52 protein-coding genes (2 of these 52 running past the window's edge) are annotated in these 56,172 nt (G+C 70.5%); 20 read left to right on the top strand and 32 right to left on the bottom strand.

Annotation, left to right across the window (positions count from 1 at the left end):
• Positions 1–559 carry the 3' portion of a formamidase gene (fmdA, locus tag HQN59_RS10935; RefSeq protein ID WP_176069065.1) on the top strand. 674 nt of this gene lie to the left of the window's left edge, so 559 of the gene's 1,233 nt are visible here — the last part of the coding sequence; the start codon falls outside the window, past its left edge; it ends in the stop codon at positions 557–559.
• A 16-nt stretch (positions 560–575) separates the two neighbouring features.
• Positions 576–920 (top strand): FmdB family zinc ribbon protein, encoded by a 345-nt coding sequence (locus tag HQN59_RS10930; RefSeq protein ID WP_176069063.1) that lies wholly within the window; start codon positions 576–578, stop codon positions 918–920.
• 9 nt (positions 921–929) lie between these two features.
• On the opposite strand, the gene HQN59_RS10925 is transcribed toward HQN59_RS10930, so the two are convergent.
• Both HQN59_RS10925 and HQN59_RS10920 read right to left on the bottom strand, forming a co-directional pair.
• Complete coding sequence (locus HQN59_RS10925; protein ID WP_176069061.1) at positions 930–1,505, bottom strand: NADPH-dependent FMN reductase; 576 nt, start codon at positions 1,503–1,505, stop codon at positions 930–932.
• A gap of 78 nt (positions 1,506–1,583) precedes the next feature.
• A complete protein-coding gene (locus tag HQN59_RS10920) occupies positions 1,584–2,630 on the bottom strand; it encodes an RNA methyltransferase (protein ID WP_176069059.1) in 1,047 nt (348 codons plus the stop codon).
• 152 nt (positions 2,631–2,782) lie between these two features.
• Between HQN59_RS10920 and HQN59_RS10915 the strand changes: the two genes are divergently transcribed.
• The 4 genes from HQN59_RS10915 (at position 2,783) to HQN59_RS10900 (ending at position 7,948) form a co-directional block, all read left to right on the top strand.
• Entirely contained in the window at positions 2,783–3,823 is a 1,041-nt protein-coding gene (locus HQN59_RS10915) for an aliphatic amidase (RefSeq protein ID WP_176069057.1), read from the top strand.
• Position 3,824: 1 nt separating this feature from the next.
• A complete protein-coding gene (locus tag HQN59_RS10910; RefSeq protein ID WP_176069056.1) occupies positions 3,825–4,619 on the top strand; it encodes an AAA family ATPase in 795 nt (264 codons plus the stop codon).
• 2 nt (positions 4,620–4,621) lie between these two features.
• The gene (locus HQN59_RS10905; RefSeq protein ID WP_176069054.1) at positions 4,622–6,262 is read left to right on the top strand and encodes a nitric oxide reductase activation protein NorD; all 1,641 of its coding nucleotides are present in this window, start codon (positions 4,622–4,624) and stop codon (positions 6,260–6,262) included.
• 102 nt (positions 6,263–6,364) lie between these two features.
• Entirely contained in the window at positions 6,365–7,948 is a 1,584-nt protein-coding gene (locus HQN59_RS10900; RefSeq protein WP_176069052.1) for an MFS transporter, read from the top strand.
• Between the two features lie 95 nt (positions 7,949–8,043).
• Here HQN59_RS10900 and HQN59_RS10895 read toward each other — a convergent pair whose 3' ends face one another.
• Entirely contained in the window at positions 8,044–8,685 is a 642-nt protein-coding gene (locus HQN59_RS10895) for a 3-oxoacid CoA-transferase subunit B (RefSeq protein ID WP_176069050.1), read from the bottom strand.
• A gap of 1 nt (position 8,686) precedes the next feature.
• Positions 8,687–9,544, bottom strand: a complete 858-nt coding sequence (locus tag HQN59_RS10890; protein ID WP_176069048.1) for a CoA transferase subunit A — start codon at positions 9,542–9,544, stop codon at positions 8,687–8,689.
• 106 nt (positions 9,545–9,650) lie between these two features.
• Here HQN59_RS10890 and HQN59_RS10885 point away from each other — a divergent pair, with 106 nt between their 5' ends.
• Positions 9,651–10,061 (top strand): PaaI family thioesterase, encoded by a 411-nt coding sequence (locus HQN59_RS10885; protein WP_342451174.1) that lies wholly within the window; start codon positions 9,651–9,653, stop codon positions 10,059–10,061.
• Positions 10,062–10,081: 20 nt separating this feature from the next.
• On the opposite strand, the gene HQN59_RS10880 is transcribed toward HQN59_RS10885, so the two are convergent.
• From HQN59_RS10880 to HQN59_RS10870, 3 genes are read right to left on the bottom strand one after another with little or no spacing between them, the layout of a single operon-like run.
• Positions 10,082–10,507 carry an acyl-CoA thioesterase gene (locus HQN59_RS10880; RefSeq protein WP_176069044.1) on the bottom strand — a complete coding sequence of 142 codons (426 nt, stop codon included), beginning with the start codon at positions 10,505–10,507 and terminating at the stop codon, positions 10,082–10,084.
• Positions 10,508–10,509: 2 nt separating this feature from the next.
• Positions 10,510–11,190: a YceH family protein gene (locus HQN59_RS10875; protein ID WP_176069042.1), complete on the bottom strand. Its 681-nt coding sequence runs from the start codon at positions 11,188–11,190 to the stop codon at positions 10,510–10,512.
• Positions 11,191–11,205: 15 nt separating this feature from the next.
• The gene (locus HQN59_RS10870; protein WP_176069040.1) at positions 11,206–11,988 is read right to left on the bottom strand and encodes an SDR family oxidoreductase; all 783 of its coding nucleotides are present in this window, start codon (positions 11,986–11,988) and stop codon (positions 11,206–11,208) included.
• Between the two features lie 247 nt (positions 11,989–12,235).
• On the opposite strand from HQN59_RS10870, the gene HQN59_RS10865 reads away from it, so the two are divergent.
• Entirely contained in the window at positions 12,236–13,918 is a 1,683-nt protein-coding gene (locus HQN59_RS10865; RefSeq protein ID WP_176069038.1) for an electron transfer flavoprotein-ubiquinone oxidoreductase, read from the top strand.
• Positions 13,919–13,951: 33 nt separating this feature from the next.
• On the opposite strand, the gene mdoH is transcribed toward HQN59_RS10865, so the two are convergent.
• From mdoH to aceA, 3 genes are all read right to left on the bottom strand, one after another.
• A complete protein-coding gene (mdoH, locus tag HQN59_RS10860; RefSeq protein WP_176069036.1) occupies positions 13,952–16,306 on the bottom strand; it encodes a glucans biosynthesis glucosyltransferase MdoH in 2,355 nt (784 codons plus the stop codon).
• Complete coding sequence (locus HQN59_RS10855) at positions 16,303–17,856, bottom strand: glucan biosynthesis protein G (RefSeq protein WP_246294836.1); 1,554 nt, start codon at positions 17,854–17,856, stop codon at positions 16,303–16,305. The genes mdoH and HQN59_RS10855 overlap by 4 nt, the downstream gene beginning before the upstream one ends.
• 103 nt (positions 17,857–17,959) lie before the next feature.
• A complete protein-coding gene (aceA, locus tag HQN59_RS10850) occupies positions 17,960–19,258 on the bottom strand; it encodes an isocitrate lyase (RefSeq protein ID WP_176069034.1) in 1,299 nt (432 codons plus the stop codon).
• Between the two features lie 279 nt (positions 19,259–19,537).
• Here aceA and aptA point away from each other — a divergent pair, with 279 nt between their 5' ends.
• Positions 19,538–20,896, top strand: a complete 1,359-nt coding sequence (gene aptA, locus HQN59_RS10845) for an omega-aminotransferase AptA (RefSeq protein ID WP_176069032.1) — start codon at positions 19,538–19,540, stop codon at positions 20,894–20,896.
• An 86-nt stretch (positions 20,897–20,982) separates the two neighbouring features.
• On the opposite strand, the gene HQN59_RS10840 is transcribed toward aptA, so the two are convergent.
• Complete coding sequence (locus tag HQN59_RS10840; protein ID WP_176069030.1) at positions 20,983–21,393, bottom strand: nuclear transport factor 2 family protein; 411 nt, start codon at positions 21,391–21,393, stop codon at positions 20,983–20,985.
• A gap of 248 nt (positions 21,394–21,641) precedes the next feature.
• Between HQN59_RS10840 and HQN59_RS10835 the strand changes: the two genes are divergently transcribed.
• The 4 genes from HQN59_RS10835 to HQN59_RS10820 are packed head-to-tail and all read left to right on the top strand — an operon-like array spanning position 21,642 to position 25,534.
• Positions 21,642–22,751 (top strand): ABC transporter ATP-binding protein, encoded by a 1,110-nt coding sequence (locus HQN59_RS10835; protein WP_176069028.1) that lies wholly within the window; start codon positions 21,642–21,644, stop codon positions 22,749–22,751.
• On the top strand, positions 22,748–23,674 hold the full coding sequence (locus HQN59_RS10830) for an ABC transporter permease (RefSeq protein WP_176069026.1): 927 nt from the start codon (positions 22,748–22,750) through the stop codon (positions 23,672–23,674). The genes HQN59_RS10835 and HQN59_RS10830 overlap by 4 nt, the downstream gene beginning before the upstream one ends.
• A complete protein-coding gene (locus tag HQN59_RS10825; RefSeq protein WP_246294835.1) occupies positions 23,671–24,603 on the top strand; it encodes an ABC transporter permease in 933 nt (310 codons plus the stop codon). The genes HQN59_RS10830 and HQN59_RS10825 overlap by 4 nt, the downstream gene beginning before the upstream one ends.
• A gap of 16 nt (positions 24,604–24,619) precedes the next feature.
• Entirely contained in the window at positions 24,620–25,534 is a 915-nt protein-coding gene (locus tag HQN59_RS10820; protein ID WP_176069024.1) for a DMT family transporter, read from the top strand.
• A 10-nt stretch (positions 25,535–25,544) separates the two neighbouring features.
• Here the strand turns inward: HQN59_RS10820 and HQN59_RS10815 are convergent, their stop codons facing one another.
• From HQN59_RS10815 to rpsF, 10 genes are all read right to left on the bottom strand, one after another.
• Positions 25,545–27,170 carry a diguanylate cyclase domain-containing protein gene (locus tag HQN59_RS10815; RefSeq protein WP_176069022.1) on the bottom strand — a complete coding sequence of 542 codons (1,626 nt, stop codon included), beginning with the start codon at positions 27,168–27,170 and terminating at the stop codon, positions 25,545–25,547.
• Positions 27,167–27,598 carry a hypothetical protein gene (locus HQN59_RS10810; protein WP_176069020.1) on the bottom strand — a complete coding sequence of 144 codons (432 nt, stop codon included), beginning with the start codon at positions 27,596–27,598 and terminating at the stop codon, positions 27,167–27,169. The genes HQN59_RS10815 and HQN59_RS10810 overlap by 4 nt, the downstream gene beginning before the upstream one ends.
• Before the next feature lie 76 nt (positions 27,599–27,674).
• The gene (locus HQN59_RS10805) at positions 27,675–29,942 is read right to left on the bottom strand and encodes a hybrid sensor histidine kinase/response regulator (RefSeq protein ID WP_217704028.1); all 2,268 of its coding nucleotides are present in this window, start codon (positions 29,940–29,942) and stop codon (positions 27,675–27,677) included.
• 234 nt (positions 29,943–30,176) lie between these two features.
• Positions 30,177–31,214 carry a tRNA dihydrouridine(20/20a) synthase DusA gene (gene dusA / locus HQN59_RS10800; RefSeq protein ID WP_425342710.1) on the bottom strand — a complete coding sequence of 346 codons (1,038 nt, stop codon included), beginning with the start codon at positions 31,212–31,214 and terminating at the stop codon, positions 30,177–30,179.
• Complete coding sequence (locus tag HQN59_RS10795) at positions 31,207–32,091, bottom strand: alpha/beta fold hydrolase (protein WP_176069016.1); 885 nt, start codon at positions 32,089–32,091, stop codon at positions 31,207–31,209. Before HQN59_RS10795 ends, dusA begins: the two co-directional genes overlap by 8 nt.
• Positions 32,092–32,238: 147 nt before the next feature.
• Entirely contained in the window at positions 32,239–33,672 is a 1,434-nt protein-coding gene (gene dnaB / locus HQN59_RS10790; protein ID WP_176069014.1) for a replicative DNA helicase, read from the bottom strand.
• Positions 33,673–33,848: 176 nt separating this feature from the next.
• Positions 33,849–34,301, bottom strand: coding sequence for a 50S ribosomal protein L9 (gene rplI, locus HQN59_RS10785; RefSeq protein WP_176069012.1), 453 nt, complete (start codon positions 34,299–34,301; stop codon positions 33,849–33,851).
• A gap of 11 nt (positions 34,302–34,312) precedes the next feature.
• Positions 34,313–34,603 carry a 30S ribosomal protein S18 gene (gene rpsR, locus HQN59_RS10780; RefSeq protein ID WP_176069010.1) on the bottom strand — a complete coding sequence of 97 codons (291 nt, stop codon included), beginning with the start codon at positions 34,601–34,603 and terminating at the stop codon, positions 34,313–34,315.
• A 61-nt stretch (positions 34,604–34,664) separates the two neighbouring features.
• Positions 34,665–34,946 carry a primosomal replication protein N gene (priB, locus tag HQN59_RS10775; RefSeq protein WP_176069008.1) on the bottom strand — a complete coding sequence of 94 codons (282 nt, stop codon included), beginning with the start codon at positions 34,944–34,946 and terminating at the stop codon, positions 34,665–34,667.
• Between the two features lie 37 nt (positions 34,947–34,983).
• Complete coding sequence (gene rpsF / locus HQN59_RS10770) at positions 34,984–35,349, bottom strand: 30S ribosomal protein S6 (RefSeq protein WP_176069006.1); 366 nt, start codon at positions 35,347–35,349, stop codon at positions 34,984–34,986.
• 334 nt (positions 35,350–35,683) lie between these two features.
• Here rpsF and HQN59_RS10765 point away from each other — a divergent pair, with 334 nt between their 5' ends.
• Positions 35,684–37,144 carry a hypothetical protein gene (locus HQN59_RS10765; protein WP_176069004.1) on the top strand — a complete coding sequence of 487 codons (1,461 nt, stop codon included), beginning with the start codon at positions 35,684–35,686 and terminating at the stop codon, positions 37,142–37,144.
• Positions 37,145–37,258: 114 nt separating this feature from the next.
• Here the strand turns inward: HQN59_RS10765 and clpB are convergent, their stop codons facing one another.
• The 8 genes from clpB to HQN59_RS10725 form a co-directional block, all read right to left on the bottom strand.
• Positions 37,259–39,847 carry an ATP-dependent chaperone ClpB gene (gene clpB, locus HQN59_RS10760; RefSeq protein WP_176069003.1) on the bottom strand — a complete coding sequence of 863 codons (2,589 nt, stop codon included), beginning with the start codon at positions 39,845–39,847 and terminating at the stop codon, positions 37,259–37,261.
• 161 nt (positions 39,848–40,008) lie between these two features.
• Entirely contained in the window at positions 40,009–40,401 is a 393-nt protein-coding gene (gene crcB / locus HQN59_RS10755) for a fluoride efflux transporter CrcB (RefSeq protein WP_176069000.1), read from the bottom strand.
• Positions 40,402–40,447: 46 nt separating this feature from the next.
• Positions 40,448–40,945, bottom strand: coding sequence for a molybdenum cofactor biosynthesis protein MoaE (locus HQN59_RS10750; protein WP_176068998.1), 498 nt, complete (start codon positions 40,943–40,945; stop codon positions 40,448–40,450).
• A 1-nt stretch (position 40,946) separates the two neighbouring features.
• Positions 40,947–41,198 carry a MoaD/ThiS family protein gene (locus tag HQN59_RS10745; RefSeq protein ID WP_176068996.1) on the bottom strand — a complete coding sequence of 84 codons (252 nt, stop codon included), beginning with the start codon at positions 41,196–41,198 and terminating at the stop codon, positions 40,947–40,949.
• Positions 41,195–42,427 carry a molybdopterin molybdotransferase MoeA gene (locus HQN59_RS10740; protein WP_176068994.1) on the bottom strand — a complete coding sequence of 411 codons (1,233 nt, stop codon included), beginning with the start codon at positions 42,425–42,427 and terminating at the stop codon, positions 41,195–41,197. The genes HQN59_RS10745 and HQN59_RS10740 overlap by 4 nt, the downstream gene beginning before the upstream one ends.
• 22 nt (positions 42,428–42,449) lie before the next feature.
• On the bottom strand, positions 42,450–43,886 hold the full coding sequence (thrC, locus tag HQN59_RS10735) for a threonine synthase (RefSeq protein ID WP_176068992.1): 1,437 nt from the start codon (positions 43,884–43,886) through the stop codon (positions 42,450–42,452).
• Positions 43,883–45,226: a homoserine dehydrogenase gene (locus tag HQN59_RS10730; RefSeq protein WP_176068990.1), complete on the bottom strand. Its 1,344-nt coding sequence runs from the start codon at positions 45,224–45,226 to the stop codon at positions 43,883–43,885. The genes thrC and HQN59_RS10730 overlap by 4 nt, the downstream gene beginning before the upstream one ends.
• A 10-nt stretch (positions 45,227–45,236) precedes the next feature.
• A complete protein-coding gene (locus HQN59_RS10725) occupies positions 45,237–46,463 on the bottom strand; it encodes a pyridoxal phosphate-dependent aminotransferase (RefSeq protein ID WP_176068988.1) in 1,227 nt (408 codons plus the stop codon).
• Between the two features lie 77 nt (positions 46,464–46,540).
• On the opposite strand from HQN59_RS10725, the gene HQN59_RS10720 reads away from it, so the two are divergent.
• From HQN59_RS10720 to HQN59_RS10710, 3 genes are all read left to right on the top strand, one after another.
• A complete protein-coding gene (locus HQN59_RS10720; protein WP_176068986.1) occupies positions 46,541–46,933 on the top strand; it encodes an Mth938-like domain-containing protein in 393 nt (130 codons plus the stop codon).
• Between the two features lie 83 nt (positions 46,934–47,016).
• Positions 47,017–47,493: a peroxiredoxin gene (locus HQN59_RS10715; RefSeq protein ID WP_176068984.1), complete on the top strand. Its 477-nt coding sequence runs from the start codon at positions 47,017–47,019 to the stop codon at positions 47,491–47,493.
• Positions 47,494–47,550: 57 nt separating this feature from the next.
• Positions 47,551–49,230, top strand: coding sequence for a PhoH family protein (locus tag HQN59_RS10710; protein WP_176068982.1), 1,680 nt, complete (start codon positions 47,551–47,553; stop codon positions 49,228–49,230).
• Positions 49,231–49,403: 173 nt separating this feature from the next.
• Here the strand turns inward: HQN59_RS10710 and HQN59_RS10705 are convergent, their stop codons facing one another.
• A complete protein-coding gene (locus HQN59_RS10705) occupies positions 49,404–51,299 on the bottom strand; it encodes a propionate--CoA ligase (protein WP_176068980.1) in 1,896 nt (631 codons plus the stop codon).
• On the bottom strand, positions 51,296–52,864 hold the full coding sequence (locus HQN59_RS10700) for a 4-hydroxyphenylacetate 3-hydroxylase family protein (RefSeq protein WP_176068978.1): 1,569 nt from the start codon (positions 52,862–52,864) through the stop codon (positions 51,296–51,298). The genes HQN59_RS10705 and HQN59_RS10700 overlap by 4 nt, the downstream gene beginning before the upstream one ends.
• Before the next feature lie 84 nt (positions 52,865–52,948).
• Here HQN59_RS10700 and HQN59_RS10695 point away from each other — a divergent pair, with 84 nt between their 5' ends.
• Positions 52,949–53,488 carry an isochorismatase family protein gene (locus HQN59_RS10695; RefSeq protein ID WP_176068977.1) on the top strand — a complete coding sequence of 180 codons (540 nt, stop codon included), beginning with the start codon at positions 52,949–52,951 and terminating at the stop codon, positions 53,486–53,488.
• A 16-nt stretch (positions 53,489–53,504) separates the two neighbouring features.
• Here the strand turns inward: HQN59_RS10695 and acuI are convergent, their stop codons facing one another.
• Positions 53,505–54,500 (bottom strand): acrylyl-CoA reductase (NADPH), encoded by a 996-nt coding sequence (gene acuI / locus HQN59_RS10690; RefSeq protein WP_176068975.1) that lies wholly within the window; start codon positions 54,498–54,500, stop codon positions 53,505–53,507.
• Between the two features lie 101 nt (positions 54,501–54,601).
• On the opposite strand from acuI, the gene HQN59_RS10685 reads away from it, so the two are divergent.
• Both HQN59_RS10685 and moaA read left to right on the top strand, forming a co-directional pair.
• Complete coding sequence (locus HQN59_RS10685) at positions 54,602–55,240, top strand: C40 family peptidase (protein ID WP_246294834.1); 639 nt, start codon at positions 54,602–54,604, stop codon at positions 55,238–55,240.
• A gap of 73 nt (positions 55,241–55,313) precedes the next feature.
• A protein-coding gene (gene moaA / locus HQN59_RS10680; protein WP_176068973.1) for a GTP 3',8-cyclase MoaA crosses the window boundary here: on the top strand, positions 55,314–56,172 show its 5' portion. It continues 257 nt past the right edge of the window; only the first 859 of its 1,116 coding nucleotides appear in the window; it begins with the start codon at positions 55,314–55,316; its stop codon lies off the right edge, out of view.

Here is a 56,172-nt window from a genome sequence, read left to right as displayed (position 1 = left end):
CATCAAGGACCTGTCGCGCGGCTCCAAGATCTTCTTCCCGGTCTATGTCGACGGCGCGGGGCTCTCGGTAGGCGACCTCCACTTCAGCCAGGGCGACGGCGAGATCACCTTCTGCGGCGCGATCGAGATGGCCGGCTGGGTGCACATGAAGGTCGGGCTGATCAAGGGCGGGATGGCCAAGTACGGCATCAAGAACCCGATCTTCAAGCCGAGCCCGATCACGCCGACCTACAACGACTACCTGATCTTCGAAGGCATCTCGGTCGACGAGTCGGGCAAGCAGCACTACCTCGACGTGCACATCGCCTATCGGCAGGCCTGCCTCAACGCGATCGAGTACCTGAAGAAGTTCGGCTACTCGGGCGCGCAGGCCTATTCGATCCTCGGCACCGCGCCGGTGCAGGGCCACATCAGCGGGGTCGTCGACGTTCCGAACGCGTGCGCGACGCTGTGGCTGCCGACGCAGATCTTCGACTTCGACATCAATCCGGGCGCCAGCGGTCCGGTGAAGGCGATCGACGGCAGCGTCGACATGCCGCTGTCGCCCGACCTCGCGTGACCGCGGAGAGCCGGGAATGCCCACCTACGACTACGCATGCCCCGACTGCGGCGGCTTCGACGCGCTGCGCAGCGTCGCCGCGCGCGACCAGCCGGCGCCTTGCCCGGCGTGCGGCAACGCCGCGCCGCGCGTGCTCGCCGCCGCGCCGCGCCTGGCCTTGCTCGACGGCCCCTTGCGCAGCGCGCTCGCGGTGAACGAGCGCGCCCGGCACGAGCCGCGACGCTCGGGCGAGTCGGCGCGCTACCGCCACCCGTCGGGCTGCGGCTGCTGCTCGACCAACGCCCGGCGCGGCGCGACGGTCACCGGCGCGAGCGGCAACAAGGCGTTCCCGTCGAAGCGGCCTTGGATGATCAGCCACTAGGGCCGACGCTCAGGCGTTCGCGTCGCGCATCGCCTTCAGGCCCGCCGCCCAGCGATGCAGTTCGTCGAGCATCGCCTGGGCCGACGCGTCGATCAGCTCGTTCGAGGTGAACGTGCCCGCGGCGTCGATGCTCTTGGCGACCATCGGCACCGCGACGCCCTCGACCATCGGCATCATCTTGAGCGTCGTGACGAGCTGCTTCTCGAGCTGCACCGCGCGCATGCCCCCGGAGACGCCGCCGTAGCTGACGAACCCGCAGGCCTTGTAGTTCCACTCGTTGTAGACGTAGTTCAGCGCGTTGACGAACGAAGGCGGCGGGCCGTAGTTGTATTCCGGGGTGACGAACACGTAGGCATCGGCCGCGGCGACGCTGGCGCTCCACGCCTTCGTGTGCTCGTGCTCGTAGCGCTGCAGGCGCGGGTGCAGCGGCTCGTCGTAGACCGGCAGCGCGAAGTCGGCGACGTCGACGAGCCGCGCGTCGAAGCGGCCGTGCCGCATCGCGTAGTCGTGGAACCAGCGTGCGACGGCGGGCCCGACGCGGCCCGGCCGCGTGCTGCAGATGACGATGTGGAGGCGGAGTGACATGGTGTGAGTCGCGCCGTGGCGCAGTCGTGAGTTGAATGAAGCCGGGCAAGGCCGGCCCGTGTTCCGTCGCCGGTCGCACTACGCCGCGACACGGTTCACCGGAGCGAACGCGATCGGCACCGCACGCGCCGCGCCGGCCCGCGCGCGCAGCTGCCCGCAGCCGGCGTCCACGTCCTGGCCCGCCGACTGGCGCAATCGCGTGAGCACGCCGCGCGCCTGCAACGCGCGTGCCATCGCCACCGCGCGCTCGACCGGCGGCCGCCGGTATGGCAGGCCGTCGACGCGGTTGTACGGGATGAGGTTCATCAGCGCGTACTTGCCGGCGAGCAGGCGGGCGATGCCGTCGATCTCGGTCGCGTCGTCGTTGATGCCGTCGAGCAGCGCCCACTGGTACTGGATCGGATAGCCAGTCGCGCGCGCGTAGCGCTCGCCGATCTCGACCAGCTCGGCGGGCTCGATCGCCGGAGCGCGCGGCAGCAGACGCCTACGCAGCTCGGGCCGGGTCGAATGCAGCGAGATCGCGAGCGCCGGCTTCACGCGCCCCTGCGCCAGGCGCTCGAACACGCGCCGGTCGCCGACCGTCGAGAAGACCAGCTCCTTGTGACCGATGCCGCCGGCGGTTCCGAGCAGGTCGATCGCCTCGAGCACGTTCTCGAGGTTGTGCGCGGGCTCGCCCATGCCCATGAAGACCACCTTGCGCACCGGGCGCAGGCCGCGCGCCAGCACGACCTGCGCCACGATCTCCGCGCTGCCGAGCTGGCGCAGCAGGCCGTCGCGACCGGTCATGCAGAACACGCAGCCGACGGCGCAGCCGACCTGGCTCGACACGCACAGACCCCCGCGCGGCAGCAGCACCGCCTCGACCGACTGGCCGTCGGCCAGGCCGACCAGGAGACGTGCCGAGCCGTCGTCCGACGGGTGCGTCGAGCGCAGCCAGGCAAGGCCGGCGAGTTCGGCCTCGAGCGCCGGCAGATCGTCGCGCACGCCCCGCGGCAGGAAGTCGTCGCGACGGCGCCGCCCGCCGGCCTGCGCCCGCGCCGTGGCCCAGAAGCGCAGCACGCGCTCCTCGTGAAGGGCGAGCGCGCCGCGGGCGCGCAGGCGTTGCCGGATGTCGTGAATTCGCATGTGGGCGCCGAGTGTAGGCAGGTTGTGGCGCAGGCTGCGGAACGCGTTCGGGATCGCGTTGCGGCGGTTCCGCTCGGCGCGTACGTCAAACGACGTATGGCCGCCGCGCGCCCGCTTCGCAGAATGGGCCGACCAAAGCCAGGGGAACGCCCATGCACCACGGAGACATCTCGAGCAGCAAGGACACGGTCGGCGTCGCCGTCGTCAACTACAAGATGCCGCGCCTGCACAGCCGTGCCGAGGTGCTGGAGAACGCGCGTCAGATCGCGCGCATGGTCGAGGGCATGAAGGTCGGCCTGCCCGGCATGGACCTGGTGATCTTCCCCGAGTACAGCACGCACGGGATCATGTACGACTCGCGCGAGATGTACGACACCGCCGCGACCGTGCCGGGCGAGGAGACCGAGATCTTCGCCGCGGCCTGCCGCAAGGCGAAGGTCTGGGGCGTCTTTTCGCTGACCGGCGAGCGCCACGAAGAGCACCCGGAAAAGGCGCCGTACAACACGCTGATCCTGATGAACGATCAGGGCGAGGTGGTCCAGAAGTACCGCAAGATCATGCCGTGGGTGCCGATCGAGGGCTGGTATCCGGGCAACTGCACCTACGTCAGCGAGGGGCCCAAGGGCCTCAAGATCAGCCTGATCATCTGCGACGACGGCAACTACCCCGAGATCTGGCGCGACTGCGCGATGAAGGGCGCCGAGCTCATCATCCGCTGCCAAGGCTACATGTACCCCGCCAAGGAGCAGCAGGTCCTGATCTCGAAGGCGATGGCATTCGCGAACAACGTCTACGTCGCGGTCGCCAACGCCGCCGGCTTCGACGGCGTGTACTCGTACTTCGGCCACTCGGCGATCATCGGCTTCGACGGTCGCACGCTCGGCGAGTGCGGCGAGGAGGAGATGGGCATCCAGTACGCGGCGCTCTCCAAGAGCCTGATCCGCGACTTCCGTCGCAATGGCCAGAGCGAGAACCACCTCTTCAAGCTGCTGCACCGCGGCTACACCGGGCTCATCAACTCGCGCGAGGGCGACCGCGGCGTCGCCGCCTGCCCCTACGACTTCTACAGCGACTGGATTGCCGACCCCGACGCGATGCGGCGCAAGGTCGAGGCGATGACGCGCCAGACGGTCGGCACCGACGAGGCGCCGATCGACGGCATCCCGAACCAGAGCAGCGCGCTGCATCGCTGACGTGCATCCGCTCGACGCCTGGCGCGTCGGCGCCGAGCCGTTCTACCAGGAGGTCGGCGCCGAGGTCGCGCTGTTCGAAGCGGCCTACGCGCGTCGCCTGCCGCTGCTGCTGAAGGGCCCCACCGGCTGCGGCAAGACGCGCTTCGTCGAGTACATGGCCTGGCGGCTCGGCCGCCCGCTCGTCACCGTCGCCTGCAACGACGACCTGAGCGCCAACGACCTCGTCGGGCGCTGGCTGCTCGACGCCGACGGCACGCGCTGGCAGGACGGCCCGCTGACGCTCGCGGCGCGCTACGGCGCGATCTGCTACCTCGACGAGATCGTCGAGGCGCGCGCCGACACCGCCGTCGTGATCCACCCGCTGACCGACACGCGCCGAATGCTGCCGGTCGGCGCGCGCAACGAGATCGTGCGGGCGCACCCGGACTTCGCCCTCGCCGTCTCGTACAACCCGGGCGCCGACGCGCGCGAGATGAAGACGTCGACGCGGCAGCGCTTCTGCGCCCTCGCGTTCGACTACCCGGCACGCGAAGCCGAGGCCGCCATCGTCGCGCGCGAGTCCGGCATCGCGCCGGAGCGCGCCGCGCAGATCGTCGGGCTCGGTATCCGTACCCGGCGACTGCAGGGACAGGGGCTCGACGAGGGCGCGTCGACCCGCATGCTGGTACAGGCCGCTACGCTGGTCGCTCAGGGCGTGGCGCTGGGCGACGCCTGCCGCATGGCGCTGCTCGATCCGCTGACCGACGATCCGGCCACGCGCCAGGCGCTCGAAGGCGCGCTCGACGCCGCGCTCTGACGATGGGCGCCGGCGCGGCGGGGGAGCCGGTGCGCCTCGCGCTCGAGCGCTACCTCCCGCTGCTCTGGTCGCCGGCGCCACGCCTGCGCTTCGATGCCGCGCCGACGCCGTTCATGGTCGGCGCCACGCTGCACCTGCCGCCGGCGCCGCCCTGCGATGGCGCCCAGGCGTGGGCCTGGTATCGCGCCGCGGCCGCACACGGCGCCGCGCACCGCACGTACTCGCCCCCCCACTTCGACGCCCAAGGCTTGCGCCCGATCGCCCGAGCCGTCCTCGGCCTGCTCGAGGATGCCCGCGTGGAAGCGCTCGCCTGCCACGAGCTGCCGGGCCTGCGCGCGTTGTGGGCGCGCTGGCACGTGGCGACACCGGACGACGGCGACGGGTTCGAGACCTTGCTGCTGCGGCTCGCGCGGCGGCTGATCGGCGGGCCGCCCGACCCGCATCCCTGGGTCGAGAAGGGCCGGCGCCTGCTGTTCGGCGACGCCGGCGGGGCATCGCTGCCGGTGCTGCGCGTCGAAGACCTGCGTGCGGCAGCGACGCGGCTCGGGAACGACATCGGGCAGATGCGTCTCGGCTTCAATCCGCGGCTCTACGTGCCGGGGCCAAGCTACCGCGACGACCACCGCTGGATGTGGCCTAGCGGCGCCGATCCGGCGCCGACGGCGGTCGCTGAAGATACCGAGCCCGCCGCGACCCGCAAGCCGAGCCAGCCGGCCGGCGAGGCGACCGTGGAGGCGTCGTCAGCCGAACACCGCTACCCCGAATGGGACCGCGCGATCGGCCGGCATCGCGCCGCGTGGTGCTCGGTGCGCGAGGTCGACGCCGACCATGCTGGCTCTCCCACCGCTGACGCCGCCGCCGAGTCTGGCGAGCCCGACACGAGCGCGCTCGAGGCGGCGCTCCGACGCGCACTCCGCCACGGCTGGGCCGCTCCCGCGCGCAATCGGCAGTCGGCGGCCGACGGCGACCACCTCGACCTCGATGCGCTGATCCGGACGGCGATCGCGCGCCGCACCGGCGGCGCGCTCGACGCGCGCATCTACCGGCAGCCCCAGCGTCGGCCGCGTCACGGCAGGGCCGTGATGCTGATCGATCGATCCCGATCGAGCGCCGAGCCGTGGGCGGCGACCACCCTCACCCGGCTGGCGGCTGCGGGCACGATCGCGGCGCTCCTCGCCCGCCAGCTGCCGAGCGTCGGCATCGACTGCGCGATCGTCGGGTTCAGCTCGAACGGCCGCCACGACGTGCGCTTGCAGTTCGTGAAGGACTTCGGTGCGCCGGTCGATGCGGACGCGATCGCCGCGCTCCGCCGGCTGCGCAGCAGTGGATCGACCCGCGTGGGCGCCGTAATCCGCCACGCTGCCGCGCGCCTCGCCGGCTGCGGTGCGGCGCAGCGCGGCGACATCGTGCTCATCACCGACGGCGAGCCGCACGACATCGACGTGCACGACTCGCGCTACCTGCCCGAGGACGCCCGGCAGGCGGTCCTGCAGGCGCGCCGCCGCGGCATTCGCGTCAGCTGCCTCGTGCTCGATCGCTCGACCGCCGCGCTGGTTCGGGGCATGGTCGGCGCGCCCCGGACCGCGGTGCTGGGCGCGCTCGAGGACCTGCCCTCCGGCGTGCGCCGGCTTGCAGCCGCCTGAGGCTGCACCTGCCGGCGTTCCGCGCCTCGGCGAGCTGCCAAGAGGTTCCGGCGCGCGTGCGTCGTCGGGCGAGGCAGTGCGCTCGCCCACAATGCGCGCGACATGAACGCGCCTTCGCCGTCGACCTGGGGCACCCTGCGGCACCGCCCGTTCCTCGGCCTCTGGCTCGGCGGTGGCGTCTACTTCATCGGCAACGCGATGCAGGTGCTCGCGGCGGCCTGGATGATGATCCAGCTGACCGGCTCCGACTTCCTGGCGGCCGCCGTGCAGACCGCGGTGTTCCTGCCGATGTTCCTGCTCGCGCTGCCCGGCGGCGTGCTCGCCGACACGACCGACCGGCGCCGCCTCATGTTGGCCGCCCTGCTCACCCACGCCGCGGCCGGCGCGCTGCTCGCGACGCTGCTGTTCACCGGCTGGGCCGGGCCGGGGACGGTGATGTTCCTCATCTTCATCGGCGGCTGCTGCACCGCCCTGATGTCGCCGGCCTACAACTCGGCGGTCGCCGAGACCGTGCCGCGCGGCGAGCTGCCGGCGGCGGTGACGCTGATCGGAATCGCCTACAACGCGGCCCGCGCGGTCGGGCCGGTGCTTGCCGGGCTCGTGTTCCTGGTCGGCGGCAGCTGGAACTTCGTGTTCGCGGTCGCCGGCACCCTGCTGCTGGCCTACACCATTCGCCGCTGGCCGCCGGCGCCGCATCCGCCCTCGCGCCTGCCGGCCGAGCGCCTGTGGGGCGGCATCCTGAGCGGACTGCGCTTCGCGCGCCACTCCGCGGCGGTGCTGGCCCAGCTCGTCCGCACCGCGGCATTCGCCGCGACCGGGTCGGCGCTCTGGGCCCTGCTGCCGGTGATCGGCCAGCGCAAGCTCGGCCTCGACGCCGCCGGCGTCGGCGTGCTGATGGGCTGCCTCGGCGCGGGTGCGGTGACCGCCGGCCTCGTGCTCGGTCGCGTGCGCGCCCGCGTCGGCCTCGAGCGCCTGGTGCAGGGCGCCTGCGTCGCGTTCGCGGCCGCCACCCTGGTCGCCGCGTACGTGCCGTGGCTGGTGCCGGTGTACGCCGGCATGTTCCTCGCCGGCGCGGCGTGGATGTCGGCGATGTCGACCTTCAACACCGCCACCCAGACCAGCGCGCCGCCGTGGGTGCGCGCGCGGGCGGTCGCGCTGCACGTGCTGAGCTCGCTCGGCTCGTTCGCGATCGGCTCGGCGGTATGGGGCGCGCTCTCGGGGCTGATCGGCCTCACCGTCGCCCTGACGATCGCGGCCACGCTGATGACGCTGACGGTGCTGCTCGCGCGCCTCTACCCGCTGCGCATGGGCGAGGCACCCGACGTCACGCAGGTCGTCACGCTGTGGGACGACATCGGCATCGCCGACGAGCCCGCGCCCGAAGCCGGGCCGGTCGCGGTCGAGATCGGCTACCGCGTGCGGCCGGACGACGTCGCCGCATTCCTCGACGCCGCGACCCAGCTGCGCGGGCCGCGGCGCCGCGACGGCGCGACCTTCTGGCGCCTCTACCGCGACCTCGCCGAGCCGACCCGCTACGTCGAGCGCTTCATCGTCACGTCGTGGGCCGACTACCTGCACCAGCGCGCCCGGGCGACGCTCGCCGACCAGGAGCTCGAGGCGCTGGTGCGCTCGTATCTCGAGCCCGGGGCGACGGTGACCATGCAGCACTACCTCGCCGAGCGCTGACTCGCCGCGGCACGGCGCGGCCCTCGCGTCGGCTCGCCATGAAAACGAGCCGCTCGAAGGCGGCTCGGGTGGCCGGGCAGGCGCTCGGTCCGTGCTCAGTCGAGCAACGGCACGCCCGTCTTCTGCTGCAGCTCCTCGCGCGTCACGCCGTCGGCCACCTCGACCACCTTCAGCCCGTCGGGCGTCACGTCGAACACGCCGAGGTCGGTGATGACGCGGTTGACGACGCCGACGCCGGTGAGCGGCAGCGTGCACTCCGGGAGGATCTTGAGGTCGATGGAGCCGTCCTTCTTCTTCGCGACGTGCTCCATCAGCACCAGCACGCGCGGGACGCCGGCGACGAGGTCCATCGCGCCGCCCATGCCCTTGACCATCTTGCCGGGGATCATCCAGTTGGCGAGGTCGCCTTTCGCGCTCACCTGCATCGCGCCGAGGATCGACAGGTTGATCTTGCCGCCGCGGATCATCGCGAAGCTGTCGTGCGAGCCGAAGATCGACGATCCCGGAATCGTCGTCACGGTCTGCTTGCCGGCGTTGATGAGGTCGGCGTCCACCTCGTCCTCGGTCGGGAACGGCCCGATGCCGAGCATGCCGTTCTCGCTCTGCAGCCAGACCTCGATGTCGGGCTTGACGTGGTTGGCCACCAGCGTCGGCAGGCCGATGCCGAGGTTGACGTAGAAGCCGTCCTGCAGCTCCTCGGCGGCGCGTGCCGCCATCTGATCGTGGGTCCAGGCCATCTCAGCTCCCTGCCTTGTCGAGGTCGGCGTTGCGGGTCTCGGCGGTCGTGACCGGCGCCGGCACGCCTTCGCTGCCCGCCGCCGGCGAGGCGGTCGAGACCTCGCCGTGCGCGGCCTTCTCGATCGCGCGCTCGGCCTCCTCGGCCGCCGCCTCGACGGGGCGCTTGGCCGACACGGTGCGCTTCTCGATGCGCTTTTCGGGGTTGGGGTTCAGCACCAGCCGGTGCACGTAGATGCCCGGCAGGTGGATCGCGTCCGGATCGATGGCGCCGGTCTCGACGATCTCCTCGACCTCGACGATGGTGACCTTGCCGGCCATTGCGCACGCCGGGTTGAAGTTGCGCGCGGTGCGGCGGAACACGAGGTTGCCGGACTTGTCGGCCTTCCACGCCTTGACCAGCGCGACGTCGGGCAACAGCGCGCGCTCCATCACGTAGGTGTGGCCGTCGAAGTCGCGCGTTTCCTTGCCCTCCGCGACCAGCGTGCCGACGCCGGTGCGCGTGAAGAATGCCGGAATGCCGGCCCCCCCGGCGCGCAGCTTCTCGGCCAGCGTGCCCTGCGGCGTGAACTCGAGCTCGAGCTCGCCGGCGAGGTACTGGCGCTCGAACTCCTTGTTCTCGCCGACGTAGCTCGAGATCATCTTCCGGATCTGGCGCGTCTCGAGCAACAGGCCGAGGCCGAAGCCGTCGACGCCGGCGTTGTTCGAGATCACGGTGAGGTCCTTGACGCCCGAATCGCGCAGCGCCTCGATAAGCGCTTCGGGAATGCCGCACAGGCCGAACCCGCCGACCGCGAGCAGCTGGCCGTCGCGAACGACGCCCTCGAGCGCGGCCGCGGCGCTGGGGTATGTCTTTCTCATCGGGAAACTCCGTTCATCGCGTGCGCCACGGCGGCGCATGCAGCCCGCTACGTTACCAGCGTTGCGGCTGCCTAGAATCGCGCGTCCCTACCGCCAAGGAAGCCCCGTGTTCGACGCCGCCACGCTGCAGGCCCGCTTCGACGACGTCGCCGCCGAGTACGTGCGGCGCCTCCGGCTTCGGGTCGAGGCGGTCGAGCCGGGACGCGTCACGCTCGCCCTGCCCGTCGCGCCGGATCTGGTGCACGTCGGCGGCGTGCTCTGCGGGCAGGCGATCATGGCGGCGGCCGATACCGCGATGCTGCTGGCCCTGATGGCGCAGCTCGGCGAGTTCCGCCCGATGACGACGGTGCAGCTCAACACCAGCTTCGTGCGCCCGGTACCGAAGGACGCCGGCCACGTGACCATCGTCGGCCGTGTGCTGCGGCCCGGCCGGACGCTGAGCTACGGCGACGTCGAGTTCACGACGCCGGACGGCAAGCTGGTCGCGCACGCGACCACCACCTACGCGATGCTCTGACGCGAGCGAGCCGCGCTGCGTCACGCGGCAGCGAACAGCCGGCGCACCTGCTCCGGCAACGGCGCCGAGCGCTCCTGGCGGTAGTTGATCCAGACGATGGTCGCGCCGCCGTTGGCGTAGACCACGCCCGGCTCGTCGACGCGCTCGGCAGTGAAGTAGCTGTCAATGCTGCTGCGGCCCGGGTTTGCGATGTAGTGGCGGCAGCGCACGTCGCCCGGGTACTTGAGCTGGCGCAGGAAGTTGCAGAACGCGTTGACGATCACCGGCCCTTCGCCGTCGATGTCGGGCGCGCCCGCCAGGCCATGCAGCCACTCGATGCGGATCGACTCGAAGTAGCGGAAGTACACGGTGTTGTTGACATGGCCCATGGCATCCATGTCGCCCCAGCGGATCGGTATGACCATCTCCAACGTGAGCGTCTTCTCGTCAGGAATGTCGAAGCGCATGCTCAGTCCTTCGCGATGCCGAGCTCGGCGTAGAGGCGCTCGACCAGGCGGCGCAGCTCGGCCACCTCGCCGGCGAGCGCGCCGTTCTGCGCCTTCAGCGCGGCGAGCTCGGTGGTGGCGATGAAGTCGTCGCCTGCGCCCGAACCATTGGCACCGGTCGGCATGGCCGACGTGTCGATCGGCCCGCCGAGCAGGTGCATCCAGCGCGACTCGCGCGAGCCCGGCGCACGCGGCAGCTTGACGACCAGCGCGCCGCCCTTGTCGTCGCTGCGCGCGGCGAGCTCGTCGAGAAAGCCCTCGACCGCCGACACGTCGGCGAAGCGGTGGATGCGCTCGCTGTTCGCGCGCAGCTCCGAGGCGGTCTGCGGGCCGCGCAGCAGCAGCACCGCGAGCAACGCGACCGACTGCGACGGCAGCGCGAGCGCCCGTCCGACGTTGTGCTCGTAGCGCGTGACGCGCGAGCCGCTCGCCTCGAACACCAGGTGCAGGCTCTTGAGACCGTCGACGGCGATCTGCACCTCGCCGTCGGTCGCGTTCAGCACCGGGTCGCGCGCGGTCTTCTGGTTGCAGCCGAGGGTGAGCGCGTTGAGGGAAAGCGGATAGCTGTCCGGGACGGTGTGCGCCTTCTCGACCAGCACGCCGAGCACGCGACCTTCGAGCAGCGAAAGCGGACGCAGCGGCATCGGCGAGCCGCCTCCTCAGAGCGCGAAGCCGTCGTCGGCCTGCACCACCGCCCCGTTGATGAAGTGGCTCTCGTTCGAGCACAGCATCATCAGCACGACGTCGAGGTCCTCGGGGCGGCCGACGCGCTTTCTCGGCAGCATGTCGATCAGCTTCCTGCCCTGTTCGGTCTGCCACTGGTGGTGGTTGATCTCGGTGTCGATGTAGCCCGGGCAGATCGCGTTGACGTTGATGCCGTAGCGGCCCCACTCGAGCGCCATCGCCCGCGTCATGTGAACCACCGCGGCCTTGCTCATGCAGTAGACGCCGATCTGGCCGAACACCTTGAGACCGGCCATCGACGCGATGTTGACGATGCGGCCGCCCGTGAACGTGCCGGGCGCCGAGCCCTGGGCGCGCGCCAGCATGCGCTTGCCGACTTCCTGCGCGACGAAGAAGGCGCCGCGCGTGTTGGTGTCGAAGATGAAGTCGTAGTCGTCGGGCTCGACGTCGATCAGCTTCTGGGTGCGCGCGACGCCCGAGTTGTTGACCAGGATGTCGATGGTGCCCATCTCGGTCTCGGTGTGGGCGACGGCGGCACGGATGCTCGCCGGGTCGGTGACGTCGAGCTCGACCACGTGCGCGTCGCCGCCGTCGGCCTCGATCTCGGCGCGCAGGGTCTTCAGGCGCTCGATGCGGCGGCCGGCGATCGCGACGCCCGCGCCGGCCTTGGCGAGCGTGCGCGCGAACTGCTCGCCGAGACCGCTCGACGCACCGGTGACGAGCGCGACGCGGCCTGACAGATCGATGGTGTAGCTCATGGCGTCTCCTCGTTTGCGGCGCGGCACGATAGCACGCAGACCCTGCCGAAAACGCCCGTGCGCAGGCTCGTTCCGAGCCCCGGCGCCCGAGGGGGCCGGCTAAGAAGCGCAAAAAGCCTGCGCTTCACCCTGCCGCCGACTAACCCGCATAGCCGGAGACCGCTTCCTACGTGCCGAAGCACATAGCTCGCGATCGCCTGGTTACCCGAGGCGTAGAATCGGCCGCTTCGCACGCCCTTCCGACGCCATGAACACCGAAGAACTGCTTGCCCAGTACGGCCCCCGCGAAGCGATGGAGTACGACGTGGTGATCGTCGGCGCGGGCCCGGCCGGGCTCGCCACCGCGATCCGCCTCAAGCAGCGCGCCGCCGAGGCCGGCAGCGAGATCTCGGTGGTCGTGCTCGAGAAGGGCTCGGAGCCGGGCGCGCACATCCTCTCGGGCGCGATCATGGATCCGAAGGCACTCACCGAGCTGCTGCCCGACTGGAAGGAGAACGGCGCACCGCTCAACCAGCCGGTCACCTCCGACGACTTCCTCTTCCTCAGCGAGACCGGCGCCAAGTCGACGCCGCACGCACTGCTGCCCGACTGCTTCAAGAACGACGGCAACTACGTCATCAGCCTCGGCAACGTCGTGCGCTGGCTGGCCACGCAGGCCGAGGCGCTCGGCGTCGAGATCTTCCCGGGCTTTGCCGCCGCCGAGGTGCTGTATGCCGACGACGGCTCGGTGCGCGGCGTCGCCACCGGCAACCTCGGCATCGGCAAGGACGGCGAGCCGACCGATTCGTTCCAGCTCGGCATGGAGCTCGTCGGCAAGTACACGATCTTCGCCGAGGGCTCGCGCGGTCATCTCGGCCGCACGCTGATCGCGAAGTACAAGCTCGATGCCGGCAAGGACCCGCAGAGCTACGGCATCGGCCTCAAGGAGCTGTGGGAAGTGACGCCCGAGCAGGCGCGCCCCGGCCACGTGCTGCACACGGCGGGCTGGCCGCTCGAGTCCGACACCTACGGCGGCGCCTTCCTCTACCACCTCGACAACAACCTCGTGGAGCTCGGCTTCGTGGTCGGCCTCGACTATGCGAACCCCTGGCTCAGCCCGTTCGAGGAGTTCCAGCGCTGGAAGCTGCACCCCTCGATCCGCCAGACGCTCGAGAGTGGCAAGCGGCTCGGCTACGGCGCGCGCGCGATCACCGCGGGCGGCATCCTCAGCCTGCCGAAGACGGTGTTCCCGGGCGGCGCGTTCGTCGGCTGCGAGGCCGGCTACCTGAACGCGAGCCGCATCAAGGGCAGCCACGCTGCGATCAAGACCGGCATGCTCGCCGCCGACGCGGCGTTCGACGCCATCACCGCGGGCCATCAGCACGACGAGCTCGTGGCCTACCCGGCGGCGTTCGAGTCGAGCTGGCTCCACACCGAGCTGCAGCAGGCCAAGAACTTCAAGCAGTGGTTCAAGAAGGGCCGCAGCGTCGCGACGCTGATGACCGGCATCGAGCAGTGGCTGCTGCCGCGCCTGGGCATCAAGGTGCCGCCCTGGACGATCCACCGCAAGCAGGCCGATCACCTGTACCTGAAGCCCGCGTCGGAGTGCGCGCAGATCGTCTACCCCAAGCCCGACGGCAAGCTGACGTTCGACCGCCTCTCGAGCGTGTTCGTCAGCAACACCAACCACTCGGAAGACCAGCCGGCGCACCTGACGCTGAAGGACCCGACCGTTCCGGTGCGCATCAACCTGCCGAAGTACGCAGGGCCGGAGAGCCGCTACTGCCCGGCCGCGGTGTACGAGTTCGTCGGCGAGCCCGGTGCCGAGCGGCTGCAGATCAACGCGCAGAACTGCGTGCACTGCAAGACCTGCGACATCAAGGACCCGACGCAGAACATCGTCTGGGTCACGCCCGAAGGCGGCGGCGGGCCGAACTACAGCGGGATGTAGCGGGCTTGCCCGCGGCTGCGACGCGGGGGCAGGCTACGAGGACCGCTGAGCCAGCGCGGGAGCGCCGATCGACGCGGGTTCCGCCGCTTCGGCATCGCTCGACGCCGCGGCCGCGTCGTCCGCGGGCCTGCGCGCAGGCAGCGCCGGCGGCCCGGAACGGGGTGCGACGTCGAGCAGGCGCCGCATCGACGCCGCATCGGACAGCAGGCGCAGGCGATCGTCGTCGCCGAGCGCGTCGACGCCTTCGTGCGTGGCGCGTTCCACGCGCTCGGCCAGGGCGCGGCCCTTGAGGCCCGCCGCCGCGGGGCGGTCCGGCAACGCATCGAGCACGCGCGCCAGCACGCCGGCGTCGTGGACGGCGTCGACGAACGTCGGCTGCGGCTTCGCGTCGAGTTCCGCGTGGTAGCGCGCCGCGGCCTGCAGCACCGGCGGCGGATCGGCCTCTTCGGGCGTCAGCAGCAGGCGGTGCCGGCGCAGCCATTCGCCCGGCCGGGTGCGGCTGGTCCACACCGACACCGGGATCGCCGCAATGAGGCCGACGATCACGGGCGTGAGCCACCACTGAAAGGTGCCGCTGGTCCACACGATGGCAGCGACCCACGCTACCGCCACCAGCGCGTGCACGCCGTGGCGCCGGAACGCCTCGCCCCACCCGGTCGCGGTGGCGTTGCGCGGCGGCGACTTCCACTCGAAGCGCCAGCCGGTCAGCGTCGCCACCACGAACACGCTGTGGAAGAACATGCGCACCGGGGCCAGCAGCAGCGAGTGCAGGAATTCGAGCAGCGCGCTCAGCACGAGCCGGACGCCGCCACCGTAGCGCACCGCGCGCCCGCGCAGGATGATGAGCAGCAGCGACACCAGCTTGGGCGCGAGCAGCAGGAACGCCGTGAGGCCGAACAGCGTCAGCATCAGCTTGAGGTTCGCGGTCGGCCAGAGCGGGAACAGCTGGTATGGCTCGACGAAGTAGGTCGGCACGCGCGCGACCTCGCGCGTGAAGAGCAGCGTCGAGATCAGGAGGAACGCGAGCCAGAGCGGCGCCGACACGTACGCCAGCACGCCCGTCACGAACGTCGCGCGATGCACCGCGTGAAGGCCCGGTTCGAACGTGAGGCGCGAGTTCTGCAGGTTGCCCTGGCACCAGCGGCGGTCGCGCTGCAGCTCGGCAAGCAGGTTCGGCGGCACCTGCTCGTAGCTGCCCGCGAGGTCGTGCGCGACCCAGACGCGATAGCCGGCGCGCCGCATCAGCGCGGCCTCGACGAAGTCGTGCGAGATGATCTCGCCGCCGAGCGCGCCGCGGCCGGGCAACGGCGCGAGCGCGCAGTGCTCGACGAACGGCTTCATGCGCAGGATCGCGTTGTGGCCCCAGTAGTGCGACTCGCCGAGCTGCCAGAAGTGCATGCCGGCGGTGAACAGGGGACCGTAGACGCGCGCCGAGAACTGCTGGATGCGCGCGTGCAGCGTGGTGTGGCCCCACGGCCGCGGTGGCGTCTGGATGAGGCCGCTCGAGGGGTCGTCCTCCATCGCGTCGACCAGCGCCGTGATGCACGCGCCGCTCATCACGCTGTCGGCGTCGAGCACGATGAGGTAGCGGTACGCCCCGCCCCAGCGCCGGCAGAAGTCGGCGACGTTGCCGGCCTTGCGCTTGGTGCGGCGCGTGCGCCAGCGGTAGTGCACCTGCAGCGTCGGCACCCCGAGCGTCGCGACGTGGGCGGCGAGCGCGCTCCAGGCGGCCTGCTCGGCGACCCGCACGTCGGCTTCGTTGGTGTCGCTCAGGACGAAGAAGTCGTAGCCGTCGGTGCTGCCGGCCGCCGCCAGCGACTCGATCGTGGCCTGCAGCCCGCCGAACACCGTCGGCACGTCCTCGTTGCAGATCGGCATGACGATCGCCGTGCGCACCGGCTCGCGGTGCCCGGCCGGAGAGGTGCCCTTGCGGCGCCACGGCTGGCGGCGCAGCAGCACGCCGGCACCCATCACCGCGGTCCAGAAGCCGGCCGAGATCCACGCGAACAGGACGCCGTAGAGCACCAGCAGCGCCTTCTCGGCGCCGGTCGCCCCGCGCTCGGGCAGCACATCGAGCATGGCGTGGGTGCCGAGCGCGGCGCCGGCCAGCACCAGCAGCATGAGCAGCGCGCGGCGCCAGAGGCGTGGCGCATCGCGCGGCGCGGGTGCCGGGCCGATCGGCGGGTAGTCGTGGCGGCGCCGCCCGACCCGCGTGAGCGCCCACGGGCGCGGCGTCATCGAGCGGCGGGCGAGCGGAGGATGCGGCAGCGAACCGACGACGCCGCCGCCTCCCGTGGGCGCCGGCGTCGCGCCGTCGAACGGAGCGCCGGCGCCGGCCTCACGCGACGCGTGCGGTGCGGGGTCGGCCTCGGGTTGCGTCGTCCTCATGGACGATCGCGCTCCGGCGGCACGATGTAGCTCCAGGTCTCGCTGAGGGGCGCCTCGCCGTTCTTCAGCTGCGCGCGCATCTCGAGCGGCTTGGCGGCGTCGCGCCGGAACACGCGCACCGTCATGCGCCAGAGCCCGCTCACCGGGTTCTTGAACAGGTTCTTCTCGCGCAGCTCGCCGTTGCTGTCGACGATGACGGCCGCCTCGGGCGGCGTGTCGTTCGAGCGCAGCACGCGCAAGGGGCCGCCGTCGAAGTCGACGACGAAGTGCAGCTCGCCGGGCGCGAGCTTGAAGCCGGCATGGCCGCGCCGCGTCTGCACGACCCACGCCTTGCCGCCGGCCGGTTCGGCGGGCGAGAACCAGTGCAGGCGGTACGCGAAGTCGATCGGCTTGCCGACCGGCGGGTTCTCGGCGCCGACCCAGTAGGCGACGATGTTGTCGTTGGTCTCGTCCGGGGTCGGGATCTGCACCAGCTCGACGCGGCCCTGTCCCCACTTGCCGACCGGCTCGATCCACACGCTCGGCCGCCGCTCGTAGAGCGCCTCCGGGTCCTCGTAGTGGGTCGGCGCGCGGTCGCGCTGCAGCAGGCCGAAGCCCTGCGGGTCGCGGCTCTCGAACGACGTGACCAGGAGGCGCCGCGGGTTGACCAGCGGACGCCACAGCCACTCGCCGGGGCTGGTCTGCACCGCCAGGCCGTCGGAGTCGTGCACCTCGGGGCGGAAGTCCTCGGCGTTCGGCTGGTTCTCGCCGAAGGTGTACATGCTGGTCAGCGGCGCGATGCCGAGCTTGGCGATCGGGGCGCGCAGGAAAAGGCGCGCCGTCACCTGCATCACGGTGTCGGCACCCGGCGTCACGACAAAGCGGTAGGCGCCCGCCACCCGGCGCGAGTCGAGCAGCGCGTGGATCACGATGGAGCTGGCGCGCCGCGTCGGCTTCTCGATCCAGAACTCGGTGAAGCGCGGGAACTCCTCGCCGCTCGGCGCCGCGGTGTCGACCGCGAGGCCGCGCGCCGACGCGCCGTACGCATGACCCTTGCCGAGGGCACGGAAGTAGCTCGCACCCAGGAAGACGAGCAGCTCGTCCTTGTACTTGGGGTTGTTGAGCGCGGTGTGGACGCGAAAGCCGGCGTAGTCGAGCCCCTTGACCTGGTGGACCTCGACCCGGTTGCGCCCGTAGTCGAACGCGGTCGGGTCGAACGGCACGTGGCGGACCCCCGCGGACTCGACGATGTTGATGCGGACCGGCTCCTGGACCGCGCGTCCGAGGTGGAAGAACATCAGCTCGAACGGCAGTTTCTCGTCGCGCCAGAGTGCGCGCTCGGGCTTGAAGCGGATGTCGCGATAGGCGTCGTAGTCGAGCTCGCGAAGGTTCGCCGGCAGCACCCGTGGCGCCGGCTTGTACGGCTGAGCGGCGAGCTTCTGGGCGTGCGCGGCGACGTCGGCAAAGCCGAAGGCATGCACGGCGCTGGCCAGCAGGCCGGCCAGCAGCACGGCGGTGCTGCGCAGGAGCCAGGAATGCAGGCGTGCAGGGGGCGTGATCAGCGTCGTCAAAACGTGCGGTGGAAATGAAAAAAGCCCGACGATTGTCGGGCTTGCCAAGCGGAACTGGCGGCCCGAACCCGGGGCGACGACGCCCGCGGGTTCGGAGCCGGCGTCACGCGTGCTTCTGATCGAAAAACTGGTCGTCCTCGGTCGAGCCCTTGAGCGCACCCGTGGATGCCTCGCGCTCGATCGTCGTGGTCACGGCGTCGAAGTATCCCGTACCGACCTCGCGCTGGTGTTTCACCGCGGTAAAGCCTTTGTCGGCGGCCGCGAACTCGGCCTGCTGCAGCTCGACGAAGGCCGTCATGTTGTTGCGGGCGTAGCCGTGCGCCAGGTTGAACATCGAGTAGTTGAGGCTGTGGAAGCCCGCCAGCGTGATGAACTGGAACTTGTAGCCCATCGCGCCGAGCTCGCGCTGGAACTTGGCGATGGTCGCATCGTCGAGGTTCTTTTTCCAGTTGAAGCTGGGTGAGCAGTTGTAAGCCAGGAGCTTGCCCGGGAACTTGCGGTGGATCGCCTCGGCGAACGCCTTCGCGTACGCGAGGTCGGGCTTGCCGGTCTCGCACCACACCATGTCGGCGACCTCGGAGTACGCAAGGCCGCGCGAGATGGCCTGCTCGAGCCCCGGCCGGGTGCGATAGAAGCCCTCGACGGTGCGCTCGCCGGTCAGGAACGCCTTGTCGTTGTCGTCGATGTCGCTGGTCAGCAGGTCGGCCGCTTCGGCGTCGGTGCGCGCGATCACCAGCGTCGGCACCCCCATCACGTCGGCCGCGAGACGCGCCGCCACCAGCTTGGCAACCGCCTCGCGCGTCGGCACCAGCACCTTGCCGCCCATGTGGCCGCACTTCTTGACCGAGGCGAGCTGGTCCTCGAAGTGCACCCCCGCGGCGCCGGCGTCGATCATCGACTTCATCAGCTCGAACGCGTTGAGCACGCCGCCGAAGCCGGCTTCGGCGTCGGCGACGATCGGCGCGAAGTAGTCGACGTCGTCCTTGCCTTCGGACCACTGGATCTGGTCGGCGCGGATGAAGGTGTTGTTGATGCGCTTGACGACGAGCGGGACCGAGTTCGCCGGGTACAGCGACTGGTCGGGATACATCTCGCCGGCGACGTTGGCGTCGCCCGCCACCTGCCAGCCCGAGAGGTAGATCGCCTTGAGGCCGGCCTTGACCTGCTGCATCGCCTGGTTGCCGGTCAGCGCGCCGAGCGTGTTGACGAACGGCTCGGTGTTGACCAGGTTCCAGAGCTTCTCGGCGCCGCGGCGTGCGAGCGTGTGCTCGATCTGCACCGAGCCGCGCAGCTTCACGACGTCGGCGGCGGCGTAGCCGCGCCTGATGCCTTTCCAGCGCGGGTTCTCCGCCCAATCCTTCTCGAGCGCTGCAATCTGTTGGTCGCGGGTCTGCGTGGTCATGGGAAAGCTCCTTGGTGAGGGACGTTGCGGAATGTCGTCAGGCTACCGGTGATCCCCGGCGGCCGAATAGCGCGTCATGTTCAAGGACTCGTGCCGAAACGGTGTCGAATCGGCAGACCGTCGGCCGTGGGCCATCCGGCGAAGGCCGAGCGGCAGTTTTGCGGCGGTGCAGCATTCTAGGCGTCGTGACGAACGGCCGAAACCCGCACCCTGGTCGCACTCGAGCGATCTTCTAGACTCGGCGTTTCGCGCGAACGCGCGTCCACCGGAGTCCTGGCGATGCACAAAGACCTCGATCCCGCCCTGCTCGCACAAGCGGCCGGTGCCGCCGCGCCCGCCGACCTCGACGCGTACTGGATGCCGTTCACCGCGAACCGCCAGTTCAAGCAGGCGCCGCGCCTGCTCGCGCGCGCCGACGGCATGCACTACTGGACGCCGGAAGGCCGCCAGGTCCTCGACGGCGTGGCTGGCCTCTGGTGTGTCAACGCCGGTCACGCGCGGCCGAAGATCGTGCGCGCGATCGCCGAACAGGCCGCCGAGATGGACTTCGCGCCGCCCTTCAACATGGGGCATCCGAAGGCGTTCGAGCTGGCCGAGAAGCTGGTGCAGATCACGCCGGCCGGGCTCGACAAGGTGTTCTATACGAACTCGGGCTCCGAGGCCGTCGAGACCGCGCTCAAGATGGCCATCGGCTACCACCGCGCGCGTGGCGAAGGCACCCGCACCCGCCTCATCGGCCGCGAGCGCGGCTACCACGGCGTGAACTTCGGCGGCGTGTCGGTCGGCGGCATCGCCGGCAACCGCAAGACCTTCGGACCGCTGCTCGGCGGCGTCGACCACCTGCGCCACACCCACGATCTCGCCCGCAACCGCCACGTTCGCGGGGTGCCCGAGCACGGCGCCGAGCTCGCCGACGACCTCGAGCGCATCGTCGCGCTGCACGATGCGTCGACCATCGCCGCGGTGATCGTCGAGCCGGTCGCCGGCTCGACCGGCGTGCTGCTGCCGCCGAAGGGCTACCTCGAGCGCCTGCGCGCGATCTGCGACAAGCACGGCATCCTCTTGATCTTCGACGAGGTGATCACCGGCTTCGGCCGTCTCGGAGCCCCGTTCGCGGCCGACTACTTCGGCGTCACGCCCGACCTGATGACGGTCGCCAAGGGCATCACCAACGGCTCCGTGCCGATGGGCGCGGTGTTCGCGAAGTCGTTCATTCACGATGCGTTCATGAACGGCCCCGAGCACCTGATCGAATTCCCGCACGGCTACACCTACTCGGCGCACCCGCTCGCCTGCGCGGCCGCGCTCGGGACGCTCGAGACCTACGCCGACGACGGCCTGCTCACGCGCGGCGCCGACATGGCCAGACCCTTCGAGGACGCACTGCACGCGCTCGAGGGGCTGCCGCACGTGCTCGACGTGCGCAACATCGGCCTCGTCGGCGCGATCGAGCTCGAACCGATCCCGGGTCAGCCCGCCAAGCGCGCGTTCGACGTCTTCCTCGAGTGCTGGCGGCGCGGCGTGCTGGTCCGCGTGACGGGCGACATCATCGCCCTCTCGCCGCCGCTGATCGTCGAGACCTCGCACATCGAGCAGATCGCCGGCACGATCGGCGAGGTGCTGAAGGCCCAGGCGTAGCCGCCTCACGCCCGCCACGGCGCCGAGCGCGCCGGCGGGCGGCCCTGCTGCCCGGGGCGCGCCCGCGCCGGCGCCGCCGGTTCCCGCTAACGCGTCGAGAGGCCGCCGAAGTGCGCGGTCTGCAGCTTGATGCGCCCGCGCTCGATCACGAAGGTGTCGACGCCATCCGGGATCAGCATGTGCTCGCTGTCGACCGTGTACGTCAGCAGCACGTAGCCGCCGTGCACGGTGAGCGACGTGATGGCCAGGCTCGCGATCGCTCCGGCCGACTGCAGGAGTCCGCTGAACGCCGACCCGATCTGCTCGCGGCCCGCGGCGACGCTGCCGGCGAGCATCAGCACCGCGTCGGGTGCGTAGTCGGCGGTGATCCGCGCGAGCTCGCCGCTTCGCACCGCCGCGAAGTGCGCGTCCATCACCTGCTGCGGCGTGCGGTGCTGCGAGGCGTCGTCGGCAGTCCAACCGACCGTCGCACCCGGAACGTTGACGTGGTCCGCCATGGCGAACTCCTTGCGTTGCGGAGATCGGGCCTCGCGCCGGCCCGTGGCGTGCCGCGCAGCGGACGCGAGACCAGCCGAACGGGCCGGTTCGTCGCGCGCCACGCGGGCCGGATGAACCTACGCCGCGCGATGCCCGGCGTCAACGTGGCGGGCGAGCACACCGCCGGCCCTGCGTGCATGGACAATCGAGGGTTTTGCGCCCGGGCGCACGCGCCCGGCTCCGGCTCGTCCACCCTGCCCCGCCTTCCATGACCGCCGCGACGTTTCTGCAGATCCGCAACCTCGTCAAGGACTTCAGCGGCCATCGCGCCGTCGACAACGTCTCGATCGACATCGCCAAGGGCGAGATCTTCGCGCTGCTCGGCTCGTCGGGCTGCGGCAAGACGACGCTGCTGCGCATGCTCGCCGGTTTCGAGACGCCGACCTCGGGGAGCATCACGCTCGACGGCCAGGACCTGGTTCCGCTCGCGCCGTACGCGCGGCCGCTGAACATGATGTTCCAGAGCTACGCGCTGTTTCCGCACCTGACCGTGGCGGACAACATCGCGTTCGGCCTGCGCCGCGACCGCCTGCCGTCCGCCGAGGTGAACGCGCGCGTCGACGCGATGCTCAAGCTGGTGCAACTGGAGAAGTTCGCCGGGAGAAAGCCCCACCAGCTCTCGGGCGGCCAGCAGCAGCGCGTCGCGCTGGCACGCAGCCTGGCCAAGAAGCCGCAGCTGCTGCTGCTCGACGAGCCGCTCGGCGCGCTCGACAAGAAGCTGCGCGAGGAAACGCAGATCGAGCTCGCCAACATCATCGACGACATCGGCGTGACCTGCGTGATGGTCACGCACGACCAGGAAGAGGCGATGACGATGGCCTCGCGCATCGCGGTGATGAGCGAAGGCCGCTTCCTGCAGGTCGGCACGCCCGCCGAGATCTACGAGACGCCGGCGACGCGGTTCGTCGCCGACTTCATCGGCAACGTCAACCTGATGGACGGCACGCTCGTCGAGGACGAGGCCGACCACGTGGTGGTCGACTGCGGCGATTGCCGGCACTACGTCGGCCACGGCATCACCGGCACCAAGGGGATGGCCGTGACGGTCGCGCTGCGCCCCGAGAAGATCCGCATCTCGCGCAGCGCCGCGGCCGAAGCAGCAGGCGACCCGGCGACGCGCTTCAACCGCGCGCAGGGCCGCATCAAGGACATGGCGTACTTCGGCAGCTACACGGTCTACCACCTGGCGCTCGCGAGCGGCCGCGTGATCAAGATCAGCCAGAGCAACACCGAGCGCCACGACGACGCGCCGCTCACCTGGGGCGACGAGGCGTGGGCCACGTGGTCGCCGCTCGCGCAGGTGGTGCTCACGCGATGACGCCGCGCCGCCAACCGCGCCGCGGCAGCGGCCGCTTCGCCGTCATCGGCGTGCCGTACCTGTGGCTGCTGGTCTTCTTCCTGCTGCCGTTCCTGGTGGTGCTGAAGATCAGCGTCTCCGAGATGGAGGGCGCGACCTTCAGCGATCTCGTCAGCTGGCGCGACGGCGCGCTCGCCTTCAGCGTCAAGCTCGGCACCTACGCGCTGCTGCTTCAGGACGACCTCTACCTCGCCACCTACCTCTCGAGCCTGAAGTACGCCGCGGCGACGACGCTGCTCTGCCTCGCGATCGGCTACCCGTTCGCGTACTTCATGGCGCGCGCGCGGCGCAGCGTGCAACCGGCGCTGCTGATGCTCGTCATGCTGCCGTTCTGGACCTCGTTCCTGCTGCGTGTCTACGCGTGGAAGGGCCTGCTCAGCGAGAACGGCTGGGCCGCCGAGGCGATCGCGGCGCTCGGCCTCGACCGCCTGCTCGCCGCCGCCGGTCTCATCGCCGGGCCGGGCCAGCTGATGAACTCGCCGTTCTCGCTGGTGCTCGGCATGACCTACACCTACCTGCCGTTCATGATCCTGCCGCTCTACTCGACGCTCGAGAAGATGGACCTGCGGCTGCTCGAGGCCGCCTACGACCTCGGCGCGACGGCGTGGGTCGGCTTCTGGAAGATCACCGTCCCGCTGTCGCGCGCCGGCATCGTCGCCGGCTCGATGCTGGTGTTCATCCCGTGCGTCGGCGAATACGTGATCCCTGAGCTGCTCGGCGGCCCGCAGACGCAGATGATCGGTCGGACCCTCTGGGACGAGTTCTTCAGCAACAACGACTGGCCGATGGCGTGCGCGGTCGCGGTCGCGATGATCCTGCTCGTGATCGTGCCGGTCGCGATCTTCAGCAAGGTTCGCGCCGAAGCGGTGGAGCAAGGCCGATGAGCCACGCAGCGCAAGGGGGCGGCGAGCCGATGGCGACGGTGACGGCAACGTCACCCCGGCGTCGCCACGCCCCCGCACGAGCAGGTGCCGCGTGGCTCGGTGGCGCCTGGCTGGTGCTCGGCTACGCGTTCCTCTACGTGCCGATCGTCGCCCTGGTGCTCTACTCGTTCAACGACTCGCCGGTCGCGAACGTGTGGCAGGGCTTCACGCTTAAGTGGTACGCCGCCCTCGCCGACGACCGCGAGATCCTCGCGGGCTTGTGGCTGTCGCTGAAGATCGCGTTCGCCACCGCGTGTGCGTCGGTCGTGCTGGGCACGCTCGCCGCCTTTGCACTCGACCGCTACCGGCGCTTCAAGGGGCGCACGCTGTTCGCCGGCATGGTCGCGGCGCCGTTGGTCATGCCCGAGGTCATCGTCGGTCTCTCCCTGCTGCTCATGCTGGTGGCGGTGCAGCGCGCCACCGAATCGGCGTTCGGCGTCGGCTTTCCCGAGCGCGGCATGCTGACCATCTGGCTCGGTCACCTGCTGCTCGGCATGGCCTACGCGACCGTCATCGTGCAGGCGCGCCTGCAGACGCTCAATGCGCAGCTGGAAGAGGCGGCGATGGACCTCGGCGCACGCCCGTGGCAGGTGTTCCACCTGGTCACGCTGCCGATGATCGCGCAGGCGCTGGTCTCGGCATGGCTGCTCACCTTCACGCTGTCGCTCGACGACGTCGTGCTGTCGGCGTTCCTCTCGGGGCCCGGCGCGACCACCTTGCCGCTGGTCATCTTCTCGCGCGCTCGCCTCGGGCTGAACCCGAGCGTCAACGCGGTGGCGACGATCATCATCACCGCGGTCGCGATCGGCGTCGTCATCGCGAGCCTCGTGATCGCGCGTCGCGAGCGCCAGCGTGCCGCCGACATCGCCGCCGCCGCACGCGGGGGCTGACCCGCGGAATTTCGTCATGAGCCGCGTCGCCGCGACCGCACCCATCCCCTGGCATGCCTACGCGGCACTCGCCGCGAGCATGTCGATCGTCGGCGCCTACGTCGGCCTCGCGAAGGCGCTGGTCGCGGTGTTCCCGGTGTTCCTGCTCGCGTGGATCCGCTTCGCGATCGCGGGCGTCGCGATGCTCGGCTGGCTGCGCGGCGGCGCGGGCGCACCGCCCCTCGAACGCCGCGACCGCTGGCTGCTGTTCGCCGAATCGTTCTTCGGGAACTGCCTGTTCTCGATCTGCATGCTCTACGGCGTCGCGATGACGTCGGCGCTCGCCGCGGGCGTGACGCTCGCGGCCTTGCCGGCGAGCGTGGCCCTCATGTCGTGGCTCCTGCTGCGCGAGCGCATCGACGCCCGCGTGCTGGCGGCGGTCGCCTGCGCCGTGATCGGCATCGCCCTGGTCGCCCTCGGCACCCCGCCGAGCGAGGTCGCGCCGGCACGGCCGCTCGGCTACGTGCTGCTGGTGGGCGCCCTCGTCTGCGAGGCGCTCTACGTGGTGATCGGCAAGCAGCTGAGCGGCCGCGTCAAGCCGACCCGCATCAGTGCGCTGATCAACGCCTGGGGCTTCGCCCTGGTCACGCCGCTCGGCGTCTGGCAGGCGACGCGCTTCGACTTCGGCGCCGTCGGCGTGGGCTCGTGGGCGCTGCTCGCCGCCTATGCGATCGCCGCCAGCATCCTGACGGTGTGGCTCTGGATGACCGGTCTCAAGCACGTCCCGGCGAGCTCGGCCGGCGTGTTCACGGTGCTGCTGCCGCTCAGTGCCGGAGCGATCGGTGCGCTGGTGTTCGGCGAGCCGTTCGGCACGACGCACGCCGCGGCGCTGGCGTTCGCCCTCGTCGGCATCGTGCTCGCGACGCGGCCCGTGCCGCCGCCGCGCCGCTGACCTGAAGCGATCAGCCGGGCGCCGGTGCGTCGATCGGCAGCCTGACGACGAAGCGGCTGCCGAGGCCCACGCCGGGACTGGTGGCGACGACGCTGCCTCCGTGCGCCTCGACCAGCGCGCGCACGACCATGAGCCCGATGCCCAGGCCGGCACCATCGACGCCGACCGCATGGCGCTCCTGCACGAACAGCTGGAACACCGAGCCGAGCGCGTCGGGCGACATGCCGATGCCGTTGTCGGCCACCGAGACGACCACGCAGCTGCTCTCGACGGTCGCCGACAGCGCGATTGTGCCGCCTTCGCGCGTGTACTTGGACGCGTTGTCGAGCAGGTTGCCGATCACCTGCGTGAGCCGCAGCACGTCGCCGTCGATCGCCGGCAGCGCCGCGGGCAGCTGCACGCTGAAGTGCTGCAGGCGCAGATCCATCGCCGCGCGCGACGCGAGCGCGGCGTCGTCGATGACGCCGCGCAGGTCGACGGGCGCGCGCATCAGGCGCAGCGTGCCGGTGCCGACGCGCGAGACGTCGAGCAGGTCGTCGATGAGGCGGGACAGGTGCTCGACCTGGCGTTCGATGATCGCCTGCGCGCGCTGCAGCTTCGGCTCTTCGGCATCGATGAGCCCGAGCTGCGCGGCGGCGAACCGCACCGGACCGATCGGGTTGCGCAGCTCGTGCGCGACGATCGCGAGGAACTCGGACTGCTGGCGCTGCGCGCGCTCGGCGGCGGCCTGCAGCTCGAGCGCACCGAGCGTCATCAGCACCAGCTGCTCGTTCGCCTCGCGCAGCTCGGCATTGCGCCGCTCCTGGTTGGCGAGCACCGTCTCGACGTGCATCACCGGGCGCGTGAGCGCGGCGAGTGCGAGCGGCTCCGGGCTGGTCGCCGGCAAGGGGCTCCCGCCATGGAACACCAGGCTGCCGAGGCCCTGGCGCTTGGCCTGGTACATGGCGGCGTCGGCACGGTCGATCAGCACGTCGGCGTCGACGCCGTCGTCCGGGTAGAGGCTGATGCCGATGCTGGCGGTCAGGCGCAGCACGTGCCCCGCGAGCACCAGCGGCACGCCGAGCGCGGCGATGATCTTCTTGGCGATCAGCACCGCGTCGGCGGCCTGCGACACGCCCACGAGCACGATCACGAACTCGTCGCCGCCGAGACGGCTCACGGTGTCGACCTCGCGCACCGCCCCGGTCAGCCGCTCGGCGGCGAGCTTGAGCACCTGGTCGCCGACCCCATGGCCGAGGGTGTCGTTGATCTCCTTGAAGTGGTTGAGATCGAGGAAGAGCAGCGCCAGACGCCCCTGGTTCCGCTTGGCATGCGCCAGGGCGGTGGCCAGGCGGTCGTGCAGCAGCAGGCGGTTCGGGAGCTCGGTGAGCGCGTCGAACTCGGCGCTGCGCGAGGCCACCTCGAGCGCGCTCGCGGCCTTCTCGGCATCGCTCTGCGCGCGCAGCGCGGCGACGACGAGGTGCTCGTTGATCTCGACGAGGCGGCTTGCCGGCGTGGCGGCGAGCTGCGCCCGCGCGACCGCGATCTCGCGGCGCAGCCCGGCGAGCTCGGCACGCGCAGCCTCGATCTGCGCATGCAGCGCCGCGAGTTCGGCGCCCGGCGCAGGCTCGGTCGTACCCGGCAGCACCGCGCTCACGTCGGCGCCACCGCTTCGCTGTCGGCGCGCTGCATGAACTCGGCGAGCGTCGGGTCCAGCAGCCGGTCTGCGAGGCGCGCGCCGATCAGGTCGGCGAGCAGCTCGCAGAAGGTCTGGATCAGCGCGGCGCCGCCCGCGCTTGCTTCGGCGCTGCTGCAGCGCGCGAGCGTCGCCCGCAGGCGGTCGAGGTCGACCGCCGCGTGCAGGCTCGCCTGCAGCGGCGCGAACGACGGTGCCCGACGCGTCGCGAGCTGCACGCTGCGCTGGTAGAGGGCGCGGACGCCACCGTCGCCGATCAGCGGATTCAGCGTCGCGTCGATCGACCTCCAGAGCTCGCCGACGGCATCGGCGACGCGAGACGGATCGGCGGGATCGCCCGCGCGCTGCAGGAGCGCCGACGCGAGTCGCTGGCTGGTTTCGCCGTCCATCGGAGCACGTTGCTGGGGCCGGATCGGCATCCTACGCCCCGGGCAGCGTGGCGGCGGGCAACGCCGACGAAAAAGCTCAGGCGGCGCGCCCGGTGCGCCCGGCTAGGCTCGCGACCGTTGCGATCAGCTCCTGCAGGTCGAGCGGCTTGGCGACGTGCACCTGGTAGCCGGCGACCATCGCACGCGTGCGGTCCTCCGAGCGGGCGAACGCCGTGAGCGCGATCGCCGGCGTGCGGCCGCCCTCGGCGTCGGGCAGCGCGCGCACGGCGCGCACGAACTGATAGCCGTCGCGCCCGGGCATGCCGATGTCGCTGATGACGAGGTCGGGCCGCTCGCGGCGCAGCGTGTCGAGCGCTTCGTCGGCGTTCGCGGCGGTCAGCACCTCGGCGGCGCAGCGCTCGAGCACCTCGCGCACCAGTTCGCGGGCGTCGCGTTCGTCGTCGACCACCAGCACGCGCAACCCCTCGAGCAGCGTGTCGTGCTCGGCGAACAGCACGGGGCGGGGCTCGGCGGCGTCGCGGGCTGTCTCGCGCAGCGCCGGCAACGGCAGGCTCACGACAAAGGTCGCGCCCTGCCCCGGCCCGCGGCTGCGCGCCGCGACGCGTCCGCCGTGCAGCTCGACGAGCTGCTTGACGATCGAGAGGCCGAGGCCAAGGCCGCCGTGGCTGCGCGCGGTCGACGCATCGCCCTGCCGGAAACGATCGAACACGTACGGCAGGAACTCGGGCTCGATGCCCGTGCCGGTGTCGCTGACGGTGATCTCGACCGACGACTCGACGCGCTCGAGCAGCACGTCGACCTTGCCGCCCTTGGGCGTGAACTTGATCGCGTTGCTGAGCAGGTTCCACACCACCTGCTGCAGGCGCTGCGGGTCGCCCGACACGGCGCCGATCAGCGAGTCGAGGATCGTCGTGAGCCGGATCTCCTTGGCCTCGGCCGAGAGCCGGACCGACTCGACCGCCGCGTTGATCACCGACGCGAGGTCGACCGGCTGCACCTCGAGGCGGATCTTGCCGGCGACGATGCGGTTCATGTCGAGCAGGTCGTCGATCAGCTGGGTCTGCGCATTCGCGTTGCGCACGATCGTCTCGAGCGCGCGCCGCGTGTCCTCCGGGCTGCTGTGGCCCATCAGCAGCACGTGCGACCAGCCGAGGATCGCGCCGAGCGGCGTGCGCAGCTCGTGCGACAGCGTCGCCAGGAACTCGTCCTTCATGCGGCCGACCCGGTCGGCTTCCGCACGCGCCGCGCGCTCGGCCTCGAACAGGCGCTCGCGCTCGCTGGCGGTGCGCCGCACCTGGTCGTAGAGGCGCGCGTTGTCGATCGCGACCGCCGCCTGCGCGGCGACGCCGACGATCAGGCGCTCGGTGCGCTCGCTGAACACGCCGGGCTCGGGATGGCCGAAGAAGAGGCCGCCGAGCACCTCGCCGCCGCGTGCGACCACCGGCACCGCGAGGTAGCTGCGCACCGGCAGGTGGCCCGGCGGCAGGCCGCGATGGGGGTCCCACTGGCCATAACGCGGGTCGACGCGGACGTCGTCCGAGCGGATCGGCGCCTCGCCGCGGAAGGTCGGCCCGAACAGCGGCGTCGCACGCGGGTGGCCGAAGCCGCCGAACGCCTCCTTCGGCGCGCCGGCGAGCGTGTAGAGCTGGAACGCCTCGCCGCGCTCGTCGACGGTGTTGTAGAAGAAAGCGCCGAAGCTCGCGCCGCTGAGCTGGGTCGCCGCGTCGGTGATCGACTGCAGCAGAGGCTGCAGGTCGAGCGTCGAGCCGATCGCCTTGCCGGTCTGGTTCAGCAGCTCGAGCATGCGCGTCTCGTCGCGCAAGGCTCGCTCGGCGCGCTCACGCTCGGTGACGTCGCGATAGATCCACACCCGCCCCGACGCCTGGCCGCCGATCCTCTGCACCTGCGAAAACCGCTCGACGGCACGCCCGTCGCGCAGCCTCAGGAGGTCGTACATGTCCTGCTCGGGCTGACGATAGATGGCGTCGATGCGCGCGACGAATGCCGCGGCGTCGGGCGCCAGGGCCGACTTGAACTCGACGATGCGGCGATGCTCGCGTGGCGCCATCACCTCGTCGGGCAACTGCCAGAGGTTGACGTAGTTCGCATTGAACGCGCGCACCTTGCCCGCGCGGTCGGTGACCAGGATCGCGTCGGTCGACGCCTCGAGCGTCGCGTGCATGATCGACAGCGACTCGACGAGCTCGCGCGACTGCTGCTCGAGCGCGTCACGGGCGCGCCGCAGCTCGCTCTCGACGCTTTCGCGCGGCGCTACCGCGACGGTAGCGCCGCCCCCGGCGGCACCGGGAGGCCCCCCTTGCTCGCCGGCAGAATCGTGGGTCATCGGCTTCGGGGTGCGCTGTCGACGCCGCGCAGCGACCTGCGCACGGCCGGCGCGCGGCATGCGCGCGACTGGGAGAGGGGCTCGGCCAGGACGATCGGCGGGTTCATCATGGCTGCAGGAGCGCCGGCAGCGTACGCCGGCGGGCGCGGGGTGGTTCCAGCGAGCGGAAGCGGCTGCACTCTAACGCAGTCGCTGGCGTCGAGGTGGCGTGCGCGCCGACGGACGGTGCACCGGTCATCGCGCGACATCGGCCGGCGCGTCCTCGCGCGCGTGCTGCGCGTCGCGGAGCGCCGCGCGGGCGAGCGTCGACACCTCGCGCGGCGAGCGCGAGGCGAGCCGATGGTCGGACCAGACGCGGCGCCAGTGGCGTGCGCCCGGCATGCCGTTACGCAGCCCCAGCATGTGGCGCGACGCATGCGTCCACGGCTCGCCGGTCGCGGCCAGGCGCTCGAGGTAGTCGACCATCGCATCCTCGATGGCGTCGCGGTCGGCAGGCAGCGCCCCGGCATCGCCATGGAAGCGCGCGTCCCAGGCGGCCATGTCGTACGGCTGGTGGTACGCCGCACGCCCGATCATCACGCCGTCGACGTGCTCGAGGTGCTCGGCGATCGCGGCATCGCCGGCGATGCCGCCGTTGACGACGAAGGTCAGGTGCGGGAACTCGCGCTTGAGGCGCTGCACCGTCGCATAGCGCAGCGGCGGGATCTCGCGGTTCTCCTTGGGGCTGAGGCCCTTCAGCCAGGCGCTGCGCGCATGCACGATGAAGACGCTGCAGCCGCCCTCATCGGCGACGGTACCGACGAAGTCGCGCACGAAGTCGTCGCCCTCGATGCGATCGATGCCGATGCGGTGCTTCACGGTCACCGGCACCGACACGGCGTCGCGCATCGCGCGCACGCAGTCGGCGACCAGCCGCGGCTCGGCCATCAGGCAGGCGCCGAACGCGCCGCGCTGCACGCGCTCGCTCGGACAGCCGCAGTTGAGGTTGATCTCGTCGTAGCCCCAGGCCTCGCCCAGACGCGCGCAGTGCGCAAGGTCCGCCGGCTCGCTGCCGCCGAGTTGCAAGGCCAGCGGGTGCTCGAGGGCATCGAACACGAGGTGGCGCCGCACGTCGCCATGCAGCAGCGCGCCCGTGGTCACCATCTCGGTGTAGAGCAGCGTGCGGCGCGTCAGCAGGCGATGGAAGAACCGGCAGTGGCGATCGGTCCAGTCCATCATCGGCGCGACCGACACGCGGCGGCCCACATCGGCGGCGTTGCGCGGCTCAAGCACGGCCGGCTGCCTTGGCGATGCCGTCGACGAAGCGCGGCCACAGCGCTTCGGGGAGGTCGTGCGCCATGCCGTCGATCACGTCGAGCTCGGCGCCACCGATGCGGCGCGCGAGCTCGCGGCCGGCGGGCAGCGGCACCAGCGGATCGGCGGCACCGTGGATCACCTGGGTCGGCGCGCGGATCGCGCCGAGCAGCGACGTGCGGTCGCCGTCGGCGACGATCGCCATCAGCTGCCGCGCGCTGCCCTGCGGGTGGTACGAGCGGTCGACCGCGAGGCCGAGCTGCTCGCGCAGTTCGGCATCGGCGGTCGGAAAGCCGGGGCTGCCGATCAGCGCATAGAGCTGCACGTAGTGCTCGATGATCTCGGCACGCCGATACGGCTTGCGCGGCCGCGCGATCAGCGCGCGGCTGACGGCGAGCGACGGCCCCGGCAGATGCCGCGCGCCGCTCGTCGTCATCACGAGGGTCGCGCTCTTCACGCGATCGGCGTGGCTCGCGGCGAGGTGCTGCGCGATCATGCCGCCCATCGAGGCGCCGCAGACGTGCGCACGCGCGATGCCCATCCCGTCGAGCACGCCGACCGCGTCACCCGCCATGTCGGCGAGCGAATAGGCGCTGCGCATCGGCAGGCCGAGCGTCATGCGGAACCACTCGCGCATCAGGTTGGGCGTGCCGAGATGGTCGAACGACTGGCTGAGACCGATGTCGCGGTTGTCGAAGCGGATCACGCGAAAGCCGCGCGCGACGAGGGCATCGACGAAGCCGTCGGGCCAGGCGATGAGCTGCATGCCGAGGCCCATCACCAGCAGCAGCGGCTCGCCGTTCCGCGAGCCATGGTCCTCGACCTCGAGGCGGATCCCGTTGGCGGTGAGCTGCATCGGAAAGAAGTAATGGCGGCAGTGGGGTGGTCGGCGGCCGGCGATCCGTGGCCCGCGTCGGCCTCGACAGACACGCCGCCGAAGGCAGCGCCGGCCGCGCCGCAGCGCCGCAATGCCGGAGCGGGTTGCCGCTCGGCGCTCGGGCCGTCAGTAGTCGCCGCCGAAGCTGCCCGGTGCCAGGTTCTCGAACTTGGTCAGCGGCTTCAGGAACGCGAGCTTGAAGGTTTCGGTCGGACCATTGCGCTGCTTGCCGATGATGATCTCCGCGATGCCCGGCTCCTTGCTCGGCGTCGGACCGTCGATCTTGTTGTAGTAGTCGTCGCGGTAGATGAACATGATCACGTCGGCGTCCTGTTCGATGGCACCCGATTCACGCAGGTCGCTCATCAGCGGGCGCTTGTCGGTGCGCGTCTCCACGCTGCGGTTGAGCTGCGACAGCGCGATCACCGGGCACTTGAGCTCCTTGGCCAGCGACTTGAGGCCGCGCGACACCTCGCCGATGACGGTGGCGCGGTTCTCCTCGCTGGTGCCGGCGCTGCCGCTCATCAGCTGCAGGTAGTCGACCACGATGAGGCCGAGCTGGCCGCACATGCGGGCCTGGCGCCGCGCGCGAGCGCGCACCTCGCTCGGCGTCAGCGCGCCGCTCTCGTCGATGAAGAGGCTCACCTTGCCGAGCTTCTCGACCGCTTCGGTGAGGCGCCCCCATTCGTCGTCGCGGAGCGCGCCGGTACGCAGGTGCGACTGGTCGATGCGGCCGAGCGAGCCGACCATCCGCAGCGCGAGCTGGGCCGCACCCATTTCCATCGAGAACACCACCACCGGCAGGCCTTCGCGCACCGCGACGTGCTCGGCGATGTTGAGCGCGAACGCGGTCTTGCCCATCGACGGCCGGGCCGCGAGGATGATGAGGTCGCCGGCCTGCAGGCCCGAGGTGAGCCGGTCGAGGTCGTAAAAGCCCGTGCGCACGCCGGTCACCTCTTCGGCGCCGTTCTCGTGCAGTTCGTTGACGCGTTCGATCAGCGCGGCGACCAGCTGGTCCATGCGCTGGAAGCCCTGCTGCGACCGCGAGCCCTCCTCGCCGATGCGGAAGATGCGGCCCTCGGCCTCATCCAGGATCTGCGAGACCGGGCGGCCCTGCGGGTTGAACGCCGCGGTCGCGATCTCGTCGCTCGCGGCGACCAGCTTTCGCAGCACCGCGCGCTCGCGCACGATCTCGGCATAACGTCGGATGTTGGCCGCGCTCGGCACGCTCTGCGCGAGGGCGTTCAGGTAGGCGAGACCGCCGCATTCGTCGGCCTTGCCGAGGCTTTGCAGCTGCTCGAAGACGGTGATCACGTCGGCCGGCTTGCCGCCGTTCACCAGCCCCGCGATCGCCGTGTAGATGAGGCGGTGCTCGAAGCGGTAGAAGTCGGTTTCGTCGATCAGGTCGGCGCTGCGATCCCAGGCGCTGTTGTCGAGCAGCAGGCCTCCGAGCACGCTCTGCTCGGCCTCCACGGAATGCGGCGGGATCCTGAGGCGCGCGACCTCGTCGTCGAGGCGCGCGCTGGGGGACGATTCGGAAGGCGAAAAGACGGCAGACACGAGACGGATGATAGGTGGCGGCCTGGCGGACGCCGGTGCGCAACCCTGTGGAAATCCAGGGGATGCGAGGTGCACAGGCGTGGAAAACCGACGCCGCAAACGCTCAGGGCCGGCAAAGCCGGCCCTGAGCGGACGCCGCGAGGCCGAGGGCCCCGGGACGCGAGACCTGTCGAGACTCAGGCGGTTTCGCCGAGCACGACCACCTTGACTTCGGCGACCACGTCGCTGTGCGGCGCGACCGTCACGGTGTGCTCGCCGACGGTCTTGAGCGGACCGTTGGGCATGCGCACCTGCGCCTTGGTGACCTTGAAGTCGATGCGGGTGAGCGCATCGGCGACGTCGGCGTTGGTGACCGAGCCGAACAGGCGACCGTCGACGCCGGCCTTCTGCGTGATGTGAACGGTCCGACCGTTCATCTTCTCGCCCAGGGCCTGCGCGGCGGCGAGGCGCTCGGCGGCGGCCTTCTCGAGCTCGGCGCGCTTGGCTTCGAACTCCTTGATGGCGCTTTCGGTCGCCCGGCGCGCGGCGCGCGTCGGGATCAGGAAGTTGCGCGCGTAGCCGTCCTTGACCTTGACGACGTCGCCCAGGTTGCCGAGGTTGCCGACCTTTTCCAGAAGAATGACTTGCATGGCTCGGCTCCTCAGAACTTGTGCTGGTCGCTGTACGGCAGCATCGCGAGGAAACGTGCCCGCTTGATGCAGGTCGTCAGCTGGCGCTGGAAGAACGCACGGGTGCCCGTCAGGCGGGCCGGCGTGATCTTGCCGTTCTCGCCGATGAAGTCGCGCAGGGTGTCGATGTCCTTGTAGTCGATCTGCTTGACACCGGTGACGGTGAAGCGGCAGAAGCGCTTGCGACGGAACAGCAGCGACTGGGTATTGCGCTTGGGCTTGCGGTCCTTCGAGAACCGGCCTTTACCACGTGGCGGGGGCATATTGACCTCTTTCTATCTAATCGGTCCGCTTGCGCGGGAACAAACAGGGTTGACCGCTGGCTCAATCCAGCTCGGTCACGTGAAAAACGATGCCGCGTCCATTGCGCTGCGCGCCGAGAAAGCCGCCGAAGCCGTGCTCGCTGCCGAGCTCGAGAGCGGCGAGCCGCTCGGTGATCCGTCCGATGCCGCGGGCGCGGATCTCGAAGCGGATCTTGCGAGGCTGACCTTCCTGCGTCACCTCGGACTCGTGTTCGAGGCCGACGTCGAGGGCCGGGAGCCCGGCCGGCGTGTAGCGCAGTGCCGCCCTTTCGACCAGCTTGGCGCGCAGAACCAGGCGGTTCATCGCGCCGGCAGGCCCGACGGGCGCGCGGTCGGCTCGATCAGCTCGCGGCTTCCGGCTGCGGCGCGCGGCGCGACTCGTCGCGGTCGGCGTTCTTCATCATCACGGACGGCGTGGTCTCGGCGTGATCCTTCACCACCGTCAGGTGGCGCAGCACGGCGTCGTTGAAGCGAAAGCCGGTCTCGAGTTCGGCCAGCACCGCCTTGTCGCACTCGATGTTGATGCACAGGTAGTGCGCCTTCGCGAGTTTCTGGATCATGTAGGCCAGCTGACGGCGGCCCCAGTCCTCGACGCGGTGCACCTTGCCGCCGCCGGCGGTCACGATGCCCTTGTAGCGTTCCAGCATCGCCGGAACCTGTTCGCTCTGATCCGGGTGGATCAGGAGCACGATTTCGTAGTGACGCATGTGATCTCCTTGTGGATTCCGAAATGGAAGCCGGCACGTAAGCGTCGATACCCGTGCCAGCAAGGGAAAAGCCGACGATTATAGCCCGAGAGCGAGACCTCTGGAAAGCCCGCAATCGGCTGACGCTTCGGGGCGTCAGGCCGGGCATGATGCGGCGCGCAGCTCGCACGTGTGTGCAGTTGTTGCGTCGCGAGCGCTCCGCGCCGCCCCCTTTGCACCGCATCGTCTCTACACTCGCGGGCTCCAGCCCTGTTGTCCCGCAATGGATGGCCCTGCCCGCGTCTCGACACCGGCAGGCCCGGAGCTGAAGCATGTTCGCCAACGTGGACGCTGAATGAACAACTCGGGCGACTCCGGAAGAACGCGTCCCGACGCGAGCGACAGCGAGGCCGGCTCCGAATGGGCGCCCACGCGGGCGTTCCCGCGCGGCCCTGCCCTCGACGAGTGGCAGCCGACGCGGGCCCAGGCGCCGCTTCCGCCGCCCGCCGCCAAGCCCGCCGACGCGCCGCCGATGCGGCCGCCGACCGGCGCCCAGCTCCCCGACGCGTGGCAGGAGACGCGCGCGCAGACCGCCCTCGCGACCCAGCTGCTCGGCGACGAAAGCGAATATCTCTCGGGCGAGAAGGACGAGATCGGGCGCCAGATCGGCAACAACGAGCGCGAGCTGTTCGTCTCGTCCGACCCCGCCTTCGCGCTGCAGCAGCAGTTCGAGCATCTGCGACCCGAGTTCATCGCGGTGCACGACGTCTCGACCACCTCGTCGCGCAAGCTCCTGATCGGCATTGCCGCAGCGAGTGGTCGCGCGGTGCAGAAGCTCGTGATCCGGCGCCAGGGCTACGGCACGCCGCTCGCGACGATCGAGTTCGTCGACCTGGCGGTGGTCGGCACCCGCCCGGTGCGTCTCTACTCGACCGAGGTCGACGCCGACACCGCGGCGCGTCACGCGATCGCCCGGACCCTGCTCGCGCACAGCCGTCTGGGCGTCCTCATGATCGGCGACCTGCCGGCGCACGCGCTCGCCGCCGCTCTCAAGCCGCTGCACGACGAAATCCTCACCGGCCCGTGGCCGAACCGGCAGGTCCTGCTGCTGCCGCTGTCGTCGTCGAGCACGATCGCGACCCAGGGCGCCGAGCTCGGGCGCGGCACCGGCATCGCGGTGCGCACCACCCCGCAGGTCACCCGGCCGGCGGACGCGTGGGGCTTCATCACCGGCTCCTGGAGCCGCTTGCGCGACCCGAGCAGCGCCGACACTGCGCATGTTCCCGAGCTCGCCGGCTTCGCGCCGCAGCCGTACAGCGCGCGCCGCAGCCCGATCATCAGCGCCGCGCCGGTCAGCGCGCCGGCCGCGCTCGACGCGCATCCCGCGCCGCTGCCGGTGCGCTCGGACGCGATCGTCGCCGATGCGCCGGCGGATGCGGGCCATCCGTCGCAGCTCGACCGGTACGTGCGGCAGATCGGCGAGCTGAGCGGCGTCGTCGGCTGCTGCGTGTTTGAGACCGGTAGCGGCCGGGCGATCGCCTACGTGGGCACCGGGCCGACGTCGGGCGACCTCGCGACGCACGGCAACGAGCTGCTCGCGGCGATGACGACGACGAGTCGCACGCTCGGCTTCGGGCACCTGCTGCCGGAGGCCGCGATCACGCTCGGCTCGCATCACCTGCTGCTGCGTGCGGTGCCCAAGCACCCCGGTACCGCGCTGCACGTCGTGCTCGACCGCGCGACCTCGAACCTCACGCTCGCACGACTGCAGGTGCAGCGCCTCGACGCGCTGTTCGACGAGGCGCATCCGGCGTAGACGCGCCGCGCTCGCGCGCGCCCTCCCGCCGATCCGTCGCGCGCGCGTCGACCGCAAGGAAAAGGCCCGCACACGCGCGAGCGTGGCGGGCCTTGCCGCGCGAGCGGCGCCCGGTCAGTGGACGACGCGCTCGAAGACGAACTGGCCGTCCTCGAAGTCGACCGGGATCACGTCCTTGGGGCCGAATCGGCCCTCCAGGATCAGCTTCGAGACCGGGTTCTCGATCTCGCGCTGGATCGCGCGCTTGAGCGGCCGTGCGCCGAACACCGGATCGAAGCCGGCCTTGGCCAGCTGCGCCAGCGCCGCCGGCGAGACCTCGAGCTTCATCTCCATCTTCTCGAGTCGCGACTCGAGCGCCTTCAGCTGGATCTTCGCGATGGCCTGGATGTTCTTCGCGTCCAGGGCATGGAACACGACGGCCTCGTCGATCCGGTTCAGGAACTCGGGCCGGAAATGCGCCTTCACCTCGCCCCAGACCGCATCGAAGATCGCCTCGTGGCTCTCGCCGGCCATCTGCATGATCATCTGCGAGCCGAGGTTGGACGTCATCACGATCACCGTGTTCTTGAAGTCGACCGTGCGGCCCTGCCCGTCGGTGAGACGCCCGTCGTCGAGCACCTGCAGCAGCACGTTGAAGACGTCCGGGTGCGCCTTCTCGACCTCGTCGAGGAGCACCACGCTGTAGGGCTTCCTGCGCACCGCCTCGGTGAGGTGGCCGCCTTCGTCGTAACCGACGTAGCCCGGCGGCGCGCCGATCAGCCGGCTCACCGAGTGCTTCTCCATGAACTCGCTCATGTCGATGCGGATCAGGTGGTCGGTCGAGTCGAACAGGAACCCGGCGAGCGCCTTGCAGAGCTCGGTCTTGCCGACGCCCGTGGGCCCGAGGAACAGGAACGAGCCGGTCGGCCGGTTCGGGTCGGAAAGCCCCGAGCGCGAGCGGCGGATCGCGTTGGCGACCGCGCTGATCGCCTCGTCCTGGCCGACGACGCGCTCGTGGAGCTTGGCTTCCATCTGCAGCAGCTTGTCGCGCTCGCCCTGCATCAGCTTCGAGACGGGAATGCCCGTCGCACGCGCGACCACGTCGGCGATCTCCTCGGCGCCGACCTCGTTCTTCACGAGCTTGGGGGCGCTGCCCGCGCCGCCCTTCTGCTCCTTGGCCTGCGCCTCCTTGAGCTTGCGCTCGAGCTCCGGCAACGTCTCGTAGCGCAGCCGCGCAACCTTCTCGTAGTCGCCCTTGCGCGTGAGCTCGTCGATCTGGAAGCGGGTGCGGTCGATCTCCTCGAGCAGCTGCGCCGATCCCTGCGCCGCGGCCTTCTCGGCCTTCCAGATCTCCTCGAGGTCGGAGTACTCGCGCTGCAGGCGGTCGAGCTCCTCCTCGATCAGCGCCAAGCGCCGGCGTGACGCCTCGTCCTTCTCCTTCTTGACAGCCTCGCGCTCGATCTTGAGCTGGATCAGCCGGCGGTCGAGCCGGTCCATCGCCTCGGGCTTCGAGTCGAGCTCGATCTTCACCTTCGACGCGGCCTCGTCGATCAGGTCGATCGCCTTGTCGGGCAGGAAGCGGTCGGTGATGTAGCGGTGGCTCAGCTCGGCGGCGGCGACGATCGCCGGGTCGGTGATCTCGACCCCGTGATGGACCTCGTACTTCTCCTGCAGGCCGCGCAGGATCGCGATGGTCGCCTCGACGCTCGGCTCGCCGACCAGGATCTTCTGGAAGCGGCGCTCGAGCGCGGCGTCCTTCTCGATGTACTTGCGGTACTCGTCGAGCGTGGTCGCGCCGATGCAGTGCAGCTCGCCACGGGCGAGCGCGGGCTTCAACATGTTGCCGGCGTCGATCGCGCCTTCGGCCTTGCCGGCGCCGACCATGGTGTGGATCTCGTCGATGAAGACGATGGTCTTCCCCTCGTCCTGCGCGACTTCCTTCAGCACCGACTTCAGACGCTCCTCGAACTCGCCGCGGTACTTCGCGCCGGCGAGCAGCAGCGCCATGTCGAGGACCAGCACGCGCTTGTCCTTGAGCGTGTCGGGCACCTCGCCGGCGACGATGCGCTGGGCCAGGCCCTCGACGATCGCGGTCTTGCCGACGCCCGGCTCGCCGATCAGCACCGGGTTGTTCTTGGTGCGGCGCTGCAGCACCTGGATCGCGCGCCGGATCTCGTCGTCGCGGCCGATCACCGGGTCGAGCTTGCCGCTGCGCGCCCGCTCGGTGAGGTCGAGCGTGTACTTCTTGAGCGCCTCGCGCTGCCCTTCGGCGTCGGCGCTGTCGACGTTCTGGCCGCCGCGGACGGCGTCGATCGCTGCCTCGAGCGCCTTGCGGCTGAGGCTGGCGTCGCGTGCGGCCTGGCCGATCGGCGTCTTCGATTCGGCGAGCGCAAGCAGGAACATTTCGCTCGCGATGAACTGGTCGCCCCGCTTGGTGGCTTCCTTCTCGGCGGCCTGTAGCAACCCGAGGAGTTCGCGGCTCGGCTGCACCTGCTCGCCGCCCTGCACCTGCGGGAGCTTGCCGATCTCGGCGTCAGCCGCGGCCTGCAGCGCGCCGACGTTGACGCCCGCGCGCTGCAGCAGCGCCTTGGCGCCATCGGCCTGCGTCAGCATGGCCGAGAGCAGGTGAGCCGGTTCGATGTACGGGTTGTCTCGCCCGTTGGCAAGGCTCTGCGCGTCGGCGAGCGCTTGCTGGAAAGTGGTTGTGAGTTTGTCGAATCGCATGGTGGTGTCCCCCGAATGCGCTCGAAGTGAGGCAGCCGCGAGCCTTTTTCAAGGCCATGGTGGCAGCGGGGCGAATCGGCGCTGCGTCGAGTCGCGCACCCGACGAACGTTCGGTCGCCGGGACGTCACGGCGCCGCGGCCACTCGCAACGCAGCGACGGGTCAGCCGACGATCGTCCGGATCAGTCGGTAGCCGATCGCCGCGCAGGCGAGCGAGCCCGCCACGTGAGCCACCGTATGCAGCAGCGCCAGCACCCACTCCTGGCGCTGCAGCATCAGCAGCGACTCGACCGAGAACGCCGAGAAGGTGGTGAAGCCGCCGAGGAAGCCCGTCACCACCAGGAGGCGCAGCAGGTCGTTCGGCTGTCGCTCGAACACGGCGAGCGCGGCGCCGATCAGCAGCCCGCCGATCACGTTCACCGTCAGCGTGCCGAGCGGAAAGCCCGTCCAGCGCCCGTTCAGGGCCAGCGCCGCACCCCAGCGCAGCAGTGCGCCGACTGCGGCCCCGCCGGCGACGGCCGCGACCTGGGGCGCGAGCGGCGCGCCGTTCAGCATCGGCGCGTCGGCGCCGGTTCGGACAACGGCGCTGCGCGGTCGCCGCTCATGCGGCAGGCGGCTCGACCGAAGCGTTGCCGGCCTGGATGCCCCAGCGGCGCAGCGCCGCGTCGTCGCTGACGCGGGCGTCGACCCAGCGCGCGCCGGCGGGCGTCGTCTCCTTCTTCCAGAACGGCGCCTGCGTCTTCAGGTAATCCATCAGGAACTCGCAGGCCTCGAACGCGGCGCCGCGGTGCGCCGACGTGACCACCACCAGCACGATCTGCTCGAGCGGCTGCAGCAGGCCGACACGATGAATCACCCTGGCGGCGCGGATGTCGAAGCGTTCGAAGGCGGCGTCGATCATGCGTTCGATGCTCGCCTCGGTCATGCCCGGGTAGTGCTCGAGCTCCATCGAGGCCACGTCGGCGCCGTCGCTGCGGTCGCGCACCGTCCCGACGAAGGCGACGACCGCGCCCACGCCGAGATCGCCGCGACGGAGCCGCGCGACCTCGGCGCCGAGGTCGAAATCGGCGGTCTGCACCGCGACGCGCGGGGCGGCCACCCTAGCCCCCGGTCACCGGCGGGAAGAAGCCGACCTCGGCGCCGTCGCCGACCGCCGCCGACTCGGCGCACAGCACCTGGTCGAGCGCGCTGCGCAGCAGGCGGTCGCGCGCGAGGACGCGCGCGTGTTCGGGGCTCCTCGCGATCAGTGCATCGCGGACGTCGCCCACCGTCGCCGGTGCGTCGATCTGCAGCGTTTCGCCGGCGCCGAGCGCCTCGCGCACCGACGCGAAGTAGCGCACCCGAATGTTCATGCTTGCCATTCGCCGAACGACAGATACCGCACCGTATCGCCGGGACGGATCGCCTGGCCGGGCGGGTTGTCGACGACGCCGTCGCCCCACACCACCGACGTGAGCACGCCCGAGCCCTGATTCGGGAACAGGTCGAGCCCACCGGCGGCGTTGCGCCGCACACGCAGGAACTCGCGGCGCCGGTCCGGACGCGGCCAGTCGAAGTCGGCACGCTGCAGCAGCGGCTTGGGCTCGACATCGACGGCGCCCTGCAGGCGCAGCAACAGCGGCCGCACGGCGAGTTGGAAGGTCACGAAGCTCGACACCGGGTTGCCCGGCAGGCCGACGAACCATGCCGCCGTATCGTCGCCGCGGAACACCTTGCCGAACGCGAGCGGCTTGCCGGGCTTGACGGCGAGCTCCCAGAGATCGAGCCGGCCCTCGGCTTCGAGCGCCGGCTTGAGGTGATCCTCTTCGCCGACCGAGACGCCCCCGCTCGTCACGATGAGGTCGCTGTGCGCGGCGGCGCGGCGCAGCGCATCGCGGGTGGCGTCGAGCCGATCGGGGACGATGCCGAGGTCGTCGCAGTCGCAGCCGAGCGCGCGGATCGCCGCGTGCAGCATGAAGCGGTTCGAGTTGTAGATCGCGCCGGGCGCGAGCGGCTCGCCCGGCATCGCGAGCTCGTCGCCGGTCGAGAACAGCGCGACGCGCGGCCGGCGCGCAACGCGCAGGGTGGCGGCGCCCGCCGATGCCGCGAGGCCGAGCGCCTGCGGCGTGAGGCGGGTGCCGGCGCCGAGCACCACGCTCCCGGCCGCGATGTCTTCGCCGCGGCGCCGGATCGATTGGCCCGGCTGCGGGTCGACGTCGATGCGGACCCGGTCGCCCTCGGCCACGCAGCGCTCCTGCATCACCACCGCGTCGGCGCCGGGCGGTACCTGTCCTCCGGTGAAGATGCGCGCCGCGGTGCCGGGCGCGAGCGGCCGCGGCACGCTGCCGGCGGGTACGCGCTGCGAGACCGGCAGCCAGGCGCCCGCCCGCGGCACGTCGGCGACACGCACCGCATAGCCGTCCATGCCGCTGTTGTCGGCCGGCGGTACGTCGCAGATCGACGTCACGTCGGCGGCGAGCACGCGGCCGAGCGCGTCGAGCGTCGGCACCTCGACAGCGTCGCTCGCCGGCAGCGGCGCGACCGCCCCGAGCAGCCGCGCGAGCGCCTCCTCGAGCGTCAGCAGCGGGGCCGGCGTGCTCATCGGCGGCTGGCGGGAGGCAGCGTCAGCGCGTGCCGACGTCGGCAGTCGCCGGCTCGTCGCGCGCGGCGATCAGGCGCTTGAGCGCTTCGACGTCGCGCGGCAGCGCTTCGAAGCGGCGCGGCAACGCCTCGAGCCCGGCAAGGCGCGGCGGCCGCGGCGGCTCGATGCCGATCGCCTCGACGACGGTGGCGCTGAACTTCGCGGCGAGGGCGGTCTCGAGCACGATCATCGGAACGCCCGGCTCGACGTGGCGCCGCGCCACGTAGAGGCCGTCGGCGGTGTGCGTGTCGATCACGCGGCCGAAGCGTTCCCAGGTGTCGCGGATCGTCGCCAGACGGTCGGCATGGGTGCTGGTACCGGCGACGATGCCGAAGCGTTCGACCTCGGCACGGTCGGCCTCGTCGAAGCTGAAGCGGCGCTCGCGCTCGACGCCGGCGACGAACAGCTCGCGCGTGCGCGCCGGGTCGCGCCCGACCACGTCGTACACGAACCGCTCGAAATTCGAAGCCTTCGAGATGTCCATCGAGGGGCTCGACGTCTCGTGCGTCTCGGCGCCCGAGCGCACCCGGTAGGTGCCGGTGCGGAAGAACTCCTCGAGCACGTTGTTCTCGTTGGTCGCGAGCACCAGGCGACGGATCGGCAGCCCCATCATCCGCGCGACATGGCCGGCGCAGATGTTGCCGAAATTGCCCGACGGCACCGCGAAGCTGACCGGATCGCCTACGCGCCTGGCCGCCTGCAGGTAGCCGACCACGTAGTAGACGACCTGCGCCAGGAGGCGCGCCCAGTTGATCGAGTTGACGGTGCCGATGCGGTGGCGGCGCTTGAACGCGAGGTCGTTCGAGACCGCCTTGACGAGGTCCTGGCAGTCGTCGAACACGCCGTCGACGACGAGGTTGTGGATGTTCGGGTCGAGCAGGCTGAACATCTGCGCCTGCTGGAACGGGCTCATCCGGCCCGCCGGCGAGAGCATGAAGACGTTGATGCCGCGCTTGCCGCGCAGCGCGTACTCGGCCGCGCTGCCGGTGTCGCCCGAGGTCGCGCCGAGCACGTTGAGCGTCTCGCCGCGCCGCCCGAGTTCGTACTCGAACAGGTTGCCGAGCAGCTGCATCGCCATGTCCTTGAACGCGAGCGTCGGACCATTCGAGAGCTGCTCGAGGTACACGCCTTCGTCGAGCGGCTGCAGCGGCGTGATGCGCTCGTCGCCGAACGCCTCCACGGTGTAGGTGCGCTCGACGAGGTCGCGCAGGTCGGCCGGCGGGATGTCGTCGATGTACATCGACAGCAGCTCGCACGCCACCTCGGCGTAGCGCATGCCGCGCCAGCGCTCGAGCGTCGCGGCGTCGAGCTGCGGATACGACACCGGCAGGTAGAGCCCGCCATCGGGCGCCAGACCGGCGAGCAGGATCTCGGAAAAGCTGCGCGGCTGGGCGTCGCCGCGCGTGCTGATGTACTTCAACCGAGCTCTTCCTTGCGAATGCGGACGATCGGCGCGAGCACGGTCGGCAGCGCCTGCATCTCGGCAATGGCGCGCGTCATGCGGCCCTCGACGGTGTCGTGGGTGAGGATGATCACGTCGGTGCGGCTCGCGCCGGGCGCGTCGCTCTCGGCCGGGCGCTGCAGCAGCGCGTCGATGGAGATGTCGTTGTCGGCGAGGATGCGCGTGATGCGGGCCAGCACGCCGGTGCGGTCTTCGACCTGCAGGCGCAGGTAGAACGACGTGATCACGGCCTCGATCGGCAGCACCGGCGTGTCGTGCATCTCGGCCGGCTGGAACGCGAGGTGCGGCACGTGGTGGTCGGGATCGGCCGTGATGAGCCGTGCGATGTCGACGAGGTCGGCGATCACGGCCGAGGCGGTCGGCTCGGCGCCGGCGCCCTTGCCGTAGTACATGGTCGTGCCGACCGCGTCGCCGTGCACCAGCACCGCGTTCATCGCGCCCTCGACGTTGGCGATCAGCCGCTTGGCGGGCACCAGCGTCGGGTGCACGCGCAGCTCGATGCCGGTCGCGCCGCCCTGCTGCTGCAGGTCGTCGCGGCGCTTGGTGATCGCGAGCAGCTTGAGCCGATAGCCGAGCTGCTCGGCATAGGCGATGTCGGCGGCCTGCAGCGCGCCGATGCCCTCGACGTAGGCGCTCGCGAACTGCACCGGAATGCCGAACGCGATCGCGCCGACGAGCGTCGCCTTGTGCGCGGCGTCGACGCCCTCGACGTCGAAGGTCGGGTCGGCCTCGGCGTAGCCGAGCGCCTGTGCGTCCTTCAGCGCGGCGGCGAAGTCGACGCCCTTCGAGCGCATCTCCGACAGGATGTAGTTGGTGGTGCCGTTGACGATGCCGGCGACCCATTCGAGGCGGTTCGCGCTCAGGCCCTCGCGCAGCGCCTTGATGATGGGAATGCCGCCGGCGACCGCCGCCTCGAACGCGACCACCACGCCCTTGGCGCGCGCCGCCGCGAAGATCTCGGTGCCGTGGATCGCGAGCAGCGCCTTGTTGGCGGTGACGACGTGCTTGCCGGCAGCGATCGCCTCGAGCACGAGCGCCTTGGCGAGGCCGGTGCCGCCGATCAGCTCGACGACGACGTCGATGTCGGGGTTCGCGATCACCGCGCGCGCGTCGCCGACCACTTTCGCCGCGCCGCCCACGACCTGCTCGGCGCGCGCGGTGTCGAGGTCGGCGACCATCGAGATGCGGATGGCGCGACCGGCGCGCCGGCGGATCTCTTCCTCGTTGCGCTGCAGCACGCGGAACGTTCCGCCGCCGACGGTGCCGATCCCGAGCAGGCCGACTTCGATCGCCTTCATGGCAGTGCTTTCAGGACGCATGGCGCGCCCGGTAGTTGTCGAGAAAGCGCGCGATGCGCCCGATCGCCTCGGTCAGGTCGTCGGAGTTCGGCAGGAAGACGACGCGGAAATGGTCGGGGTTGGGCCAGTTGAAACCAGTGCCCTGGACGATCAGCACCTTCTGCTCGGCAAGCAGCTCGTAGGCGAACTGCTGGTCGTCCGCGATCGGATAGAGCTTCGGGTCGAGGCGCGGGAACATGTAGAGCGCCGCCTTAGGCTTGACCACCGACACGCCGGGGATCTCGGACAGCAGCTTGTGCGCGAGGTCGCGCTGGCGGCACAGGCGCCCGCCCGGCGCGACGAGGTCGTCGATGCTCTGGTAGCCGCCGAGCGCCGTCTGGATGGCGAGCTGCCCCGGCGTGTTGGCGCACAGGCGCATCGACGCCAGCATGTTGAGGCCCTCGATGTAGTCGCGGGCGTGGGCGCGCGCGCCCGACACGATCATCCAGCCGGCGCGGTAGCCGCAGCTGCGGTAGTTCTTCGACAGGCCGTTGAGCGTCAGGAACAGCACGTCGTCGGCGAGCGACGCGATGCTGGTGTGCACGTTGCCGTCGTAGACGGTCTTGTCGTAGATCTCGTCGGCCACCACGATCAGCTGATGGCGCCGAGCCAGCTCGACGATGCCCTGCAGGATCTCGACCGGATAGAGCGCGCCCGTCGGGTTGTTCGGGTTGATGACGACGATCGCGCGCGTGCGCTCGGTGATCTTGGCCGCCATGTCGGCGAGATCGGGCATCCAGTCGGACTGCTCGTCGCAGATGTAGTGCACCGGCGTGCCGCCCGAGAGCGCCACCGAGGCGGTCCAGAGCGGGTAGTCGGGCGCCGGGATCAGCACCTCGTCGCCGTTGTTGAGCAGCGCGTTCATGCTGAGCGTGATGAGCTCCGACGCGCCGTTGCCGAGATAAACGTCGTCGACGGTGACGCCGGCGATCCGCTTCTGCTGCGAGTAGTGGACCACCGCCTTGCGCGGCGCGAACAGGCCCTTGCTGTCGGTGTAGCCGGCGGCATCGGGCAGGTTGCGGATCATGTCCTGCACGATCTCGTCGGGCGGCTCGAGCCCGAACGCCGCGATGTTGCCGATGTTCAGCTTGATGATGTGCTGACCATCCTCTTCCATCCGGCGCGCCTTCTCCAGCACCGGGCCGCGGATGTCGTAACACACGCCGGCCAGCTTGCTCGACTTCGGTACGGGATGCAAAGCGGCCTCCAGACTGCAAACCTAGAATTTAACCACAAGGGTTTGCCCCCGCATTCCCACGTCACGAGGGGAAGACCATGAAGATGCGCGCCGACCGACAGGAGGGCCAGAACGCGATTTCACGCCACGGCCCGGACGGCATCATCGTCAACGGCGTCGAGTACACGCACAGCACGCTGGTCGCGTGGCGCGGCGACGTCGAGCGCTGGGAGGTCGACGCCTTCGAGCAGCTCGCCGTCGAGCACTTCGAGAAGGTCGCGGCGCTCGCCCCGGAGCTGGTGCTGTTCGGCAGCGGCGCCCGCCTGCGCTTCGTACGCCCGGCCTTGCTGCGGCCGCTGCTCGGAAGCGGGATCGGCGTCGAGACGATGGACACCGCGGCAGCCTGTCGCACCTACAACGTGCTGATCGCCGAGGGGCGTTCGGTGGTGGCCGCGCTGCTCTTCGAAACCCGGGGGAATACCGCCTCGTGAGGAGGCGGAACGTGAAGGAAGGCCGGGCCCAAGCCCTATAATCCCCGGTTACGCCTCGCGCGGACGCAAACACCCGCTATTACATGACGCCTGCCCTCAACAAAGCCATTCCGGACTTCGAAGCGCTTGCAACAGGGGGCGTGAAATTCACGCCGCAGGCGTACGCGGGCAAGATCGTCGTGCTGTATTTCTACCCCAAGGACAACACTCCGGGGTGCACCACCGAGGCCATGCAGTTCCGCGACAACTACGACGAGTTCGTGCAGGCCGGTGCGGTCCTGTTCGGCGTGTCGCGCGACAACATGGCGTCGCACGAGCGCTTCAAGCAGGCGCTCGAGCTGCCGTTCGAACTGATCGCCGACACCGAAGAAAAGCTCTGCCACATGTTCGGGGTCGTCAAGAACAAGATCATGTACGGCAAGAAGGTCAAGGGCATCGAGCGCAGCACCTTCCTGATCGACGCGAGCGGCATCCTGCGCGCCGAGTGGCGCGGCCTTACCGTCGCGGGTCACGTGGAAGACGTGCTGAAGGCGGTGAAGGCGCTGAAGAAGGCGGCCTGAGCACCCCAGACTCCGCTCCCGCGACGCACCCGGTCGCATCCCGACCCCGGAACCGTCATGCCGTTGCCCCGACCTCCCGCCAAGCGTGCCGACGTGCTCGCGACGGCCGACTACGAAGCGGCCGCGCCGGGCCCGCGCAAGAAGAGCGCGACCTCGCGCGGCGCCGCGCTGCTCAAGCGCTCGGCCGCTGCGGCGATTCCCGCCGAGCCGCTCGACGCGCCGCTGCAGGAGGCGCCGCCCGCCACTGCGGTCGCCACGCCGGCGGCAGCCACCACGCCGCGGCGTCCGGCAGCGGCCCCGACGGTCCAGCCGGTGCGCCCGCGCAAGCCGCGCGGCAGCGGCCCGACCACGCTGTTCGTCCTCGACACCAACGTGCTGATGCACGACCCGACGTCGCTGTTCCGCTTCGAGGAACACGACATCTACCTGCCGATGATCACCCTCGAGGAGCTCGACGGGCACAAGCGGGGGATGACCGAGGTCGCGCGCAACGCGCGCCAGGTGAGCCGCGACCTCGACGCGCTCGCGGCCAACATGCCGACCCGCGACGTCTCGGGGCGCAGCGAGGGTCTGCCGCTCAATGGCACCGGTCATCGTGAAGCGAGCGGCAAGCTCTACTTCCAGACCGATCTGATCGACGTCACGCTGCCTGCCGGCCTGCCGCAGGGCAAGGCCGACAACCAGATCCTCGGGGTGGTGCAGGCACTGCGCGAGCAGCGGCCGGGCCGCGAAGTCGTGCTGGTGTCGAAAGACATCAACATGCGGATCAAGGCGCGCGCCCTCGGGCTGCCCGCCGAGGACTACTTCAACGACAAGACGCTCGACGACGGAGACTTGCTGTACACGGGCGTGCTGCCGCTGCCGGTCGACTTCTGGGAACGCAACGGCCAGGTCGAGAGCTGGCAACAGGGCGGCTACACCTACTACCGGGTCGGCGGCCCGATGGTGCCGGCGATGCTGATCAACCAGTTCGTCTACCTCGAGGCACCCGGCACGCCTGCGCTCTACGCCAAGGTGGTCGAGATCACCGGCAAGACCGCGGTCCTGCGCACGCTCAAGGACTACACCTCGCAGCGCAACTCGGTGTGGGGCGTGCTCGCGCGCAACCGCGAGCAGAACTTCGCGCTCAACCTGCTGATGGACCCCGACTGCGACTTCATCACGCTGTCGGGCACCGCCGGCTCGGGCAAGACGCTGATGTCGCTCGCCGCGGGCCTCTCGCAGGTGATGGACGACCGGCGCTACACCGAGATCATCGTCACCCGCGTGACGGTGCCGGTCGGCGAGGACATCGGCTTCCTGCCGGGCACCGAGGAAGAGAAGATGAGCCCGTGGATGGGCGCGCTCGACGACAACCTCGAGGTGCTCGCCAAGACCGACAACGGCGCCGGCGAATGGGGCCGCGCGGCCACGCAGGATCTGGTGCGCTCGCGCATCAAGATCAAGAGCCTCAACTTCATGCGCGGCCGCACCTTTCTCAACAAGTACGTGATCATCGACGAGGCGCAGAACCTGACGCCCAAGCAGATGAAGACGCTGATCACGCGCGCCGGGCCGGGCACCAAGATCGTCTGCCTCGGCAACCTCGCGCAGATCGACACGCCCTATCTGACCGAGGGCAGCTCGGGGCTCACCTACGCCGTCGACCGCTTCAAGGGGTGGCCGCACTCGGGCCACGTGACGCTGGCGCGCGGAGAGCGCTCGCGGCTTGCCGACTTCGCGAGCGAAGCGCTCTAAGCCACCGGCGCGGCAGGCACGCCGCGGGATCTCGAGCGAGGCGCTGCGGCGCCTCGCCGCCGGCTTGGTACCCCGGACGCGCGAAACCACAGTGGCGGGCTTGCGCGGCTCCAGCGCTTCCGCCGCGGGACAGAGCCTCCGGAACTCGCCCTGCGCGAGCGCCGCCGACCAGGTCAGCCGCCGATCAGCGCGCGGATCGCCTGCAGCGCGCCCGGATCCTCGATCGTCGTGAGGTCGCCCGGGTCGCGCCCCTCGCAGACCGCCTGCAGCGCGCGGCGCAGCAGCTTGCCCGACCGCGTCTTCGGCAGCGCCGCGACCAGGTGGACGCGTGCCGGCCGCGCCAACGCGCCGAGGCGGGTGTCGACCGTCTTCATCACGTCGCCCTCGAAGCGCATCCGTGCGCCGGCGTCCCCCAGGCCCGCGGCGTCGCGGGCGACCACGAACGCGATCGCGACCTGCCCCTTCACCGGATCGGCGACACCGACCACCGCGACCTCGGCGACGTTCGGGTGGCTCGAGATGCTCTCCTCGATCTCTCGCGTGCCGAGCCGGTGTCCGGCGACGTTGATCACGTCGTCGGTACGGCCGAGGATGAAGTAGTAGCCGTCGGCGTCGCGGATGCCCCAGTCGAAGGTGTTGTAGAGCAGCCGCCCTGGGATGCTCTTCCAGTAGGTCTCGACGAAGCGCGCGTCGTCGCGCCAGACCGTCTGCATGAAGCCGGGCGGCGTGGGCCCGGCGATCGCGACGATGCCCTTGCGGTTCGGCTCGACGATGTCCTCGCCGGTCGCCTCGTCGACCAGCCTCACGTCGTAGCCGGCCATCGGAACGCCGGGGCTGCCGAACCGGGTCGGCAGCGCCTCGACCCCGCCCGCGATGGTGAGGATCGGCCAGCCGCTTTCGGTTTGCCAGTAGTTGTCGATCACGGGCTTGCCGAGCGCGCCGGCGATCCAGCTTGCGGTCGGCTCGTCGAGCGGCTCGCCGGCGAGGAACAGCGCGCGCAGCGACGAGAGGTCGTGCGCGCGCAGGTGCGCCGGGTCGTGCTTCTTCAGCACCCGCACCGCGGTCGGCGCGCTGAACATCACGCTGACCCGGTACTTCTCGACCAGGCTCCACCAGACGCCGGCGTCGGGCCGGATCGGCAGGCCCTCGTAGAGGATGGTCGCCATCCCGGCGATCAGCGGGCCGTAGACGATGTAGCTGTGACCCACGACCCAGCCGATGTCGCTGGTCGAGAAGTACGTTTCGCCGGCGTTGCCGCAGAACACGTGCTTCATGCTGGCCGCGAGGGCCACCGCGTAGCCGCCGGTGTCGCGCTGCACGCCCTTCGGCCGCCCCGTCGTGCCGCTGGTGTAGAGCGTGTAGCTCGGGTGCGTGGCATCGACGAAGGTGCACGGCACCTGCGCATCGAGGTTCGCCTCGCGCAGCGCCGCGTAGTCGTGGTCGCGCTCCGCGACGCGACTCATCGCGGCGAGACCGCGGTCGACCAGCAGCACGCTCGCAGGCTTGTGGCGCGCCGTCGCGATCGCCTCGTCGAGCAGCGGCTTGTACGCGATGACCTTGCCCGAGCGGCTGCCCGCGTCGGCGCTGATCACCACCGTGGGCTCGGCGTCGTCGATGCGGCTTGCGAGGCTCGCGCTCGCGAAGCCGCCGAACACCACCGAGTGGATTGCGCCGACCCGCACGCAGGCGAGCATGGCGAACACGGCCTCCGGCACCATCGGCATGTAGATGAGCACGCGGTCGCCCTTGCCGACGCCGAAGCCCACGAGGATGGCTGCCATGCGCTGCACCTCGACGTGCAGCTCGGCGAAGCTGTAGACACGCTCGGTGCCGGTCTCGGTCGAGACGTGGATCAGCGCCGCCTGCTCGCCACGCGCCGCGACGTGGCGGTCGACCGCGTTGTGGCAGAGGTTGGTCGTGCCGCCGGGGAACCAGCGCGTGAACGGTGGATTCGAATCGTCGCAGACGGTCTCGAACGGCTGCTGCCAGTCGATGAGCGCGGCCTGCTCGCGCCAGAACGCGTCGCGGTCGGTGAGCGAGCGGCGGTGGAACTCGGCGTAGGTCGTCATTCGCGGGTCCTTCCCGAAACGGGCTTGGGCATCTCGAGCATCATCGGCTGGCCCGCCGGCGTGCAGCCCGTGTCGCAGCAGCGGCCGGGCTGGCGGTTCCGGGTGATCGCGCGCTTGGGGTCGTTCAGCAAGCCGCGGTTGAGCAGCCGCTCGACGAGCTCGACCTTGTTGCCGACCGGGTAGTTGCGCCAGATCTCCTGCTTCATCGCCGCGGGCGAGCCGCCGCCGTGCAGGCTGATCACCGAATACCAGCCGCCCTGGTACGACGCCGTCAGGTCCTCGATGAAGCGCGCCGCCTCGATGCGCTTGTCGTACGGCACCGCGGGGTTGGCACGCAGCACGTCGGCGAGGTTGGCCATGGTCTCGGGGTTGTGGTCCTCGTCCGGGCCGGGCAACGCCACCACGAGACCGCCCGACACGTAGTGCGCAATGCGGTGCATCTCGTAGATCTGGTTGCCGAGCAGGAGCTTGCCGATGTTCGCGAACACGGTGTCGGGCATGAAGGTGCCCGAATGCTTGTCGGCGGTCGCGTAGACGCTCGCGGCGACGCCGCACGCGTAGAAGCCCTCGGTGATCCGGATCAGCTCGACCATCTGCTCGCGCAGGTGCGTCTCGCGGCCCGGATCGAAGCCGTTGGCCTCGCACATCAGCGCGCCGGCGCCGATCAGCAGGTCGCCGAACCCCGCGCGCGCCCCGATGCAGCTGTGCCGGTGGTGCGTCGCGTAGCTGTAGGTGAGGTGCTGCGAGTGCTGCCACTCGCCGGCGATGAAGACCCGCTCCCACGGCACGAACACGCGGTCGAACACCACGACGCCGGTCGACTGGCCGTAGCGGTTCGAGAACAGCGCCGCCTTCTCGCCGGGCCGCCCTGCCGGCCGCGCCACGATGGTCACGCCGTCGGCATCGCACGGCACGGCGCAGCAGACGGCGAAGTCGGCGTCGGCCTCGACCATGTTGCGGCACGGCATGACGAGGAATTCGTGCATGTAGGGCGCGCCGGTGACGATCGCCTTGGTGCCCGAGATCACGATGCCCGCCGGGCTTCGCTCGACGATGTGCACGTAGCTGTCGACGTTGGCCTGCTGGTGCGGCCGCCTGCTGCGGTCGCCCTTGGCGTCGGTCATCGCGATGCCGATCGAGAGATCGCGCGCCTGCGCGTCGTGCAGGTAGGCGAGGAAGCGCTCGCCGTAGCGCGTGCCCTCCTCCGCGTCGATCAGCGCCGTGGCCTGATGGAGCGCGTTGAAGGCGTCGTGCGCGAGATAGCGCTGCGCACAGCCGGTCTCCTGACAAAGGATGCGGATGGCCTCGAGCTTGTTGAGCAGGTCGGCGTTGCTGGCGTCGAGGTGCAGCATGCGGTTGACGGTCTGACCGTTCGTCGCCTGCACCGCCTGCATGAGCGGCTCGAGCTCCTCGCGCAGCGCGAAGTCGTAGGTGACGCCGAGCGCGTTGATACCCGGATTCAGCGCCGCGCAGTCGGCCACGCTCTCGACGCGCTCGCCGTCGACGAAGACGCGCGGCTTGTAGCGCCGCAGCGACTCGCGATAGGCCTCGGAGGACATCAGCATGGTGGAGGTCCGGGGGTGGGATCAGGCGCATTCTAGGAAGCCGCCGATCCCGCAGAATCGGCGCTTCCACGAGGAGGGATTCCGATGAGCGCGCTTTGTCAGGCCGATCGCTGCACGCTGCTGATCGTCGATCCGCAGGCCCGCCTGATGCCGGCGATCCACGAGGGCGCGGCGGTGCTGCATCGCTGCCGCCAGCTCGCGCTCGCCGCGCGCGAGCTCGGCATCCACGTGATCGGCACCGAGCAGAACCCCGACGGGCTCGGGCCGATGGTCGACGAGTTGCGCAAGCTCTGCGACACCGTGCTCTGGAAGATGCACTTCGCGGCGACCGCCGAGCCCGGTTTCCTGCAACGCCTGCCGCACGGCCGCGACACGCTGGTGGTGGCGGGCTGCGAGGCGCACGTGTGCGTGATGCAGACGGTGGCCGGCCTGCTCGACGCCGGTTACCGGGTCAAGTGGGTGATCGACGCCGTGGGCTCACGTCACGCGTACAACCGCGACGCCGCGGCCGCGCGCGTACGCGAACTCGGCGCCGACCTCGTGACGACCGAGATGGTGATCTTCGAATGGCTCGCGACCAGCGAGCACCCGAAGTTCAGGACCCTGTCGGCGCTGATCCGCTGATCCGCTGCGCCGCCGATCAGGGCTGCAGCGCGACGACGACACGGCCGGTCACGCGGCCGGCGAGCAGCTCGGCTGCCTTGTCGACGGCCTGGTCGAGCGTGATCTCCTCGAGCATCGACTCGAGCTTGCCGAGGTCCAGGTCCCTGGCAAGGCGCTGCCAGGCGCGCTCGCGCCGCTGAAGCGGCGCCATCACGCTGTCGACGCCCGCGAGCGTCACCCCGCGCAGGATGAACGGCATCACGGTGCCGGGAAGATCCCCGCCCTGTGCAAGCCCGCAGGCGGCGACCACGCCGCCGTAGCGCGTCTGCGCGAGCGCGTTGACCAGAGTCTGGCTGCCGACCGCGTCGACGACGGCGCGCCAGCGCTCCTTCTGCAACGGCTTGCCAGGCTTGGCGAGCTCGGCCCGATCGATCACTTCACTCGCGCCGAGCTGCTGCAAGTAGTCGGCCGCATCGGGCTTGCCGCTCGAGGCGGTGACGCGGTAGCCGAGCGCGCCGAGCAGTGCGACCGCGACGCTGCCGACGCCGCCGCTCGCACCGGTGACGAGCACCTCGCCGTCGCCCGGCTCGACGCCGTGCTCCTCGAGCGCGAGCACGCACAGCATCGCCGTGTAGCCCGCGGTGCCGATGCCCATGGCTTGGCGCGCCGTGAGCGGCTCGGGCAAGGCGACGAGCTCGTCGCCGCGCAGACGCGCCAGGCCGGCGAGGCAGCCCCAGCGCGTCTCGCCGACACCCCAGCCGTTGTGAATGACCCGATCGCCCGCCTTCCAGCGCGGGTGACGGCTCTCGAGCACGCGGCCGGCACCGTCGATGCCCGCGATCATCGGAAAGCTGCGCACCACGGGTCCACGATTGGTGATCGCGAGCGCGTCCTTGTAGTTGAGCGTCGAGTACTCGAGCTCGACCAGCACGTCGGCATCGGGCAGCTCGCCAGCATCGAGCGAGCGCACGCTCGCGCTGAAACCCGCATCGCCCTTGTCGAGCCACAGAGCCCGGAACGTCGTCGCCGCCATCGCCAATCCTCCTGCTGAACCGCCCAACTCCTCACACCTTAGCGCACGCGCGGAGCATTTCGGGTTGACGCGCCGCCGTGCGCTCCCTATGCTGCGCGCCGATGCATGGACCCCTGACCTCGGCGCGCCGCCTTGCGGGCATCGCCTGCTTCACGAGCGCGCTGATCGGAGCCACGCCGGCCTGGTCGGCGCCCGATGCACCCATCGACGCCATGATGCAGCTGCTTGCCGAGCGCTCGCTCGTGCAGGCGCCGAGCGATTCCGCACCTGCCTCCCCGGGCCTCTTCAGCCGGGTGCGCGAACGCGCGTCCGACATGATCGTCGTCGCGATGAACTTCATCGGCGTGCCGTACAAGCGGGGCGGCGTCTCGGCCGAAGGCGGGTTCGACTGCAGCGGCTTCACGCGCCACGTGTTCGACATCAGCCTCGGCCTGGTTCTGCCGCGCCGTGCCGAGGAGCAGGCCAACGCCCCTGGCCTCTCGTCGATCACGCGCAGCGAGCTGCAGCCGGGCGACCTCGTGTTCTTCAACACCATGCGACGGGCGTTCTCGCACGTCGGCATCTACATCGGCGGCGGGCGCTTCATTCACGCGCCGCGCAGCGGCGCCGAAGTGCGCACCGAGAGCATGAGCCTCGCGTACTGGGCCGAGCGCTTCAACGGCGCACGGCGCGCCCAGGTCGCCGACGTCAGCCGCGTGAACGCGGCCGAGCCCGCCGACGGCACGCCGGCTGCGCGCTGAAACGCACGCCCCCGCCCGTGGCGCAATGCCGCGGCGGCATGTCGGCCAGGGCCTCGCGGGCACAATTCGCGCGATGAGCCAGAAGGTGATTCCGCTCGCCGACCAGCGCTACCTGGCGACGCGTCCGGTGCTGCCCGATAGCCTTCGGCAGCCCACCGGCGAGCTTCGCGACGCCCTCGATCGGCCGCTGCGCGACCTGCGCATCTCGGTCACCGATCGCTGCAACTTCCGCTGCGGCTACTGCATGCCGAAGGAGATCTTCGACAAGGACTACACGTTCCTGCCGCAGTCGTCGCTGCTGAGCTTCGAGGAGATCCGCCGCGTCGCGTCGATCTTCGTGGCGCACGGCGTGCGCAAGATCCGCCTCACTGGCGGAGAGCCGCTGCTGCGGCGCCATCTCGAGCACCTGGTCGAGATGCTGGCGGCGCTGCGCACCGATAACGGCGAAGCGCTCGACCTCACGCTCACGACCAACGGCTCGCTGCTCGCGCGCAAGGCCCAGGCGCTCAGGGACGCCGGGCTGCAACGCATCACCGTGAGCCTCGATGCGCTCGACGACGCGACCTTCCGCCGCATGAACGACGCCGACTTCCCGGTCGCCGACGTGTTGCGCGGCATCGAGGCCGCCGAGCGCGTGGGCCTTGCGCCGATCAAGGTCAACATGGTCGTCAAGCGCGGCACCAACGACGATCAGATCGTTCCGATGGCGCGCCACTTCAAAGGCACGGGCGTCGTCCTGCGCTTCATCGAATACATGGACGTCGGCGCAACCAACGGCTGGCGCATGGACGAGGTGCTGGCGTCGGCGCGCGTCGTCGAGCGGCTCGACGCCGAGTTCGGCCTCGAGCCGCTCGACGCAGCCGCTTCTGGCGAAACCGCCGAGCGCTGGCGCTACCGCGACGGCGGCGGCGAGGTCGGCGTGATCTCGAGCG

The sequence above is a fragment of the Rhizobacter koreensis genome (genome assembly GCF_013366375.1).
Classification (GTDB): Bacteria; Pseudomonadota; Gammaproteobacteria; order Burkholderiales; family Burkholderiaceae_C; genus Schlegelella_A; species Schlegelella_A koreensis.
Note: the sequence above shows the minus strand (reverse complement) of the source record. Positions and strands in the feature narration are given on the sequence as shown.

What these genes read in the sequence shown, in the direction of transcription:
- HQN59_RS10930 (WP_176069063.1), top strand. Translation starts at nt 576, where the DNA reads ATGCCCACCTACGACTACGCATGCCCCGACTGCGGCGGCTTCGACGCG.
- HQN59_RS10925 (WP_176069061.1), bottom strand. Translation starts at nt 1,505, where the DNA reads ATGTCACTCCGCCTCCACATCGTCATCTGCAGCACGCGGCCGGGCCGC.
- HQN59_RS10920 (WP_176069059.1), bottom strand. Translation starts at nt 2,630, where the DNA reads ATGCGAATTCACGACATCCGGCAACGCCTGCGCGCCCGCGGCGCGCTC.
- HQN59_RS10915 (WP_176069057.1), top strand. Translation starts at nt 2,783, where the DNA reads ATGCACCACGGAGACATCTCGAGCAGCAAGGACACGGTCGGCGTCGCC.
- HQN59_RS10905 (WP_176069054.1), top strand. Translation starts at nt 4,622, where the DNA reads ATGGGCGCCGGCGCGGCGGGGGAGCCGGTGCGCCTCGCGCTCGAGCGC.
- HQN59_RS10900 (WP_176069052.1), top strand. Translation starts at nt 6,365, where the DNA reads ATGAACGCGCCTTCGCCGTCGACCTGGGGCACCCTGCGGCACCGCCCG.
- HQN59_RS10895 (WP_176069050.1), bottom strand. Translation starts at nt 8,685, where the DNA reads ATGGCCTGGACCCACGATCAGATGGCGGCACGCGCCGCCGAGGAGCTG.
- HQN59_RS10890 (WP_176069048.1), bottom strand. Translation starts at nt 9,544, where the DNA reads ATGAGAAAGACATACCCCAGCGCCGCGGCCGCGCTCGAGGGCGTCGTT.
- HQN59_RS10880 (WP_176069044.1), bottom strand. Translation starts at nt 10,507, where the DNA reads ATGCGCTTCGACATTCCTGACGAGAAGACGCTCACGTTGGAGATGGTC.
- HQN59_RS10875 (WP_176069042.1), bottom strand. Translation starts at nt 11,190, where the DNA reads ATGCCGCTGCGTCCGCTTTCGCTGCTCGAAGGTCGCGTGCTCGGCGTG.
- HQN59_RS10870 (WP_176069040.1), bottom strand. Translation starts at nt 11,988, where the DNA reads ATGAGCTACACCATCGATCTGTCAGGCCGCGTCGCGCTCGTCACCGGT.
- HQN59_RS10865 (WP_176069038.1), top strand. Translation starts at nt 12,236, where the DNA reads ATGAACACCGAAGAACTGCTTGCCCAGTACGGCCCCCGCGAAGCGATG.
- mdoH (WP_176069036.1), bottom strand. Translation starts at nt 16,306, where the DNA reads ATGAGGACGACGCAACCCGAGGCCGACCCCGCACCGCACGCGTCGCGT.
- aceA (WP_176069034.1), bottom strand. Translation starts at nt 19,258, where the DNA reads ATGACCACGCAGACCCGCGACCAACAGATTGCAGCGCTCGAGAAGGAT.
- aptA (WP_176069032.1), top strand. Translation starts at nt 19,538, where the DNA reads ATGCACAAAGACCTCGATCCCGCCCTGCTCGCACAAGCGGCCGGTGCC.
- HQN59_RS10840 (WP_176069030.1), bottom strand. Translation starts at nt 21,393, where the DNA reads ATGGCGGACCACGTCAACGTTCCGGGTGCGACGGTCGGTTGGACTGCC.
- HQN59_RS10835 (WP_176069028.1), top strand. Translation starts at nt 21,642, where the DNA reads ATGACCGCCGCGACGTTTCTGCAGATCCGCAACCTCGTCAAGGACTTC.
- HQN59_RS10830 (WP_176069026.1), top strand. Translation starts at nt 22,748, where the DNA reads ATGACGCCGCGCCGCCAACCGCGCCGCGGCAGCGGCCGCTTCGCCGTC.
- HQN59_RS10825 (WP_246294835.1), top strand. Translation starts at nt 23,671, where the DNA reads ATGAGCCACGCAGCGCAAGGGGGCGGCGAGCCGATGGCGACGGTGACG.
- HQN59_RS10820 (WP_176069024.1), top strand. Translation starts at nt 24,620, where the DNA reads ATGAGCCGCGTCGCCGCGACCGCACCCATCCCCTGGCATGCCTACGCG.
- HQN59_RS10810 (WP_176069020.1), bottom strand. Translation starts at nt 27,598, where the DNA reads ATGGACGGCGAAACCAGCCAGCGACTCGCGTCGGCGCTCCTGCAGCGC.
- HQN59_RS10805 (WP_217704028.1), bottom strand. Translation starts at nt 29,942, where the DNA reads ATGACCCACGATTCTGCCGGCGAGCAAGGGGGGCCTCCCGGTGCCGCC.
- HQN59_RS10795 (WP_176069016.1), bottom strand. Translation starts at nt 32,091, where the DNA reads ATGCAGCTCACCGCCAACGGGATCCGCCTCGAGGTCGAGGACCATGGC.
- rplI (WP_176069012.1), bottom strand. Translation starts at nt 34,301, where the DNA reads ATGCAAGTCATTCTTCTGGAAAAGGTCGGCAACCTCGGCAACCTGGGC.
- rpsR (WP_176069010.1), bottom strand. Translation starts at nt 34,603, where the DNA reads ATGCCCCCGCCACGTGGTAAAGGCCGGTTCTCGAAGGACCGCAAGCCC.
- priB (WP_176069008.1), bottom strand. Translation starts at nt 34,946, where the DNA reads ATGAACCGCCTGGTTCTGCGCGCCAAGCTGGTCGAAAGGGCGGCACTG.
- rpsF (WP_176069006.1), bottom strand. Translation starts at nt 35,349, where the DNA reads ATGCGTCACTACGAAATCGTGCTCCTGATCCACCCGGATCAGAGCGAA.
- HQN59_RS10765 (WP_176069004.1), top strand. Translation starts at nt 35,684, where the DNA reads ATGAACAACTCGGGCGACTCCGGAAGAACGCGTCCCGACGCGAGCGAC.
- clpB (WP_176069003.1), bottom strand. Translation starts at nt 39,847, where the DNA reads ATGCGATTCGACAAACTCACAACCACTTTCCAGCAAGCGCTCGCCGAC.
- crcB (WP_176069000.1), bottom strand. Translation starts at nt 40,401, where the DNA reads ATGCTGAACGGCGCGCCGCTCGCGCCCCAGGTCGCGGCCGTCGCCGGC.
- HQN59_RS10745 (WP_176068996.1), bottom strand. Translation starts at nt 41,198, where the DNA reads ATGAACATTCGGGTGCGCTACTTCGCGTCGGTGCGCGAGGCGCTCGGC.
- HQN59_RS10740 (WP_176068994.1), bottom strand. Translation starts at nt 42,427, where the DNA reads ATGAGCACGCCGGCCCCGCTGCTGACGCTCGAGGAGGCGCTCGCGCGG.
- HQN59_RS10730 (WP_176068990.1), bottom strand. Translation starts at nt 45,226, where the DNA reads ATGAAGGCGATCGAAGTCGGCCTGCTCGGGATCGGCACCGTCGGCGGC.
- HQN59_RS10720 (WP_176068986.1), top strand. Translation starts at nt 46,541, where the DNA reads ATGAAGATGCGCGCCGACCGACAGGAGGGCCAGAACGCGATTTCACGC.
- HQN59_RS10715 (WP_176068984.1), top strand. Translation starts at nt 47,017, where the DNA reads ATGACGCCTGCCCTCAACAAAGCCATTCCGGACTTCGAAGCGCTTGCA.
- HQN59_RS10710 (WP_176068982.1), top strand. Translation starts at nt 47,551, where the DNA reads ATGCCGTTGCCCCGACCTCCCGCCAAGCGTGCCGACGTGCTCGCGACG.
- HQN59_RS10705 (WP_176068980.1), bottom strand. Translation starts at nt 51,299, where the DNA reads ATGACGACCTACGCCGAGTTCCACCGCCGCTCGCTCACCGACCGCGAC.
- HQN59_RS10700 (WP_176068978.1), bottom strand. Translation starts at nt 52,864, where the DNA reads ATGCTGATGTCCTCCGAGGCCTATCGCGAGTCGCTGCGGCGCTACAAG.
- HQN59_RS10695 (WP_176068977.1), top strand. Translation starts at nt 52,949, where the DNA reads ATGAGCGCGCTTTGTCAGGCCGATCGCTGCACGCTGCTGATCGTCGAT.
- acuI (WP_176068975.1), bottom strand. Translation starts at nt 54,500, where the DNA reads ATGGCGGCGACGACGTTCCGGGCTCTGTGGCTCGACAAGGGCGATGCG.
- HQN59_RS10685 (WP_246294834.1), top strand. Translation starts at nt 54,602, where the DNA reads ATGCATGGACCCCTGACCTCGGCGCGCCGCCTTGCGGGCATCGCCTGC.